Source organism: Oenococcus sp. (genome assembly GCF_047725585.1).
GTDB classification, from domain to species: domain Bacteria; phylum Bacillota; class Bacilli; order Lactobacillales; family Lactobacillaceae; genus Oenococcus; species Oenococcus kitaharae_A.
This window is the reverse complement of the sequence record NZ_JBDNNF010000006.1, coordinates 1-57671: the sequence shown is the minus strand read 5'-3', so window position 1 is coordinate 57671 and position 57671 is coordinate 1. Positions and strand designations below refer to the sequence as shown.

Below are 57671 nucleotides of genomic sequence, written 5' to 3'. Positions count from 1 at the left end.
TACTTCTCTTTATCTGTATCTTTTTTGTCTGCTTCATCAGGCTTTTTAACATCAGCCGTGATTTTGGTATCGACCGATGATGCGGCAGGCCCAATTTTAGCAATCGCACGGAGATCAAAGGGTAGGAAAACGCCTTCAACATCCAGTGTGACAATTTTTTTATCATTATCAACCGAATCCACAATACCGTGAAGACCACCGATCGTGACAACTGACGCGCCCTTAACGAGACCATTGTGCATCTCTTCTTGGCGCTGAGCCATCTGCTTGCGGCGACGAGAAGTCCACCAGAACATGCCACCTATCAAGACGGCATAGATAAGAATCATTGGCAGCCAAGATGAGAATCCTGACCTTGCCGCCAAGACGATCAAATTTTCGAACATAAATTTCCTCCAGATAATAATTTTAGCAAAATTGCCTTAGAAAAGGCGTGCATTAGGTTTGTTATAACCGTATTCTTCTAACACTTGAGCCCGAAAATCCAAAAATTGGTCATTTTCGATTGCGGTCCGCATATCTGCCATTAATTTTAACAGATAACGCAGATTGTGCATTGAAGCCAAATTATAACCCAGTAATTCATTGGTATTAAAGAGATGGTGCAGATAGGCTTTTGTGAAATGTGTGGAAGCATAATCATCTAAATCCGGATCCAATTGACTAAAATCGTCTTTATATTTATGATTTGTGATCACAATCCGGCCAAAGCGTGTCATGAGGCTGCCCTTACGAGCAATTCGCGTTGGCAGCACACAATCAAACATATCAATACCGCGTGCTACCGAGTCAAATAACGAATCCGGTGCGGCCACACCCATCAGATATCGCGGCTTATCTTCTGGCAGCCAAGGCGTTGTAAAATCTAAAACACGGTTCATTTCTTTTTTTGATTCACCAACCGAAAGACCGCCAATCGCATAACCGGGCAGATCCAAAGATGCGAGATCCTTGGCGGAATTTTGCCTCAGTTCTTTAAAACCAGCGCCTTGAACAATCCCGAACAAGGCCTGTTCATCAGGGCGCTTATGTGCTTTTAAAGCCCTTAATGCCCAACGTGCAGACCGCTCGGTTGATTCCTTGATGTAATCATAGGTTTCAAAATATGGAACCGCTTCGTCCAACTGCATCATGATATCCGGGCCCAGATTGTTTTGAATCTTCATGGCAACTTCCGGTGAAAGAAACATTGTCGAACCATCGATATTGTTTTTAAAAGTGACGCCTTTTTCTGTAATCGATCGTGTGTCTGCCAAACTGAATACTTGAAAACCACCGGAATCGGTCAAAATAGCCTGATCCCAATCCATGAATTTGTGTAGGCCGCCAGCCTTTTTAATCAGTTCATCCCCAGGCCGGATCCAAAGATGATAAGTGTTTGCCAAAATAATCTGCGACCCGATTTCCTTTAATTCACGCGGCTGCATTGATTTAACCGTTGCCTGGGTGCCCACCGGCATAAACATCGGCGTCTGCCAATCACCATGAGGCGTATGGATAATGCCTCGACGGGCACCGCTATGTTTGTCGACATGCAATAATTCATAGCTTACGGGAGATTTAGTCATAGCTTTTATTGTATGACAAAGCCGCAGAATTCGTTAGAAAATTCATTGAAACAGTTTCGTCTCTTCGATAATCGACTGGGCACTCTGCTTTAATTTGGCCGTTTCTTCAGGATTTAAAGGCAGATAAACCTCACTGACGATCCCTTTTCGGCCAATGATCGCCGGCAAAGAGATGTAAATACCGAATTTTTGATTATAACGCGACACTACCACTTCACGATGGCTATCAGTCAGCACCGACTCAATCAAACTGGCAGCAGCGCTTGCAACAGCAATATTTGTATAGCCCTTGCCTTGAACAACTTGAAAAGCATCTTTTTTTGTTGCCAGCGCTAAATCCTTAACTTCGATACCGCGTTCTTGGGCAATTTCTAGAATAGGCCTATCCAAGATCCGAATTGATGACCAGGCCGGAAACTGAGAGTCGCCATGTTCGCCAACGACAAAGCCCGTGACTGAACGCGGGTCCAGATCAAAGCGCTGGCCGATTTCTCGCTTTAATCGCGATGTATCCAGATAAGTCCCGCTGCCAAATACCTGTTCTTTGGGCAGGCCAAGTTCTCTTTGATAGACGCCTGTAATCACATCGACGGGATTTGTAATAGTTAAGAAAACACCGTGAAAATGGGTTGCACGCAGTTGGGCAGCCATGGACTTGATTTGTTTCAGATTAAAAGCCAGCTCGGCGAAACGATCACTGCTTTGGGCAGTCAGATGAACATTTCCAAAAGTGCTGACAACGATATCGGCGTCACCAAGATCTGCGTAATCGCCAGCGATAATCTTTGTATGCGACGGAAGAAAAGATTGCGCATCCAAAAAATCCAGCAGCTCTGCCTGTAAATGCAGTTTGTTAATGTCCAATAGGACAAGCTCGTCGACAAGCCCTCGGTCAGTGATGATGTGAGCCAGCGTCGATCCAACGTGCCCCATTCCAATGATTGCAATTTTGCGCATGAGTTTAACCCCTTTTTCAATTATAGTGAAAATGGTGATTAATGTTACCGCTTACTTAAAAATGATCCAACTATAATTATTGTTGGAAACAGAATGATCATATCAGGAGGTTTTGGCATGAAAGTAATCGAAATTAATCAATTTGGTAATGTGGATGTTTTTTATGAAGGCAGTAAGGAACTGCCGCCGCTAAAAGCGCATCAATTATTAATCAAAAATTACGCCACGGCTATTGATCCATATGATGTTGCCTACCGGCAGGGTTTATATGGTGGTGAAGACAAACTGCCAACGGTTCTTGGTTCTAGTACGGCCGGTATCGTGTTGGCAATCGGGTCTGAAGTCACAAATTTTGCCGTTGGTGACCGTATCGCTGCCAGCCCCCATCTGCGTAGTTATGCAGAGCGGTTGACCGTTTTAGAAAAACAAGCAGCTATAATCCCAGACAATGTGACTTTTGTCCAAGCAGCAGCCGTCGCATTAGGCTATCAGACGGGGTATCAAGCAGTTACAGAGGAACTGGATTTCCAAAAGGGCCAAAGCATCCTTGTCCACGGCGGGAGCGGTTCGGTTGGCTTTGCCGCCATTCAAAAGGCCAAGGAGATCGGTGCCAGCCAAATTTACGCCACAGCCAGCAGCAAGGGCAAGACATTTTTGCAGCAATATGACCCGGCCATTCATGTTTTTGACTATCATATTGAAGACTTCACGCAAATGACTGACAAAGTTGATGCCATTGTGGATCCGATCGGCGGTCAAACACAAGAAAAATCCCTGCAGCTATTGAAAGCGCAGGGAAAATTAGTCACGACAAAGGATTTAACAGCAAAAGCTGGATCAGCGCCGTTTGATAGCCGAGCCTTCTACTTGAATTCAGGTCAAACCTTAGCAGATCTGCTGACCGATATTAGTGCCGGCAGCATCGTTGTCAAGATTAATCAAAGCGACAAATTTAATCTGGAAAACCTAAAAAAGTTTCACACAATTTTTCAAGAAGGACATCCTCTTGGCAAATTGGTCTTAGAATTTTAAATTATCTGCCGACAATTTTGTCAGCCTGATCCCATAAAGAATCCCAGACCTGGTCCGCATTATTTTTAAAGTCCTGCGTGAAACTGCTGCCTTTGGCAAAAATCTGCCCTTCCAAGTTGCCTTTCAAACCAAGGATGTCGAAAGTCTTTGGATTAATTAGTTGTATCGTGAAATAATCCCCGTCTAACAATTCATCAACAATCGCTTGCAGACCTTCCTTGATAGACTGATCGATGACCTCATCTTCGGTAATTTTAAATCCGCGCGCATTCATCAAAGTCACGCGGTCTCTGACAGCTTCTATAGTTGCCGGTACTTTATTTTCATCCATGAATTTATCTGGCCCCTTCTATCTTTTTGCGATTTTCAAGCTGTTCTTTAAGAAACTGATTGTCACTGGCAGGGCATCTTTAGCATAGGCTTGTGCATGCCGGTCTCCAGGGAGAATAATGCTTGTAATTGGTAAACCATTTTCAACAAAGGCCTGCTGCATCGTGTAAACCTCACTGACCGGTGCCAGTTCAGCCGCGGAATTAAACATCAGCATTGGGCCTGTCGTTGGGCTGACCAAATGCTGGAGACTGGCACTTTTAGCACGTGATAAGTCACCGTCAAATAGACGTTCCAAGATCCATTTATAGTAAGAAGCCATCTTGCTGCCCTTATCCGGGTCAGGATTATCCGCTGCTTTGCGCCCTTTGATTGCAGTGTGTGTGCTCAAAAAACCTTGAAAATCAAATTGCCCCGACCAAGAAACGATCGGGTACCCGTTTTCAATTGATAGAGAAAGTGCGATATGTGCGCCCGAGGATGAGCCGAATAAGGCAATTCGCTTGTGGTTAAATACATAATTGCTCTGTTTCAGCCATTTTAAAGCCAGACGTGCATCATCTAATTGAGCTGGATAAACATGTTGAGCGTCAGCTAAGCGATAGTTAATCGAAGCAATTGAAAAACCAGTTGCAAATAGTGCCTCATAAACTTGTGTATCTTTGTTTTTGTCACCTTGCCACCAGCCGCCGCCATGAATATAGAAGATTAATGGCGCTGCATCCTTTTGCAGGTATAAGTCCATTTTTTGTTTTTCATTATTTCCGTAACTAATATCAAAAAACTTTGCCATACGGACATTCTAGCAGACTAAAATAGAGCTTGAGGTACTTATGAAAATTACATTCTATCTGATCCGTCATGGCCAGACCTACTTTAATCGATACAACAAATTACAAGGCTGGAGCAATTCTCCCCTGACTGAAAACGGTATTAGCGATGCAAAAAAAGCCGGGCGCAAACTTAGAGAAATCTCTTTTGACGTAGCTTATTCGTCAGATACAACACGTGCTATTCAGACGGCCGATTTGATTTTGGCCGAAAATAGTTTTGATAAGCAGCCAGAATTGCTTAGCCTTCCAAATTTCCGAGAAGAATTTTATGGATCATATGAAGGCACAAATATGGATGCTGCTTGGCTGGCAGCTGGTGCACCTTATGGGTTAAAAACCTATGCTGAGATCGTTGATGATTTTGGCCTGCCTTCAACCAAGGATTTTTTAAAAGCAGCTGATCCCTGGCACGATGCTGAAAATAATGATGAATATTGGGCACGTCTGGATGAAGGCTTTGAAAAAATTCTGGCAAATCCAAAGATTGGTGATCAATCCCAAGTCCTTTTGATCTCACATGGCAATACGCTGCTTTCTTTAGCAGATCGTTATGGACAAGATAAAATTGGTCTGCATACGCGGCCAAGCAATGGCTCTGTGTCCAAATTACAATATGAAAACGGCCATTACCGTTTCCTTACTTTTAATGACCAAGCGGTCGATTAATCAGCGCTTTTTAAGCCAATCATAAATAGCGAGTGCGGCTACAACAATTAAAATGATGACAATGCCGTGCCAAAGCAGATTAATTAGTGAAAAGATCAGGCCAATCGCCAGGATCAGAAGCAGGATTGGCAGCAGCACTGCTGTCACGCCTACAGAAATGACACCGAAAACGGCGGCCAAGATGAGTAAAAGAATAAAAAATACGAGCATCAGTACAGCTCCTCCGCAAAGCATAGCTATTTTTTTAATAGATAATCTCATTTTAACCGTTCAGAAGACGAGTTTGGAAAATTTTTGTAATATTACATTTTGATGACAAAAATCAAATACCTTGACTTTTAATTCAGCTCCTAGTAACCTAAGTAACAACTCAAAGAGAGTACATGCGAGATAATAGTTCACAAATGAAGATGAGTGCATCCATTATTTTGGTCAGCGTCGTGTTGTTGATTACACAGTGACGACTGATCATTTTGTCAGCCGTCAAAAGATGGCTGGCTGGCATGGTTGAAGATTTCAAAACCGTTCTAGTTAGTTGCTTACTAGAGCGGTTTTTTTATTACTTAAGGAGGAAATATGACAGCAAACAACGTTCCAAAAAGCCAGGCTGATTTTTTTGATCAGGACCCGGCCTCCATGACGCCTGAACAACGCAGCGAGGCTTATTCGCAAGCGATGTCGGCGGCAGCTAAATTTAAAAGTGATCGAGCTCAGACTGAAGAGCTTCGTCCAGGCTCAGGTCCTTTGACCCGCCCAGAGAAAAAAATGAAAATGTCTGACTGGGTCTATACAGTCAGTCAAGGAATCTCCAATGCGGTTTTGGTTATTCTTGGTATTTCCATTCTTTTGAATACAGCTGGTAATTTGCTTCACTGGGCGCCTATGCAGATGGTTGGCGTCTTAGGCCAGCATCTGCTAGCACCTGCTATTGGTGCCGGTATCGCCATCCAGCTTCGATCAACGACCTTAACAACTTTTTCAGCTATGATCGCAGCCACAGTTGGCGCCAACTCTATGTACTTTACAAGCGGCGCAATCAAAGCCGCTACAACAGCTACTGGCTGGGTTGCACCTCAATTAGCTGGCGCCACGATCATGACTGTCGGCCAACCGATTTCCGCCGTGATTGCCGGCCTTGCAGCTGCCCTATTAGGCAAGTGGATGACCGGTAAAACACCGCTTGATATGTTTATCGTACCTTTCTGTGCCACTTTTGTTGGTTCGGTCGTTGGCCTTGGTGCCGCAACTGTAACGACGCCATTCTTAAATTGGGTATCAAAAGGACTGGCAGACACGATGTCAGTCAACCCGATTCTTGGCGCGGCCGTCGTCTCATTTGCTTGGTTCTGGTTCTTAATGACACCCGCTTCTTCGGCTGCATTAGCCGTAGCAGTCGGGCTTGATCCAATGTCTGCCGGTGCCGCCTTAATCGGTTGCTGTGCCGCATTTTCCGGCTATACAGCAATGAGTTTTACACAAAATAATTCCGGTGCTAATATTGCCCAAGGGCTCGTAACACCGAAAGTCCAGTTTCCAAACATCATCAAATCACCGTTAACAGCGGTTGGACCAATGATCTCAGCTGTTGTGATGGCTATATTTGCAGTAACAGTTGGCGGTTTTAGAGTACCAGCTGCCCTTGGCGGACTTGGTTTCTCATCATTTACTGCACCATTAAATATCCTGTCAATGCCTAAAACATCCGGCTTCTCTAATGGCTGGGGCGGTTTAGCAGTTATGCTTTTCTTCGGTTTAGTTGGCCCGGCAGTAATTTCTTGGATTTGGTATCAGTTCTTAAAGCGCGTTGGCAAGACACGCGAAAATGATTTACACCTTGATGTTGTTTGATTAATAATTTGTTTCACATATCAATGATTCATGTTAGAAAAGGAGAGATTTACAAAAATGACAAAAGCAAAAGCGACAGATTTTGATTGGCCGAATATTGGTTTTAATTATCATGATTTGCCATATAGTTTTCATGCAGAATTTAAGGATGGCCATTGGGATGAAGGTCATCTGACTGAAGATTCGACAATCACAATGTCTGAAGCTGCCAATGTCCTTCATTATGGACAGGAAGCTTTTGAAGGTTTGAAGGCCTATCGCCGAAAAGATGGCGGTGTTAACTTGTTCAGGCCGGATATGAATGCTAAACGGATGCATAAATCAGCTGAGCGCCTTCTGATGGAACCGTTCCCAGAGGATCGATTTGTTCAAGCCGTTAAAGAAGTTGTCAAAGCCAATCAAGACTTTGTTCCGCCATACGGTTCTGGCGCAACATTGTATGTCCGTCCGTTTTTGATCGGTACCGGTGAAGTTATCGGTGTCCATCCGGCCAATCAGTTCCAATTCCATATTCTCGTAACGCCAGTCGGTCCTTACTATAAAGGCGGCATGCAGCCAACTGCTTACGTCACCAGCCCTTATGACCGTGCTGCTCATGGTGGAACCGGCCAATCCAAAGTTTCAGGAAACTATGCTTCTAGTCTGCTCCCTGGTTCCATCGCACATGAAGAAGGATTTTCGGACGTTGTCTACTTGGATCCTCGCTTGCATGAAAACATTGAAGAATTAGGTGGCGCCAACTTCTTTGGTATCACGAAAGATGGCAAGTTCAAAACACCGAAGTCGCCTTCTATTCTGCCTTCAATCACGAAGAAATCTTTGCTGAAATTGGCTAGTGATTTCGGAATGGAACCCGAAGAAACCACAATCAGCATTTATGATTTGGATCAGTTCTCAGAGGCCGGCGCCATGGGTACAGCTGCGGTTATCTCGCCTGTTGGTTCAATTACGCATAACGGCAACAAACATGTCTTTTACAGCGAGACCAAAGTTGGTCCATACACACAAAAACTTTATGATCGCCTTAGCGGTATCCAAGATGGCGACATCAAGGGCCCTGACGGCTGGCAAGTTGATGTGCCTTTGAATTAATCAGCCTTTCTAGATTTCTAAGATAATAGATGATTAAATCGTTTCTAAATTGAAACGATTTTATTTTATATTTTGTTTAGTTTTTATTGACAAAAACTAAACAAAATAATATCATTAATGAAAACATAAGAAAGGAAAATGATATGTCAGAAGTAACAAATGAACTCATGCGAACAATTGGTGGTTTAGCTAAGAACCCAAATTTTTATCTCATGGTCGGGCCGCGTCATGATAGCCGGCGCAGCCACCACCGCGGCCAAGCTCGGTTAATGCGTTTATTGGACAAATATGACGGCCTCTCGGTCGGCGAAATCGCCGAGATATTAGATGTGCGTCCCAGTTCCGTGACAGGACTGGTTGATAAGCTGGCAGATAATGGCTTAGTTGATCGGATCCCCGACGAGCGCGACAAACGCATCACACTGATTAAGTTAACTAAAAAGGGCCACGACTTTTTACAAAGCAAAAAAGACGAGGCCGATGATCTGAGTGAAGAAGTTTTTGCTGGTTTGACCGACGAAGAACAAGCAACACTACTTCACTTATTAAAACGTGTTTCTAAAAACTTGAGTGATATGGATTTTGGAGACTATATCAGCCAGATGGTGAACGACTCGATTGGCCGCCACTTTAGATTCGATGATGGCGATATTCATATCAACCTATAAAACAAGGATAAATGGAGAAAGATTATGGCAAAAGTAACAGATGGCGATTTCAAAGATTTAGACGACGATTTTGATGATTTCGGAAGTGAGGCTGATGATTTAGGCGATCGTATCAGTGAAAAAATTGATCGTAAATTCAAAAATTGGGCTAAAGACCATCCCCAGCAGATTGTTGTGGAAAACGGTCATCATCGTCACGGCCATCATGGCTATGTGATTAATAACGGTGCTGATTTTTATAGTTTGGGACTAATGCTCTCTGCCGGCATCACCTGGTTTGTCAGCCACCATGATGTCTGGACAACAATCTGGCATGGTTTATTGTCTTGGCTGTATTTCGGCTATTGGCTTGCACAGACCCTGCATTAAGGCAAACAAAAAACGGATGACTAATCCGTTTCTCAAAATCATTTTGAGAATGTTGCAGTCACCCGTTTTTTTATACTCAAACGACCGCTAGACCGCCAGCAGGATTACTCAAATCTGGTTTTTGTGCCTTAACAATCAGCTCTTCATTAACAAAGGCCATCATGCCTAACTGGCTTAACTCGCGGCCATATCCAGATTTTTTCACGCCGCCAAACGGCTGCTCCGGCAACGAAGTCATAAAGTTGTTCACAAACATCATGCCCGTTTCAACTTTTGAAGCGACCCGTGCGCCACGGTCAGGATCACCAGAGAAGATAATCCCACCAAGACCAAAGTCTGAGTCATTGGCCAAATCAACAGCCTCTTGTTCACTGGAAACTTTGTAAACCTGTGCGACAGGGCCAAACATTTCTTCAGAATAAGCCGGGTTGTCTTTACTGATATCAGTCAAGATAGTCGGCTGGATAAATTGACCGGGCAGGTCAACTTTTTCATTACCGTAATAAACCTTGGCACCAGCCTTGACAGCACGGTCAATCTGATCTTGGAGCTTGTCTTTGGCCCGCTTAGAATTCATGGGGGCAAAAGTTGTCTTAGGATCCATTGGATCACCAGGCGTAACAGCAGCAAAATGTGCCTTTAGCGTTGTCAGGAACTGATCGTACAAATTATCAGCCACGATAAAGCGTTTTGACGATGTGCAGACCTGGCCAGCATTATAAAGGCGAGCCCGCCATGCAATATCAGCAACTTGATCAATATCAGCGTCATCCAAAACGATAAAGGCATCCATGCCGCCAAGTTCCATCGTGTTTTTCTTCAAATTCTCGCCAGCAGCTTTAGCAACTGCCCGGCCGCCACGCTCAGAACCAGTCAAAGCCACGCCTTGCACACGGGGATCTGCAATAATGGTGCCGACCTGATCATAGTTAACAAAAAGATTCGTGAAACTGCCTTCTGGTGCACCGGCTTCAGTCACAATTTTGCCAAAAGCATCTGAGGATCCCGGTGTATTTGACGGACCCTTTAATACCATTGGATTCCCTACGATAAAGTTTGGCGCAAAGACACGCATCACTTGATAATATGGAAAATTCCAAGGTTCAACGGCCAGAATCACGCCGGTTGAATGCTTTTCTATTTGTGCTTCGCCGGTCGCCCGGGTCGTGATGGACGTCGGTTTTAACAAATCTGCACCATGATCAGCATAATAGTCGGCAATCATTGCACAAAGTTCAACTTCCCCTTTGGCTTCGCCGATTAATTTGCCCATGTCGTTAACAGCCGTCTTGGCAAGCTCATCTTCATGCTGCCGGAATAAATCAGCGATTTTATGTAAGATTTTAGCCCGTTCATCAACTGGTCCATCACGCCATTTTTTATACAATCCGTACCCTAACGTTAAGGCTTTTTCAATGTCGGCTGGCGTTGAAAAGTCGTATGTTTTGATCGTTTCGTTCGTGTAGGGATTAATCGTTTGGTATGCCATTTAATTTCTCCTCGTATCACTCTTGATTTTTGATCGCAACTGCTGTGGTCGCCTTCTATGTTAGTGCAATCATTTAAGCGATTCAATCTTAGAAAGGGCAATGATTGTGAATAATTAAACTTTAATATTAATGTTCATCTGGCAAAACACCACTTTGCTGCCAAGCTCGCCAAACAGAATCAGCATCATAGCGATGAGCTGTTTGATAGGCACCAGCAGACAAATGCTGCCATAAAGCATTATTCTGAAAAACTTTAACAACAGCCGCAGCCAAGTCAGCGTAACTGCCGTTTTTAACCAAAAAACCATTTTCACCATTTTGAATAATCACGTCCGGCCCAAAATTCGCATGATAAGCAACTGCTGGCAGGCCATGTGCCATCGCTTCGATTAAAGACATGCTAAAGCCCTCGCCAGTCGAAGTTTGAATGACCATTTGCGCTTGGTCCAAGGATTGCCAGAGCACCAGCCCAAGGGCATAATCAGCAAAGACAACCGCATCTGATAAACCATTGTCGGCCGCAATCTTCTTCAGGCTGGCCAAAAAATCAGCCGAACTGGCATAACCGCGAAATTCTAGGCTCACATCAGGAATTTTTTTTCTAATAGCTGATAAGGCATAGATGGCCTGCTCCGGATGTTTTTCTTCGGATAATCGGCCAAAATAAATCAAGCGATGTGCTCGGCGCCCTGCCAATGCCCGCGGCTGTGTCTGCAGAAGCCTCTGGGAGACAAAAGTATCCGGTGCACAATAAAAAGAAATTCTGGGAAAACGGCGTGCTAGAATTTTTCTTTGTGCCTCAGTGGCTGTGATCACACCGGTAAAAGCGGAGGCATCAGCTGTAAACAGCGGCGTTAAGACATCGCTTAAACGGCCTCGCAGCGGATTATCAGGATCTACTGTGTGGGCGTCATGCAAATACTGAAATTTAGCTGCTGCACCCTGGATATGTGCCACTGTATCGATCATGCTGGGCCGGTCATTGATAATAACAGACGATTCTGACTGCTGTGACAAAATTTCATTCATGAAGAAAATAAATAAATCATTTTCCGAATCAAAACGCCAATCGCGACCATGGTAATTAAAAAGTCGATACATCGTGGGAAACAATTGGCCGCTGATGTTCATCCGGATAACTTCCATGACTTTGCGGCCCGCCGGATCAAAGAAAATCTGCGGACCAGGCTGGCCGTCAGGATGGAAATATTGTGTCGAAGACTTGAAGCCGCGCCAGTCCCAATAATCAGTCGCGGCCGTGTTGCCAAAACGATCATAATAAATCATATTTCCCATCAATCCCACTGTCAACGGCGCGATTGTTGCACGCGCGATGATCCTGCCATGAGATTTAATCAATGAATAATTCGCATCAATGCCGTCAATATGATAATCCCGTTTGGGAATTGTTCTAGCAAAACGGACAGGTATCTGTCGGCGTGTGACTGACAGGGCGTTTTGAAAATAATCATACATATTCAGCAGCTGATCGTCAGGCAGATCAAGCTGTTTGGCCGACTGATGAAAAGAAGGATTGTAATCACGAGCAACATAAAAAGCTTGTTGGCCCTTTGCATTGAATAACTGCACGCGCTTGACCTGAGAAAATTCAGTACCCGAATTGAAAGAAAAAATATTTTCAGAAACAAAGTAAAACATTAGATTTTCTCTCCTTGTTCACCTAGTCCGTCCGTGACCGCTGGCCGATAAACAGCGAGTTTTGCCGGCCAGCTGCGTTTAGCATCGTCAAGTAATGCCGACCAAGCTTGCCAGACCTGTTTTTCTGAATACCGCTGCGACAAACGATAAGCCTGATCAGACATCTGCTGCAGCTGATCGGGATTCTGAAACAGCCAGACTAATTTCTCTGCTAGAGCCTGGTAATCGCCATAAGGCAGAATACAGCCGTTTTTGCCATCAACAACCAGCTCATTAGGGCCGTAATTCACATCATAAGTCAGGCCGACATCACCTTGAGCCAAGCCTTCCATGAGCGACAGATTAAAGCCCTCCATCGCCGAAGTAACGGCAAACACCTGCGCTTGCTGCTCAATTTGATTACCTTGAGTCGTATATTCATGTACATGCACCTGTTTTTCAAGCTGGTTCTCTTTAATGACAGCCACAATTTCACGGTAAGCTTCATAATTATTGCTGGCATCACGATAGCCGTACAGATCCAGCGTGATATCAGGGACTTGTTTTTGAGCAATGGCAACAGCTTTCACCAACTGATCGAGCTGTTTTTCAGGTGCAATACGTGCTAAAGCAATGACGGAATGCGGCTGCCTTTGAGCCATCTTGATTGTCTGAGATTGGAAATGAGCGTCTGGAATCACGCCGACCGGAATAGTGAAACACGGAACTTGCGGCTTAAAACGTGCTTGAATATCATGGCTTTGTTTGGCAGTCGCACTAATAATGGCATCATAGCTGTTAGCCTGCCAAAGCGAATATTCATAATGGTTATTCAATAATGCATGCTGCTCGTCATTAGGATTGACAGTCTGCGAATTATGCAGATGCAGAGCCGTATAAGCCGGCTGTTTTAATTCCGTTAAAGCCCAGTCTCCTAAATCGCTGCGGTCTAAGATAAAAATATTCGCTTCTTTTGGGCTGAAATAAGCCGCATTAATCAAATCCAAAAAATGTTTGTAAAGCTCGTCAAGATTGTCAAAGATACGAATGCTGCCGTCAGGATCGCAAAGACGCCACGATGACAGCGACTGTTCGCCAATGGCATTAAATTTATGAAAAGCTTCGATTACAGGCCGTCCATCCAGCGTCTGCCAAGTCTCGTTGGCAATCTTGTTGTCCGGCGAATACCATTGCGTCATGGAAACGAAGCCACGAGTATCATAAAAATCTACCGCATACAAGTTGCCAAAGGCATCAAATAACTCCGTGCTGCGAACACGCCGAGGCTTGCTATCAGCAAAATAGTTGATGCGCGCCAACAATTTCTGTTTGGCAGCGCCGCCTTGTATGTCAGGCACCCTTTGAAAGGCCAACAGTCGATTATTCACCGGATCATCTTCATAAAAATCGACAGAACAACCCAAGTCGACTGATCGCGGCGAAACGACCTGGCCGTTCACTTTCTCCGTACCTTGAAAATAATCGAATAAGTTGATTACTTCATCATCACTTAGAGAACTATCAGCAAGATCTTGGTGGAGCGTTGGCGACCAATCACGCAGCAGAACTTTAAAAGCAGTCTGATGATGTCGAAACAAATCAGCACGTTTCAACTCGGCGTGTTCGATGCCAGATTTGTTTTTTTGCATATTTGCATTAATAAAAAAAATCATTGCCGCTCCTTATCGTGGCCTTATCGGTCAACTCCGGGTGTGCCTATGAATTGCAGATGATGATGTATTTGCGAATCCTTTAAAAACAACGATAATCAATAACTTTCACGACTGGGGTCTTTGACATAATCATTAAAAGTTTCAATCGCCTGTTCACGCCCGATTTGACTCATCTTCACAATCTGATCATCGTGAGCGCCATTCTCAATAAAATGGTAAATAAAATCATCGCGAAAACCGATCTGGCCAGCATCTTCAGCTGTATTGGCATAATAAACCGTCTTGATATTAGCCCAAATAGCAGCTGATAAACACATTGGACAGGGATAACAGCTGGTATATAACACGCATTCTGATAAATCGTAGCTGTTCAGATATTGGCAAGCCTTGCGGATCGCTGTAATCTCAGCATGCGCTGTCGGATCGTTTTCGACGAGAACGCGATTATGCGCAGCAGCAACGACTTCCTGATTACGGACAATCACAGCACCAAAGGGACCACCTTCTTTTAAAACAATGTTTTCGTTGGCCTGCTCAACGGCAAGTTTCATATACTCGATTTCAGTCATATATTAAGTTTAACAATCATTCACGCGATCGTTAAGAGTGATGATGGCGTTAATTTTTCAGTAATTCGCCGTTTTTAAAATTTTGAGACTTTTCAATAATGCCAGCATCAGAGAAGCGCAGCCATTTCCCATCTTTGAGGTCATCTTTTAAATGACCGATTTGCCAAAGACGGCCTGTGTTTTTAAAAAACTGCCACTCACCCTGCATTTTGCCATCAAAAGATCCGCGAGCTTTGACTGTGCCATCCGAAAAATAATACGTCCGCTGGCCATCAGCATCTTGGAATTTGGCTTGGCCGTTTCGATAAAAATCATCGTTTTCGGCTGGTTTAACGCTTTTTGAAACAGAAGGAGCCGGCTGGTCCACTGTTTCAGATGTTTCGGGTGTTTCATCGACCAGCTTTAAAGCGGCTTTAGCCTTCGCTTCTCGGGCAGCTTTATTTGCCGCCATCGCGGCTTTCCGGCTTTTGCGCTTCAAAATCCCAGTAACAGGCATACCAAGATTTTTTTCTTTTTTTATGATATTGTCCTCGTCCATATTTAATCCAGCTCCAATCATTGAATCATGAGTTGCCGGTTTCGATGGCTATCAAGGTGATAGCCTAATTGGATCAGCGACATTGCAAACAAGTTAGTTAAAACAGGCTTCTTGCAACGATCTTAAGTTGACAACTCCTTACGCTTCATTTTAATGAATGACTCGTGTGATTGCATGGATAAACCGCTAAAATTAAAAGAAATATAGAGGAGTAAGTATGTCAGGAATCACATCACAAGATTTATTTAAATTAAAATCAGCGTCTCAGCTCACTTATGGCGATGGCAAAATTTTCTTTGTCGAGAATTTCCTTGATGCCAAGTCGAACAGTTATAACAGCACAATCAAGTCGGTCGATGAATCAGGCTTGGTACAGACCTGGGCAAACGGCAAGGGAATCAATAGCAATCCGGTTATTTTGGGGGAATCATTGTATTTTACCGCCAAGGATGATCGCAGCAAGAAAAATCAGTTGTTTACAATTAACTTAAAAGGCGGTGTTGCAACACAAGTGACTTTTGAAAAAACGGATGTCATCGATGTTTTAGCCTTATCTGATGGACACCGTCTGCTTTTTCAGACTAAGAAATCCGATATCCCCAGTAAATTTAAGACAGAAGATTTTCCAAAAACACGTCAAGTGAAGCGATTAATCAGCCGTTTTGACGGTTTGGGATGGATTGATGACCAAGCCGTTTATGCAACCTTTAGTTTCGATCCCAGCACTAAAAGCAGTGTTGAGCTATTTCAAGGGAAGTATCCGATCAGTTTATTGGATATTTCATCAGATGACCGGCAATTCTTGTACAGTGCCAAAAATCTGCCGGACGATGAACAGGATTTCGGCGAAGGTATTTATGCCTATGACTTTGCTAGTAAAAAAAGCAGTTTTATTACCAAGGATGAAGCTAAAGGCCAGTTTTTTGACGCACGTTTCTCACCGGATGCCAACAAAATTCTTTTGGCCGGTGATGACGAACATCTGAGAAATAATACGAAACAGGAACTTTATCTCTACGATGTGAGCGAACAAAAACTCACAAATTTGACGCGTGAAGCTGATTTTGATTTGAGCAGCCATTTAGCAGCTGATTTTGAGCAGCAATCCTCAGGCCGGGTACTAGCTTGGATTGATAATGCCAATTACTTTTTCACAGCCGCCTATCATGGCCATTCTCAGGCATTTACAGGGTCAGGCAGTCAGTTTCGCATCGTCTACAATGAATTAAACCAGATTTACGATTTCACCCTTTTGCCGAATGCACAAGTGGCTTTTTCAGTTTCGGCACAAAGCAAAGCCAACGAAATCGTCAAATTGGACTTAAAAGCAAATGCCCAATTTCAGCTCTACAACCCCAATCTGAAGTTTGAAAGCGAGCACGATTATGCCAAAGTAGACCGTTTCACTTTTCAAACTGCAGACGGTTGGGATCATGATGGCTGGTATATGCATGCACTTGATCCAAAAGATAAAGAAAACGTCCCTGTTCTGCTTTATGTTCATGGCGGCCCGCACGGTGCTTATGGCGAGACTTTCTTCCATGAATTCCAAGTACACGCTAGCCACGGATATGCAATTGTTTTCGTTAATCCGCGTGGTTCAACAACTTATGGCCAAAAATTCGAGTCTGCTGTGATCGGCCACTATGGCGAAGGCGATTATACCGATGTTTTGGCTGGCCTGGACTATGCTTTAGATCATTTTCCCGAATTAGACCGCGATCACCAATACATCGCCGGCGGGTCTTATGGCGGCTTTATGACTAGCTGGGCTGTCGGGCACACTCAGCGTTTTAAAGCAGCGGTGACACAGCGGTCCGTGATTAACTGGATTTCTATGTGGGGTACTTCAGATATCGGCTGGTTCTTTAATGAGTCCGAACTTGGCCTAGGACTATATGACGAAGGCGGCTTAGCTGAATATTGGAAACGGTCTCCACTTGCCTATGCACAAAATGTCACGACACCGCTCTTGATTCAGGCTGGCGAATGGGATATGCGCTGCCCAATCGAACAATCTGAGCAATTCTACACAGCTGTCAAACAGCATGGCGGCGAAACCAAGTTTATTCGCTACCCGCAAAGTTTTCATGGTTTTTCCCGCGACGGGCTGCCGAGTCTTCGGATGCAGAGATTGTCAGACATTGAAAGCTGGCTGGATTCACACAAATAATTTTTTTAGACGATTCAATTCAGAATCGTCTATTTTTTTATCCAAAAAACGTGCCAGCGGTGTAAATTGATGACGATCTTTAAAAGGCAGATCAACCGCCTTTAAAATCACTACCGTCAATTTATTTTCAGTCAAAAAAAGCTGACCGATTTCCGTAAAGCGGCCAGAAGTATGTTTCCCAGTGCGCCAGACACTCATCTCTTTGCGATTTGCAGCAAAGACAAATTGTCCCTGATCATTTTGGCTGACTGGCAACCCATAAAAAAGCTGCACTTTGTACTGATTTTTTTTCATAAAAAAAGGCTAACGATTAGCCGAATAGCCCTCTTTTCTTTTGCGGCGTCACAGATTCCCCACGTGTTTCCGCGTAGTTCTGCAAGGCCTTTCTTTCCTTTTCACTCAATCTCTTCGGTACCTGCACAACAACTTTGACATAATGGTCGCCGATTCGGTTGGGATTATTAACATAAGCTGACCCTTTACCACGCAAACGGAACTCGGTTCCGGTCTGCGTACCAGCCGGCACGGTCAGCTCAACTTCGCCGCGGACTGTCTTGACTGTAATCTTATCACCCAAAGCCGCTTGCACAAAGCTGATGCCTTTTTCAGAATAAATATCCGCACCTTCTCTTTGAAAGCCATCTGCTGATTTGCCAACAACAAAAGACACATACAAATCACCATAGGGGCCGCCGTTCACACCAGCCTCTCCCTGCCCTGATAGACGCATCTGCTGGCCAGTCTCAACACCTGCCGGAATCGTGACTTTGACGGCATGTTCTTTAGAACTACCGCCTTTTTCTTGACGGACATATTTGATTTCTGTTTCTTTACCGAAAACAGCTTCTTCAAATGTCAAATTAACACGATATTGTAAATCACGTCCCTTGCGCGGTCCGTTAGGGTTGAAGCCGCCGCCAAACATTTGACTAAAGATATCACCAAAATCACCAAAATCCTGGCCATTAAAGCTGAATCCGCCTTGTTGAAAGCCGCCGCCAAAACCATTCTGTCCGGCACCAGCGTTTGCGCCAGCCTTACCGTACTGATCATAAGCAGCCTTCTTTTGCGGATTGCCTAAGGTCTCATAAGCTTCTTGTACTTGCTTATATTTATCTTCGGCACCGGGCTCGTGATTTAAATCAGGATGATATTTCTTTGAAAGCTTCCGATAGGCATGCTTGATCTCATCTTGGCTCGCGTTTTTATCAATTCCTAGTGTGTTGTAATATTCTTCATTATCCATAATATGTAGGCCGGGATTCCCCCGGCAGTTTGATTACTTTTTGTCGTCAGGATTAACTTCTTTAAAGTCACCATCGACAGTCTTACCATCATCGCCTGACTTGCCGCCATTATCAGGTCCGGCCTGACCAGCTTGGCCAGCTGCACCAGACTGTGGTGCAGACTGCTGATAGAGCTTAATTGCCAAAGCTTGCGCTGCCTTTTCCAAAGCATCCTTCTTTTCTTTTAAGGTCTCAAGATTGTTAGAATCCTTGGCCTTCTTCAATTCGTCCAAAGCGTCTTGAACCGGCTTTTTATCAGCATCGCCCAGCTTGTCGCCAACATCAGTCAAAGTTTTTTCACTAGAGAAGATCAACTGATCAACTTCGTTATGCAAATCAACTTCTTCCTTCTTTTTCTTATCGGCTTCTTCGTTGGACTGAGCGTCCTTCACCATCTTGTCGATCTCTTCTTTAGAAATGCTTCCTGGGTTTTGGATTGTGATCTTTTGACTCTTGCCAGTACCTTTATCTTTAGCGGAAACAGATACAATACCGTTTCGGTCAATATCAAATGTCACTTCAATCTGTGGAATGCCACGCGGTGCGGCAGGAATATCAGACAATTGGAAATTGCCCAAAGTCTTGTTATCGGCAGCCATAGGACGCTCGCCTTGCAGAACGTGAATATCAACTGCCGGCTGATTATCAGCAGCCGTTGAGAAGACTTGCGACTTAGAAGTCGGAATCGTTGTGTTGCGGTCAATCAGCTTGGTCATAACGCCGCCCATTGTTTCAATACCTAATGACAGAGGTGTGACATCAAGCAGAACAACATCTTTCACATCACCAGTAATCACAGCACCTTGAACAGCAGCGCCTAAAGCAACGGCCTCATCAGGGTTGATTGAGTGGTTAGGTTCTTTACCAGTCAATTCCTTGACTGATTCTTGAACAGCTGGAATACGTGTCGAACCACCATTTAAGATCACTTCATCAATATCAGAGAAGCTCAATCCGGCATCCTTCATGGCATTTTGGACTGGTGCCTTAGCACGGTCCACCAAGTCAGCAGTCAGTTGGTTGAATTGTGCGCGCGTCAAGGTCTTATCAATGTTCAGGTTTTGGTGAATAAATGGCAACAGAATCTGAGCTTCATTGGCTGAAGACAAGGTCTTCTTAGCTTTTTCAGCTTCATCTTTCAAACGCTGCAAAGCTAACGAATCAGTTGATAGGTCAACGCCATTTTCTTTTTTGAAGTCACTAACTAGCCAGTCAATCACTTTCTGATCGAAATCATCACCACCAAGGTGTGTATCGCCATTAGTTGACAAAACTTCAAAGACACCATCACCTAATTCAAGGATGGAAACATCAAAAGTACCACCACCCAAATCATAAACAAGAATCTTTTGATCCTTATCAAGCTTATCCAGGCCGAAGGCTAAAGCAGCCGCCGTTGGTTCGTTAATGATACGCTGAACATTCAAACCAGCAATTTTTCCAGCATCTTTTGTTGCCTGACGCTGAGCATCGTTAAAGTAGGCAGGCACCGTGATAACAGCATCGCTAACGGGTGTTCCTAAATAATCTTCCGCATATTTTTTGATGTATTGCAGAATCATGGCTGAAATTTCTTCAGGGCGGTATTCTTTGCCATTGGCCTTCACACGATAGTTGCTTTCGCCCATGTGACGCTTGATTGATGAAATCGTATCAGGATTGACGATTGCTTGACGTTTTGCAACATCGCCGACCTGAATTTCACCGTTTTTAAATGCGACAACTGATGGTGTCGTCCGCCCGCCATCTGGATTTGTAATAATTTTCGGCTCATTGCCTTCCATGACGGCAACAGCTGAGTTTGTTGTTCCTAAATCGATACCAATAATTTTTGACATTTTAAGTCCTCCTTATTTTGTATAAACACTAACCATTGCCGGACGCAAAACCCGGTCATGCAATTGATATCCCCTTTGCAAAACAACTGCAATCGTATCGGCTTTCTGTTTTTCCGGATCATCAATCGGTGTCTTTTGAATCGCGTTGTGAAGTTTTGGATCGAACTGGTCACCACTCTTGCCAATCTCTGTGATGCCGTTATCGCGCAGCGCATTGCTCAAAGATTTATAGGTAAGCTCAACGCCGCGGCGGATCTCTTTAGATCCCTGGTCATCACCATCATTAGCTAAAGCGCGTTCTAGATTATCAAGTGCGGGCAGAATACTTTTTGCCAAATCTTGTCCTTCATACTTCAGCATCGTCGCACGTTCCTTGCTAAATCGCTGCTGAACATTCTGCAGCTCTGCTTCTGCACGATAAAATTTGTCCTCATAGTCAGCAGCTGGTGCCTCTTTTTTAGCCGGCTGAGCTGCCTCTTTAGCGGCTGCCTCTGTCTTAGGCTCTTCCTTAGACCCTTTGACGGCCCGCTCGATTTCTTCTTCGCTCGCGGATTTCTCTTGATTCTTAGCTTGTGATTTCTTCTTTTCTACCAAAAGTTCACCTCAATTCGTACCTGAAAATAATAAACAATATTGGTCAAATAGTCAAGATTGGTCAAACATTTTTTTTGCTATAATCGAGAATCATGCCTAAGTTATCTATCAGATTAACAAAACTGGCCGATCTGCCAGAAGTTATGCAAATTATTAATCAAGCCAAAGCACGTTTGAAAGCTGCTGGATCTCCCCAATGGCAAGGCGGATACCCCAATGAAGATTCTTTCAAACATGATATTGCCAAAAATTGGTCCTATGTCCTGCTTGTCGATAGCCAGATAGCTGGTATCGCTGCCCTGATGCAGGAAGCTGAACCCAGTTATGCCGAAATCGAAGATGGCAGTTGGCGGGAGGCAAACAATTTGCATTATACAACAATACATCGGATTGCCATTTCCGATCAATTCTCCGGCCAGCATCTGGCAAATTCCTTTTTTGACTTATTAATTAAAGAGTCTGAACGGCTTGGATTTGATCAGGTCCGTTTCGATACTCATCGTTTGAATTATGCCATGCAGCATTTAGCTGCCAAATTTGCCTTTGAAAAACGCGGCATTATTCGCGTTCAAGATTATCAGGATAACGCGCGTTTTGCCTATCAGCTGATCTTGCGCCCCTGATCAGACTGGCGAATTAGCGGCCAGAATTTTTTTGATCACAGATTGATCCTCGTGCAGTTTGTCGACTAGCCCTCTGACCGAATCGAACTTTTGCTGGTCGCGGACATAATCAATCCAATCAACTGCAATCGTTTCATCGTAGATATTGCCATAAAAATCAAATAAATTGATTTCGACTGTCATCGGATTATTGTCTCCGAAAGTCACGTTATGCCCGATCGAAGCCATGCCGTTCAGCATTTTCCCTGCAAACTGCCCAGTCAAAATCTTCACTCTGACGGCATAAACAGCGGCTTTTGGAAGCAGCTGCGGCTCAATTAACTGCTGGTTCGCGGTCGGAAAACCCAAGGTCCGGCCGATTTGATTGCCTAAAACAACTCGCCCGATCGTCCGATAATCATATCCCAAGAGCCGGTTTGCATCACTGACTTTACCGGATTGGATCAAAGAGCGAATACGCGTGGATGAAATCTTACCGTCAGCGTCATCTTGTTCGGAGACCGAGACTATCTCAAAGCGCTTCTTCGCATAAATGGGTAAATGAGCCATATCAGCCTTTTCTTTGACTGACCCGTATGTATGATCGAAACCAGCAACAAGCACCGCCAGGCCCATTTTTGCAAGGTAATGATCGACATAAGTCTGCGCGGGTTGTTGACCGAAAGCCAAACTATAATCAATCAGAAAAACTGTATCAACTTGCATCTCGGCAAACTTTTTCAATTTTTCCGGTAATGGCAGAATTGGTGCTTTTAAACTAGCATCGTCCTGATAAAAACTAGCAGGCGATTGTCGATAGGTCAGCACAGCCAGTTTCAAAGATCTCTGCTCGGCAATTTGCTGAGCACGCCGAATAACGGCCTGGTGGCCCAAATGAAGCCCATCAAAATAACCCACCGCTAAAACAAATTGATGATCTTGGTCCGATTGATAAATATTGGGAAATTGTAAATTAATGACTTTCATGAAGCAGCATTTTTTCAGGCCGGTACAGGCCTTGATCCTTTTTATAAATTGCCTGCATGGATTGATCATAAAAAATTCTAACAAGCGGCGCATCCGTTTCCAAGTCCCTTAGCCAAGCACCATGCTGGACTAATTGCCAATCAGCCTGCTTAATTGCCACCATTGGCAGCTGTTTTAACAACTTTTCCAGGGGGATAACGAATTGATCCGGAGACGGATTTTTCAATAATTCTTCTAGCGGCACAGCTTGATCAACACGATAACCATCGGCAGCTAGCCGACGCAATTTTTTCATCACGGCCGGTACAGCCATGCTGGCACCAATATCTTCGACCAGCGTTCGAATATAAGTCCCTTTTGAAACAGTTGCCGTAAAACTCAGGTACTGCCGGCCAGCGCCTTGATCAAAATGCGACGCGCCAATCTGGTCGAGCTGGCTGATCGTAATACTTCGAGCCTTCCGTTCAACAGTCTGCCCTTTTCTAGCAAGATCGTAAAGTCTTTTGCCATTGACTTTAATCGCTGAATACATGGGCGGCACCTGGAGATTTTGCCCAAGAAAAGTAGTCAGAGTCTGTTGCAGTTTCAGCTCGCTGATTGGCTTTTTAATTGGCAGCGTCTCAATAATCTGGCCATCAAGATCCTGTGTGTCGGTCTTGATACCCAAAATCATATCAGCATGATATTGTTTTTCAGATTGCTGAAGAAAATCGATCAATTTAGTCGCTTTTCCCAAAACAATGACTAACAGCCCAGTGACCGAGGGATCTAAAGTCCCAGTATGCCCAACTTGTTTCTGATGAAAAACCTGCCGCATTTTTGAAACGACATCAAAGCTCGTCATGCCGGCAGGTTTATCGATTAAAACAATTCCGTTGTACACGCGGTCTTTCTCCTTGATGATCTAAAAATGATCTACGATACAATATTACTTCAAAAGCGAATTCAGCCAAAGAAAAAAGCGGGAATCAATCCCGCTTTTAATTTGGAAAAAGTTATTCTTTTCCGGCATTCTTAATGATATCTTCTTGCACATTACGAGGTACAGCTTCGTAATGGTCGAAGAACATCTGGAAAACACCACGTCCTTGAGTTGCTGAACGCAAAGTCGTTGTATAACCGAACATTTCGGCCAAAGGCACTTTAGCGGTCACGGTCACTGAATTGCCGTGTGTTTCCTGGTCTTCAATCATGCCGCGACGAGCTGAAACATGACCCATCACATCACCCAGATTGTCAGTTGGTGTCACAATCGAAACCTTCATAATCGGTTCAAGAATTACAGCACCGGCAGTCTTGGCTGCTTCACGCAAAGACATGGAGGCAGCAATCTTAAAGGCAGCTTCAGAAGAATCGACTTCATGGTAACTTCCATCATAGAGCTTGGCTTTCAAATCAACCAATGGATAGCCGGCCAAAGGACCAGACTGCATGGCTTCTTTCAAACCTTGTTCGACAGCTGGAATGTATTCACGCGGCACAACACCACCGACAATGGCATTATCAAATTCAAAGCCCTTGCCTTCGTCATTAGGACCAAATTCGATCCAAACATCACCATACTGACCTTTACCACCAGACTGGCGGATGTACTTGCCTTGCGCCTGAACAGTCTTTGTAAAGGCCTCACGGTAAGCAACCTGCGGCGTACCAACATTGACATCAACATTGAACTCACGACGCATACGGTCAACCATAATGTCCAAGTGCAGTTCACCCATACCAGAAATCAATGTTTGACCAGTCTCTGGATTAGTCTCGGCATGGAAGGAAGGATCTTCTTCAGAAAGCTTCTGCAGGGCCTCAGCCATCTTTTCCTGATCAGCCTTTGTCTTTGGCTCAACAGCCATTTGGATAACGGGGTCAGGGAAGTCCATTGATTCAAGAACCAGCGGATGGTCAACAGCCGTAAGTGAATCTCCGGTAGATGTTGACTTCAAACCAATTGCAGCAGCAATATCACCGGAAAAGACCTCATCAATCTCAGTACGGGTAATGGCATGCATCTGCAACAGACGGCCGACACGTTCACGCGTATCTTTGGTCGTATTTTGCACATAAGAACCAGACTTCAAAGTTCCTGTGTAGACACGCAAGAAAGTCAAACGGCCGACATAAGGGTCAGTCATAATCTTAAAGGCTAAAGCAGCGAAAGGCTTCTTATCATCGGCGATTAAGTCGACTTCTTTGCCCGTTTCAGGATCAGTCGCCGTATAAGGACGGACTTCCAATGGTGATGGCAAATAGTCAACCACCGCATCCAGCATCAGCTGAACACCCTTATCTTTATAAGCAGAACCAGCAAGTACTGGATAGAACTTCAAAGCCAAAGTGGCGCGACGGATAGCAGCTTTCAGATCGGCAACAGAAATTGTTTCCTCGCCAAGGTACTTCTCCATCAATTCATCATCAACATCAGCAACCGCTTCAATTAACTCTTCACGCTTTTCTTCAACTAGATCCTTCAAATCATCAGGAATTGGGCGGGTCTCCCACTCCGTTCCCAATTTATCATCCGGATACCAGGCTTGACGCTCGATTAGATCAATCACACCAGCGAAATCATCTTCGGCACCGATTGGCCACTGAATAGCTTTGGCATTAACATCCAGGCGTTCCTTTAAGGAATCAACAGACATCTGAAAATCGGCACCCAATTTGTCCATTTTGTTAACAAACACAAGACGCGGTACCGAATAAGTCGTTGCCTGCCGCCAAACTGTTTCAGTCTGTGGTTCAACACCGGCCGCACCATCCAAAACAGCGATCGCACCATCCAAAACACGCAGAGAACGTTCAACTTCAATCGTGAAGTCCACGTGTCCTGGTGTATCGATAATGTTGACACGGTAAGGCGTATCCTTCCATTGTTCGTGGAAACCATGCCAAATGGCAGTCGTGGCAGCGGATTGAATCGTGATACCACGTTCCTTTTCCTGATCCATGAAGTCCATCTGTGAAGCACCATCATGGGTTTCACCAATTTTATGAATTTTACCCGTGTAATAAAGGATACGCTCGGTCGTTGTCGTCTTACCGGCATCGATATGAGCCATGATCCCAATATTGCGGGTCCTCTCTAGAGGGAATTCGCGAGTAGCAGCCATATTATCTCCTTTTATTACCAACGATAATGGGCAAAGGCACGGTTCGCCTCGGCCATTTTATGCGTGTCATCGCGCTTCTTGACTGAAGCACCGGTGCCGTTGGCGGCATCTAAAATTTCTTTGGATAAACGCTCTTCCATGGTCCGCTCAGAACGCAAACGCGCATACTGCACAATCCAGCGAAGTCCTAAGGTCGTACGCCTTTCTGGACGAACTTCGATAGGTACTTGATAGTTAGAACCGCCGACACGGCGTGCTTTAACTTCCAAGACAGGCATCACATTTTCCATAGCTTGCTGGAAAACTTCGACTGGGTCGTTACCAGTCTCAGCTTGGATACGCTCAAAAGATTTGTAAAGAATCGATGAGGCCGTACCGCGCTTTCCATCAAGCATTAACTTGTTGATCAAACGACTAACAAGTTTTGAATTATAAATTGGATCTGGCAACACTTCTTGTTGCTTTGTATAAGCTTTTCTAGGCATTGGTCTACTCCTTTACTTCTTTGGACGCTTTGCGCCGTATTTAGAGCGTCCATTCATACGGCCGTCAACTCCGGCAGTATCAAGGGCACCACGAATAATATGATAACGGACACCAGGAAGATCCTTAACACGTCCGCCACGGATCAGAACAACAGAGTGTTCCTGAAGGTTGTGGCCGATTCCTGGAATGTAAGCTGTCACTTCATACTGGTTGGAAAGACGAACACGAGCGTACTTACGCAAAGCAGAGTTCGGCTTTTTTGGCGACATGGTTCCGACACGTGTCGCAACACCGCGCTTTTGCGGCGCAGTATTTCTAGTTTGCTTTTTGGACATTGAGTTATATCCAAAGTTCAAAGCTGGGACCTTAGACTTGAATGTCTTGGGCTTACGAGGCTTGCGAACTAATTGGTTAATAGTTGGCATATATTTCTCCTAAAATAATTGAATAATACTGGGTATTTCTTGCTTTTTTAAGTGCCTGTCCACAGTACCAGGCGTGTCCTAATTTGGACTTTAAAAAATGCTTTAAACCGCACAAAAGCGCAAGAAAGCACGGAACTAGTATATAACACCCGGCCTTCAGCCGTCAACCGTTTGTTTCCATTAAACATAGCAGACCGCAAATTTTTCATAATGGCCCATTTCCACTAAAATAGAGCTATGAATACACAACCATTGGCCTATCGCATGCGGCCGGAAAAAATCGAAGATGTTGTCGGCCAGCAGCATTTGATCGGACCAGGTAAAATTATCTGGCGCATGGTACAAGCACACCGTCTGTCTTCTATGATATTATATGGCGCTCCTGGGACTGGAAAGACTTCTATTGCTTCGGCGATTGCCGGTTCTACAGACCTCTCCTTTCGAATTTTAAATGCTGCCACAGATGGCAAAAAAGAATTGCAGGAAGTGGCCGAAGAGGGCAAAATGTCTGGATCGGTCGTCCTTTTATTGGACGAAATTCATCGTTTGGACAAGACGAAACAAGATTTTCTGCTGCCCCATCTGGAATCTGGACGAATTATTTTAATCGGTGCGACTACAGAAAATCCTTATTTATCTGTCACGCCGGCCATCCGCTCCCGCTGCCAGATTTTCCAAGTCCAGCCTTTGTCTGAAGACGACATCAAAAAGGCCGTCGATCGTGCTTTGACCGATAAACAAAGGGGCCTGGGCAATTATAATGTTAAATTGGATCCTGACGCTGAAAACCAATTGGCTACCGCCACAGACGGTGATCTGCGAAGCTCGCTCAATGGTTTGGAACTAGCTGTGCTTTCAACTAAGCCCGTTGGCGATAAGAAAGAAATTCACATCACTCTGCCAATCATCGAAGAAACGATCCAACGCAAATCAATGTCAGGTGATAAAAACGGTGATGCCCATTACGATGTCATTTCGGCCTTTCAAAAATCAATACGAGGTTCGGACGCGGATGCCGGCATTTATTATTTAGGTCGAATTTTAGAAGCCGGCGACTTGGCCATCGCAGCCAGACGCCTACTAGTTATCGCCTATGAAGATATCGGCTTGGCTAACCCCAATGCAGCTGCACACGCCGTCCAAGCCGTAACTGCGGCCTTGCAATTGGGTCTTCCCGAAGCGCGCATCCCTTTGGCAAACGCGGTTATCGAGCTGGCCTTGTCGCCTAAATCAAATTCCGCTTACATGGCGATTAACCAGGCGATGGAAAAAATTGAAAGCAGCAGCACTGGCGATGTGCCGATTCATCTGAAAAACACACGTAATTGGGGCAAATCCAAAGACGAACAAATCGATTACCTCTATCCGCATGATTTTCCCAATGACTGGGTGGCCCAACAATACTTGCCTGATAAGATCAAAAACCAGCAGTTTTTCCAAGCTAAAGGCAATTCCAAATTCGAACAAGGACTGTTTGATACCTATAAGCGCTTAAAGGAAAGCCAAAGCAAGGGTCTGAAACAGTGACGGAACTGCTGACGGTCACAAGCCACAATAGTTTTGAACTCATCGAAAAGAAATCACGTTTTATAGCCGAAATCTTTCCGATTGAAAGTGAAGAAACAGCTAAAAATGCAATTGCAAATGTACAGCAGAACAATCGAGAAGCCAACCATTTCGTCTTCGCCTATACATTAGGCTTAAAATCAGAAACCCAAAAGGAAAGCGACAACGGTGAACCCAGCGGCACAGCCGGCAAACCCGTTTTGGATGTTATTGCGAAAAATAATTTAGTGAATGTGTTAATCACCGTGACGCGTTATTTTGGCGGGATTAAATTAGGTGCCGGCGGCTTGATTCGCGCTTATTCAGGAGCTGCTGCCAAAGTCGTTGAACAGACAAAGATTTTTCAGTTAGTGCTGCAAGACAAGCTAGCTGTTACAGCTGATTATGCATCTTTGGATCGTTTGCAATATTTTATCCAGCAGCATCACGCTGAAATAACTAAAAGCGATTATGGTCAACAGGTTAACGTCATTTTATTGATCCCGACGGCAGACAGCAGCCGTTTTCAAGAGGAACTGATCAATTTGTTTTCGGCTAGAATAGGTATTAAAAAAATAGCTGAAATTTTGTCCCCCACGCCGATCAAGCACTAGTTCTGAGAAAACATTTGTCCAACAAGCTGATATAATAGAACACGTGCTTAGCTGTACGCGTCTGACTTAACTATCAGTTTTTGCCTTACAACTACTGACCCGGGAACAGCGGTGATTGTCCAAGGCAGGCCTTTTCACTTGGAAACCTGCAGCATGAACTTAGTTCCCACTTTTCAATTAGGGGTCAAAATCTGCAAGCCGGCTAACGGCAGCATCGGTGCGGCATTCGTCTATGGACGGGTGCTTTTTTTTATCTGAAAATGTAGAATCAAAGTTATGATTATTGTTGGTATTATTCTCGTATGCATCGATTTGGCTTTGGGCGGTTATCTGGTTAGTCAGCAGAAAAAATTATTCATTTGGGATGTTGAACAGTTTCCACAGATCAAAAAAATCACCTTGCATAATGGTATCCCCTTGCTTCTCTTAGCACTCGTGGCTATCGCTGGCGTTTTAACTAACAATCGTATCCTGCTGCTATTGACGGCAATTGCCAGTATGATATTTGCCTGGGTTTTTCTCTATCAACTAAATAAATTAATCAATACGCCAAAATAAAAAGAAGCCCTAAGGCTTCTTTTTTTATGACCGCAAATTCTGGCGAATCTGGGCTTTCATGAAGAGACGGGTGGCATCATATTCGATATCATCGATCATCTTGTTATAAGTACTGAAAGCAGCTGTCTGATACTCGATTAATGGGTTGTACTGGCCATAAGAACGCACCATGACAGATTGGCGCAGACGATCCATATCATCAATATGCTGCATCCAATGCTGATCAATGGCACGCAGCATGATCGTCTTTTCAAAATTGACCATCTGCGTCTTATCGGTCAGTGTATCCTGCTTAGCAAAGAATTCACGGTTAGCCAGTTCATATAGCAAATGCTTAATCTGGTCAGCTGTTTTGCCATTCAAATCAGGTACCGTAACTTGGCCTTCGTTATCCAAAGCATTATCAACAAAATCAACAATCGCCAGCAAATCCCAATCTTTTTCGGCACCAGTCGTATGAGCATTTACCACGCGGTCAATCGTCCGATAGACCATTGGCAGGAAAATCCCCTTCAAAGATTCAGTGGACTTCATAATCTGAGTTCTTTCATCATAGATGATTTCACGCTGCTGGCGCATGACGTCATCATATTGGAGCACTTGTTTACGTGTATCGTAGTTATTGCCTTCAACACGCCGCTGGGCGGATTCGACAGAACGTGAAATCATCGGATTTTTAACAACTGAGTCATCATCATCCATGTTCATGCGCTGCATCAATTTCTTGATACGGTCGGCACCGAAACGAACCATCAAATCATCTTCCAAACTCAAATAGAAACGGGAAAATCCTGGATCCCCCTGACGGCCGGAACGGCCACGCAGCTGATTATCAATTCGACGGGATTCGTGACGTTCAGTACCGATGACAGCCAAACCACCTAATTGCGCAATGCCGGGACCTAATTTAATATCAGTACCACGACCGGCCATGTTGGTCGCAATCGTCACAGCACCGCGCTGGCCGGCTTGAGCAACAATTTCGGCTTCCCGAGCGTTATTTTTCGCATTCAGCACATTATGCTGAATACCTTTTTTAACAAGCATCTGAGAAAGCAGCTCTGAAGTATCGACTGACACAGTCCCAACAAGAACAGGCTGTCCTTTAGCATGCAAACGCTCAATCTCATCAACAACAGCCTTAAACTTGCCTTTCAAACTAAAATACAGAACATCTGGTTCATCAACACGACGGACTGGTTCGTTGGTCGGAATCTGAACGACATCCATGTTATAGATCTCTTTCAGCTCTTCTTCTTCAGTCTTAGCTGTACCGGTCATGCCGGAAATTTTCTTATACATTCTAAAGAAATTCTGCAGTGTGATTGAAGCCAGCGTCGTACCTTCGCCTTGAATCTGAACGCCTTCTTTAGCTTCAAAAGCTTGGTGCAGGCCGTCTGACATACGTGTCCCTTCAGAGATACGGCCAGTAAACTGATCAATTAACTTAACTTCGCCATCACGAACAACATAATCCTTATCACGGAAGAAGGAATAGTTGGCCCGCAAGGCCGTCTCAATAAAGTGAGCTAAGGCAACGTTATCGTCCCCATACAGATTGTCCGTGTTGAAAAATACTTCGGCCTTGTGAATACCTTGATTCGTCAGCATGGCAGTCTTTTGTTCTTCGTCGACTGTGTAATCCTGATTTTCGCCTTCGTCCAGAGTCTTGACAAAACGATCGGCACGCTGGTAAAGCAGATTTACATTATCAGATGAGCCACCGATAATCAGAGGTGTTCTAGCCGAATCAATCAAAATCGAATCAGCCTCATCGATCAGAACATAATTCAAAGAACGAATGACACGCTCGTCCAAAGACTGTGCCATATTATCACGCAGATAATCAAAACCAATCGCAGAATTGGTCGTATAAGTGATGTCGCAGGCAAAAGCGGCACGTTTTTCTTCTGGCGACATATCGTTTAAATTGACACCGATCGTCAAGCCGAGCCACTTATAAACTTGTCCCATTTCTTCAGCTTGATATTGTGTTAAGTATTCGTTGACCGTGACAACGTGCACGCCTTGAGCCGGCAAAGCATTCAAATAAACCGGCATCGTGGCTGTCAGCGTCTTTCCTTCACCAGTCTTCATTTCAGCAATGTTGCCGCCGTGAAGGACGGCACCGCCGATGATCTGAACTCTAAAGGGATAAAGACCCAAAACACGTTTGTCAGCTTCGCGCACAACTGCAAAAGCCTCTGGCAAGAGCTGATCCAACGTCTCCCCGGAAGCCAGCCGCTGCTTGAATTCCGTTGTCTTAGCCTGCAGCTGCTGATCGGACAAAGCTGCCATCCGATCAGCATAGGCCTCTGTCAAATCAGCCAAATGCTCGTATTTGCGTAACTGGCGTTTTGGATTTTCAATTATTTTTCTAACTGGATTTACCAAACTTGCCCCCCTGCCAAAAATTGGCACAATTTCACTGATAAATATTATAGCAAGACTTGGCTGATTATCCTAACGCGCTAGGCTGATCGTTGATATTTTCTTAGCGCCAGCTTCATATAAACAAGCTGCAGCCTGATGCAGCATCGTCCCTGTTGTGTAAACGTCATCCAGTAGGGTAATCTCACGGCCAACACAGTCTTTGCTTTTCAAGAAAAATAGATTGTCTTTGTTCAAACGATCACGACGGCCTAGTTTTGAAGTCTGTGCTTTATCGGCCACGCACAAGATATCGCTTCGCATCTTTTTTTCAGCGAATGTAAATAGCCCCGTTACCTGATTGAATCCGCGTTCGCGCATCGTTTGACGGCTGACCGGGACCGGTATGACTAATTCTGATTGTGAGATTTGTTTGCCGAATTTCTCTTTGAGTTCTGAAGAGAACGCGCTTCGAAGGCGATAATCACCAACAAACTTATATTGATGCATAAAATCTTTGAGAAAACTGTCGTAACTTAAAAGCGCGCGATTGGTTAAAACAAAATTGTATTTTGTCCGCCAGATCCGGCAATCAGTGCACAATTCAGCCTGATTGGGACGGCCGCAGTCTTGACAAATTGATCCCTTAACATATTGACAGCGGTTTTTACATGGCGAACATAGCGGGTCAATCACGCTGTTTCCAAATAGCCAGTCTGAAAAGCTGCTATTAGCCTGATACGTGTTGCCGCAAAGCAGACAACGATTACTGGCCATCGCGCTGTGCCTGGCCTTTCCGATTCATGAAAACAATCTGAGCAGCCGCTGCCTTCAAAACACGCGTCTGTTCTTCTATAAAAGCTAGCACGAGGCCTGTTGGGCGATCATTGTTGCGCCCAACACGGCCGGCAATCTGTACAATTGCATTGGTCGAAAAAATCTCATCATCAGCACCAAGAATTAACACATCAATACCAGGAAAAGTCACACCGCGTTCTAAAATCGTCGTTGTGACAAGAAACTGCACGCTTTTATCCCGCATCTGCTGCACTTTTTCCTTGCGTTGCGGGTCGGCTGCATGTACGGCCAAGCCTTTAATATCAGTAATCTTGCTAATCGCTTTTAAAACCGGTGCTAAATCTTTCACCCGCGGCAAAAACAATAGAAAACGCTGGCCGCTGCCTGCGTAAAGCAGAATTTGATCAACTAATTTCTTGGGCAGACGACCCTTGGTTAATTGTTTGCGCCAATCGCCGATCCGAGTAAAAGTTAAAACTGGCAATAAGTGGCCATGAAAACGCAGAGGCAGAAAAGAAGCGGGCAGCTGTTTTTGACGATAATCTTTGATCAGTTGTGCAGTCGGTGTCGCTGTTAGGTAAACCGTCGAGGACTGATGTTTTTTAGCTTTTTCAGCGGCAAAAGCCAGCATCGGGTCGCCGCGAAAAGGAAAAGAATCAACCTCGTCTATAATCAGCAGATCAAAGGCTTCTTTGAACTTTAGCAGTTGATGAGTTGTCGCCAGAACAAGCTTTGTATAATGATATTTTTCGGGTGTATCACCATATAAAAGCAGGAGATCCAAGTCCGAAAAGGCAGACCGCAGGCGCGGAGCTAGTTCTAAAATGACATCAATCCGCGGTGAAACCATGGCAACTCGTTTGCCTTGCTTTAAAGCGTGGTTAATAGCCGGAAAGATCATTTCCGTCTTGCCTGCGCCTGTCACCGCCCAGACCAGCCTGTCCTGCCCTGAATCAATTGACTCAATAATTTCAGAAGCGACCTGCTGCTGTTTACTAGTTAAAGTTCCCTGCCAAGTCAGCCAGCTTTGACCATTTCGGACATCAGCTGCAGGTTCTTTGGCCCAGTGAAAACAGGCCAAACTGCTATTGCGACCCATCTGCAGACAAACTGTACAGAAAAATTCGCCATTGGGTAAATCAGCGTGTTTTTTTTGGCCGCAGCGATAACAATGTCCCTGTTTATCAAAAGGCGGTAGAACTTGGATTTTAGCGTCCTCTGCTGAATCAAAACGCGATTTCAAACATAAACGGCCATAATAATCTGAAATATCTGTCACAATCTTTAGTACGCAAAAAAACGCCGTAGACAAAAAAATCTCCCAGTTTCGGAAGATTTATCTTAAATTAAGTCATGTCAACAGGCGTCTTTTTGTCGGCGTCAGCAACAGCTGCCTGTCCTAAAAGATTCAAATAATGGAAAGGACGGTCGAATTGCGGCTGGAACAGCATATCGAGAAAAGCCAGATCATCAATCGTATTCTGATTTTGAATCATCGCAGAGATCGTATTAGCCGACTGTGAGACGTCATAATCACTCATCAACTGTGCGCCTAGAATGCGCCGGTTCTCTGGATTGTAGACTAATTCCATTAAGACAGGTGTCGTTGACGGCATAAATTCTGGCCGATAATTATCCTCTAAGATAACAAAAGCAGCAGGAATGTTCAGCGCTGAGGCCAATTCCCAAGTCATGCCGGAAGATACAATTGTTTTATCAAACAGCATCAGGCCCGACGTAGATTGAGTACCCATGTCTTTTTTACTGTTGCCAAACAAATTAATTCCTGCCAGAATGCCTTGGCGAACAGCATTAGTTGCTAGTGGAATATAGGCTTGGCGGCCGCTTGGATTATAGTGGACAGCCGCAGCATCCCCAGCTGCATAAATGTCGGGATCCGATGTCTGCATGTAAGCATTTGTGACAATCGAGCCGTCTTGATTCATGTCGACCAACCCTTTGACCAAAGCGGTATTTGGTCGAAAGCCAACACACAGAATCACCATGTCAGCTGCATAACGGCCTTGATTTGTTTCGACAACAACTTCTTCGCCATTGTCAGAAAAAGACTTCACCATTTGGCCAAGCGCTAGTCGAATGCCACGTGCTTTGAAATCTTCTTCAACAAGATCCGTGATTGCGGAATCAAAATATTTATTTAAAATCCTTGGCAGGCCGTCAATCAGTGTGACTTCATGGCCGGTCTTATTGAAGGCTTCGACCAATTCAGTCCCGATGTAGCCGCCGCCGATCACGACAATTCTCTTGGCATCCTTAGCCTTTTCCCAGAGCACTTGGGCATGTTCCCAGTTTTTGCACAAATAAATATCTGGATGATCAATACCGTCAATTGGCGGCACAATTGGCCAAGAGCCTGTAGCAACGACCAATTTATCATAATGGTCCTGAAAGACTTCGCCGGTCTGCAGGTTTTTAACTGTGACGGTATGCTGACTGTTATCGACAGCCAAGACATCGTGCCGCAGTTTCATATCTGCACCAAGTTCAGTCAAAGCTTCCGGGCTTGAATAAAAAAGTCCTTGCGGATCTTTAATCTCACCGCCCAAATATAAGGCAATGCCGCAAGACAAAAACGACACATTATCATGGCGCTCATAAACAGTTACTTTTGTTTCGGGGTGGTCTGCAAGTATCTGTTCAACAACTGTCGTTCCGGCATGCGTACTGCCAATTACGATTACTTTCATAGCGATGCTCCTCAACAAAATCGCTTAACGATTTGTTATATCTTCGTTTGTGTGCGTTTTCCCAACGCAGGTCAATTTTCTCATAGTCATAATGAAAGCGCAAACATTTTAACTCCGGCCTGCTAAAAGCACAAGTTTGAAAAAACTCCCAAAAAGCCTTTAACCAAGCGATTAAAAGTGTTAGTTTAATACTACTTACAAAAAAATAAGTGAAAAAATTAACTAGGAGGTCATATGTCACGTAAACTTGCAATCATCGGCGTTGGTCATGTCGGTTCAACGGTCGCTCATCAGATCGTTGCCGGCGGATTGGCTGATGATTTGGTCTTGATTGATACGAATGAAGCCAAAGTCCAAGCAGATGCGCTGGATTTTGAAGATGCTATGGCAAATCTGCCATATCATACAAATATTTTTGTGAACGATTACAGCCAGTTGGAGGATACAGATATTATTATTTCGTCATTGGGCAAAATCAGTTTGCAAGACAACAAAAATGACGACCGTTTTGCAGAGCTGCCTTTCACCAGTCAAGAAGTGATCGGTGTTGCTAACGAAATCAAAAATTCCGGTTTCAAGGGCTTAATTATCACGATTACCAACCCTGTTGACGTAATTACGTCTATTTATCAGCAAGTAACCGGGCTGCCGAAAAATCATGTTCTTGGCACTGGTACCCTGCTGGATTCATCTCGCATGAAACGGTCTGTTGCCAAAAGCCTGAAAATCGATCCACGTTCCGTTGTTGGCTATAACTTAGGCGAACACGGTAACTCGCAATTCACAGCTTGGTCAACTGTCCGCGTATTGGGCAAGCCGATCCTCGGTATCGCTGAAAAAAGCCATTTGGATTTGGATGCTATTAACGATGAAGCCAAACATGGCGGTTTTACAGTCTTTCGCGGAAAGAAATACACGAATTATGGCATTGCCAGTGCTGCCACAAGGCTTTATTCTGTCATCATGAGTAACGCTTTGACAGAATTGCCGGTCTCTAACTACCGTGCTGAATACGGATCTTATCTTTCCTACCCGGCAATCGTTGGACGCGATGGCATCGTGGCTCAACTTCAATTGGATCTGACTCAAGACGAGCTGGACAAGCTGCAAGTTTCTGCTAACTTTATCAAGTCGAAGTATAACGAAACAATGAACACAAAATAAGCAAGTAAAAACCGGTCAGCGTTTGATTCGTGAGAACGTTAACCGGTTTTTGTTTGGTCCAATGAAGATGCCGCTATTTTATAAAGTATCGCCTTGTGCACGAAGAAGTGCGCCCAGTGAAGGCTGCTTTTTCGGATCAATATGGAAGGCGGTTGCATATTGATCAATCATTTTTTGATCATAAAGTTCAGGATCTAGAGGCATAAAGTCGGTCGGAATCGGATCATCTGATTGAATGACCGCGTTAACAACGATCGGCTTTTTATTGCCGGCAGCCTGCAGTTTTTGAATTTCAGCAAATGTTTTTGCAACATCAGCAATTGTTTTAACAGTGAAACCGATCGCGCCAAAACCTTCAGCAACCTTGGCCCAGTCGGCATCAGTCAAATCAACACCATAAAAATGCTGCTTGGTCTGGACCTGCTCATGGTAAATAAAACCAAAACGCTGATTTGAAAAGACCACATTGATGACAGGCAGCTGATAACGAACCTCTGTGATCAAGTCAGGGGCAACCATTGCAAAACCGCCATCCCCTGAAAATGACCAGGCCTGGCTGTCCGGCACACTCAAAGCCCCTGCAAGACCAGCAGGCAGGCCAAATCCCATCGTGGCAAACAATCCAGAGATGGCAAAACGCTGCTCGTGGTTCATCGGAACGCCGCGGACACCCCATTCAGACACATTTCCCGTATCAACGCCAAATGTGTCTTTCGGCCCGGAGATTTCAGCAACTTTTTTCATTACCGTCTCCGGGTTTAAGCCATGACTGTCATCTTCAGCGAGATCATCAAGCCAAGTCAACCAATTTTTCCGGTTTTCGCGATTAGCTTTCAGCCAAACGCCTTCAGGCAGTGTCTCACCTGTCGCAATCAAATCCTGCAGATAGCTTTTGGCATCGGAAATAACGGCATAATCGACATCAACCGTTTTACCAATATCAAAGGGATTGTTGTTAACTTGAATAATCTTAATATTTTTCGGCCAGAAACGCGCGAATGGAAATTCCGATCCCAAAAAGAGGATTAAATCCGCGTGCTGCAAGGCTTCAAACCCAGACTTGCTTCCCAAGCGGCCAAAAGTACCGATGGAATTAGGGTGATCTGTGCTAATGACGCCTGTAGCCGGAACTGTGTTGATAACCGGGATCGAGAATTGCTCAGAAAACTTTTCCAAAACATCTCGTGCGCCCAGCAAACCACGGCCAGCATAAATCAGAGGGTGTTTGGCTGCTTTAATCATGGCAAGCGTATCCGTGATCGCTTTAGGATCGACTGTCTGAGAAAAATTATTGGCAACCACTTTCGGCGTCTTGGCCGGCTCGTAATCAATCTCGGCTTCAGCTAGATTTTCAGGAATCACAACGACTGCAACACCCTTTTGCCGATAAGCCTCGCGAATCGCCTGATTAATCACATAGGGAATCTGTTCGGCGGTCGTGATTGTCCGATTGTAAACGGCCACATCGCTAAACATGGGTACTTCATCGAATTCTTGGAAATAGTTCGTATTCATTGTTGCTTGGGGTACTTGACCAACCAAAGCCAACAAAGGCACGTGATCCATTTTTGCATCGTAAAGGCCGTTGAATAGATGCGTTGCACCAGGGCCGGCAGAACCAAACGCAACACCAATTTTACCTGTATATTTAGCATCAGCCGAAGCCGCGATGGCACCTACTTCTTCATGGCGTACCTGAATATACTTGACACTGGCTTTTTCGAGAAAGAGCCCTTCGACCGTATGGTTAATCGAACCGCCCGGAATACCGTAAACGTGGTCCACGCCCCAATCTTCCAAAGTCTTGATCAGTGCTTGGCCAGCAATCATTTTTGTCATACTTATCTCCTTATTAAAAAAAATAAAATATCATATTCTGCCAATTTCAAAGCAGATAGCCGTCAGTTAGAACGGCAAAGCGGTCAATGCGAGGTATTTAAAAATTGGTAACTTGGAAAACAGCTTGTGCTATTTTCAAACACATCTCCAATGACATGGAAAAGTATAGCTCATATGTAAGCGCTGTCAATAATGTGCACTTTGTAACAGAAAAATTTTTGAAAAGGCTAAAATTCAGCGTTTCAAACGATAAATAGATTCAGTCGATAAGTTGTTGAAAACTTGTTGGTTAATTACCTTTGCGCGCTGCCAATTGCCTTGATTAATAAAGAAAATAGCGAGTTTTTGTGCGTCTGGCGAAATATCAACCAGCAAATAAAAACCATTGTCAGCACCATGCGCATAAAAATGGCCAGAAGCACCATAATACAGTCCGGCACGATACTTCACAAAACGATTCGGCAGCAGCGAGGCTGTTGTTTCAGGCGATAACAGTTTGGATTGCAGAATCGCGTCCAATATTTTGTAGTAATCAAAAACATTGGCATACATATCGCCCGCCCCAAGATCACTGGACAACAACAAGTCGCGCGACCGCTGCCAGCCGGCCTGTCCTTGGCTGCTGATACCGGCCGGTTTTACCAAAGCTGTATTGGCAGGCAACCGATTCCAGAAAAAAGTATGTTGCAGATGCAAAGGACGAATCAAATCTTCAATCACATTCTGAGAATATGTTTGCTGTGTCCGCTGTGCAATAATGCCAGCCAGCAGAATATAATTGGCATCCGTATAATGCCAGTAGAATCGTCCTGTCGAGACAAGGCGGCTCAGGCAAAACGCAATCTGCTGGCTTTCGTCAGTCAAAAGGGCGTTTGGACGCGTTTCCCCCATCCAAATACCAGATTTGTGTTCCAAAAGCATCTCAATCGTGATCTGACTAGAAAAAGGAATCGAGGGATAAAAATCGCTTAGCCTGTCTTTGAGATTGAGCCTGCCTTGGTCTATCAGACGGCCAACAATCAAAGCTGTTACAGCTTTTTGCAAAGAAGCAATTGGGAACAGGCCGTCTAAACTATTCGGTGTCTTAGCAAGATTATCAGCCTGGCCAAAAGCCATTGACTGCAGGCCGGACCGCCCATGATTGCTCACCAATAATTCTCCTTGCATATGCTGCGATTGAACCAATTGTTGAATCGCAGCCAGCTGTTCTTCGTAAAGCCCGCTGCTCCCCTTGACGGTCGTTTGGCTAAACGAATTTCGCGGCTGGCTGGCAAAAACGGTTCTGGCAGCCTTTCCGGTCATGACATAGCAAGATGCAAAAGAAAGCAGCAGGCTAAAAAATACAGACGTTAATTCAGATAAGGAAACATGCATCATTGAACGCTGAGACCTAGTTGTTTTCGGATTAACAAACACATTGAGTATCTTAACAAAACTTTTTGACGGCAGTGAACCCTATTGACAAGCCCTCATCATTCCGATAAGATGTCAAGTGAAATTAACCAGCATGTTATTATCTAACAAAACAACTTTATCCATGGTCAGCTGCTGCGGATCGCGTCTTGAGCGATTCGTTGTTTCTTGTTGTCCTGAAAATTGTTGTTTATAACTTTTAGCCAATAAAATAATCAAAGAATCAGTTATCAAGACGCAAATTCCGAAAAAGAATCTGCGTCTTTTATTTTGAAGAAATTTAGTAGGAGCTAAAAATGCTAGTAGATAATGTGTACCAATTAATCGGCCGGACACCACTTTTAAAGATCAATATCCAGGTGCCGAAACACAGCCGAATTTACGCCAAATTAGAAATGTTCAATCCCGGCGGCAGCGTCAAAGACCGTTTAGGCATGGCCCTCATCCAGCGCGGCAGAGCAATTGGTGCTATCAAAGAAAACACAACGATTATTGAACCCACGGCCGGAAATACAGGCATCGGCGTCGCTTTAGCCGCTCAGCAGTACCAGCTGCCGGTTAAATTAGTCGTGCCGGAAAAATTCAGTTTTGAAAAACAGGTACTGATGCGGGCCTTAGGCGCCCAAGTCATTAATACACCCGCAGAACAAGGGATTACGGGCGCCATAAAAAAAGCTCAGGCTTTGCATGAGCAAATTGCGAATTCTTATGTGCCGCTGCAATTTCAAAATCCAGCCAATCCAGACGTTTATTACCGGACTTTGGGGCCGGAAATTATTCAAGACCTGGGTAATCAGCAAATTGATGCCTTTGTCGCCGGATCTGGCAGTGGCGGCACTTTTGTCGGTACAACACGGGCACTGCAGGAAAAATATCCGGCCATGAAAGCTGTCACAGTCGAACCCGAAGGCTCGATTTTAAACGGCGGACCCGAGCATCCCCACCGGATCGAAGGCATTGGCGTTGAATTTGTTCCGCCTTTTTTCAAACAGATCCATGTTGACCAAGTCAAGACAATTTCTGACGATACAGCCTTTCAATATGTCGATTGGCTGGCAAAAAACATGGGCCTGTTTGCCGGCAGTTCTAGCGGAGCAGCCTTGGCAGCCAGTCTGCAGTTAGCCGAAGGCTTACCGGAAAAATCAACGATCGTGACTGTTTTTCCGGATTCAAGCGAGCGTTACCTCAGCAAACACATTTACGATTAAATGCTTATTTTTAGGAGAATGACTTATGAACTTTAATACAGAACTTATCCATGGCGGCAGCGAAGATCCCCAGACAGGTGCCGTTTCAATCCCAATTTACCGTGCTTCAACTTTTCATCAGCACAAGCTAAGTGCTGGCCCTAAATGGGAATATGGCCGCAGCGGCAATCCAACACGCGCTGCACTTGAATCATTGGCCGCACAAATCGAAGGCGGCACAGCTGCTTTTGCCTTTGCCTCCGGGTCAGCCGCTATCCATACGGTTTTCTCGCTCTTTTCGGCCGGTGACCATATCATTGTCGGAAATGATGTTTATGGCGGCACTTTTCGTTTGATTAATCAAGTTTTAAAACGCTTCGGACTGCTTTTCACAGTTGTTGACACGCGTGACTTGACTGCTGTTACTGATGCAATCCAGCCCAATACCAAAGCGATTTATTTAGAAACACCGACTAATCCCCTGTTAAATATCAGTGATATCAAGGCTCTTGCCCAAATCGCCAAAGCTCATGGCCTGAAAACGATTGTCGACAACACCTTTGCCACGCCTTATAATCAACAGCCTCTGGCATTAGGTGCAGATATTGTCGTCCATAGTGCCACGAAATATCTGGGCGGCCACAGCGATTTGATCGCCGGATTAGCAATTACAAATGACGAACAAATTGCCAAACAACTGGCCTTTTTGCAGAATTCCATCGGTGCTGTTCTGAGTCCTGACGACAGCTGGCTATTGCAGCGCGGTATCAAGACTTTAGGCGTCCGCATGCGGGCACATGAAGAAAATGCTCGGACGATATTCACTTACCTAAAAAGCAATGCAAAAGTAGCTAAAGTCTATTATCCCGGCGATCCAGATTCAGCCGGCTATGATATTGCTAAAAAACAAATGACTGGTTTTGGCGCCATGATTTCTTTTGAACTTAACAAAAGCCTCGACACTCAAAAATTTGTCGAGAGCTTAAAAATTATCGATCTGGCTGAAAGCCTTGGTGGTATCGAAAGCCTGATCGAAGTACCAGCTGTCATGACTCACGCAGCCATCCCCCGTGAAATCCGCATTCAAAACGGCATTCAGGACGAACTGATTCGTTTATCAGTCGGCTTAGAAGATATTGATGATCTGCTGGATGATTTAAAAGGAGCTTTTGACCAAATTTGAGCCACCTGAAAAATATAATTGAAGCGGCTGACATGATTCAAAAGCGCGATCCAGCTGCACATAGTATTTGGGAAGTACTTTTGACCTATCCTGGTTTTCATGCGCTAGCCTATCACCAGCTGGCCAATTTTCTCTATCACCGCCGGCATTTTTTGCTGGCTGTGATTATCGCGCATTGGGGCAAACGTACCACAGGCGTGGACATTCATCCAGGCGCCTCGATTGGCAAATTTTTGTTTATCGATCATGGAAATGGGGTCGTGATAGGTGAAACGGCGATCATCGGCAACCAAGTGACCATTTTGCATAACGTCACACTAGGATCACGCAAGGCCACAGACGGACGACGCCATCCAAAAATCGAGGATGGCGTTTTCATCGGTGCCGGTGCGCAAATTCTCGGTCCAGTCGTAATTGGCCAAAGAGCTAAAGTAGGCGCTGGTACAGTTGTCTTAAATGATGTCCCGGATGGTGCGACAGTTGTCGGCAATCCGGGACGGATTATCAATAAAAAAGCAAATATTAAAACCGTTTCTCTAAAATAGAAAAACGGTTTGTTAAACTTCTGGACAACAAAAAACGATATTATCAACAGTCGTGATTAATTCAGCATCACCCGAACGCTTCTCGCTGTATACCTGCCAATAGCTGTTGGTCCCAGGAATCAAACCTGGTGGCTCATACTGTTGGTAAGCTGATAATATCGCTGATCGGGTCACTGGAGATCCAATTCGCACGTGCATCAAACTTGCTGGTAAATCTAATTACCGTTTTATGATCTCGCTGTACCCTGATTAGATCATAACACCTTTTCTCGATAAAAGGAAGCGTTTTCATTTGAGACCTTATCTCTCGGCAAAAAAATGTTGTTATTCTCGCAGATACATGATAATCTATTGCTGAAATAAAGTATTTTTTATTTTTAATCCCTACCCAAAGTGCAAGTGCTTTATTTTAACTGCGAAAAGAGGTCGCGACTATGTCCACAGAATCCAAAGGAATCTTCAATTGGCTCTACATTCAGCTCTTTGCAAACTGGAAAAAATTTGAAGTTATTTATATCAGCTGTCTTATTTTATTGCAATTTGTCGTCTACGCCATTGCACCTGATTCAATCATCGGCATGATTTCAGGTGTTGCCGGCGTACTCTGCTTGATTTACGGCATGAAAGGCCGCAAAATCAATTTTATTTTCGGTCTGATCCAGTGTCTAGCGATGACTTATGTGGCTTGGATCAGCCACGCATACGGGTCATTTGCCATGGATATTGTATACGTTGTCTCACAGCCGATCGGCTGGTTTATGTGGGGCCACGATGAAGCGACGCATGCATTTTCCAAGAATGTGAGAAACGGTGTTTTCCTTGGTGCTTTTGTCGCTTGGGCCATCGGCTGGTGGGTCTTGTCATTGCTACACGGCCAACTTCCCTATCTGGACAGTATTAATTTTGTTGTCAGCATTATTGCCCAGACCCTGTATATCTTAAAATATAAGGAGAACTGGTCTCTTTGGATCGTTGTTAATTTTGCCAATATCATTTACTGGTCAATTCTCTCTATCCAAGTTGCCACAGGAGCCAGCAATATCGGCAATCTCGGTGCCGGCCTTTCACAGGTTGCACTGCAGGCGGCACTGCTGTTTAACAGTGTTTACGCGATTAAAGTCTGGGGCAGCGGCGAAGCTGATAACGAAGGTGGTACTGAAAAAGCGTAAAAATAAAAACCAAGTTCGCCGCTATTCGTTACGTTGTCGACTTGGCTTTTATTTTGTGTAAAATGTGATGTTCTGTGCCTTTAATCGTCTAAACAGGGTTAAAGGACTCAAATGCGGGCGATGAGAGTCGAACTCATACGGTATTTCTACCACAGGATCCTTAATCCTGCGCGTCTGCCAATTCCGCCACGTCCGCGAACAAAAACATTATACCTGAAAAAGACACGAACTGCTTGGAAAAGACGAATTTAAAGAAAATTCTCTTGAAATCCCGCCAAAGTTAAGCTAAAAACCGTTTCAGAAAACGTTTCCAATTAATTTTCGTCCAAAAAGACAAATTGAGTGTTAGACTAGTTTAAAATTTAGGTAGGAGGAAAATTATGATTGATTATCAAATTCGTGGTGAGAATATTAGCACAACAGAAGCAATTGAGAACTATATCAAGATGCGTTTGGAAAAACTGAATAACTACATTGATGCCAACAATAATCCGATTGCGCACGTCAATCTGCGTAAATACAACGAAAAGACTTTTAAAGTCGAAGTTACCATGCCGCTGCCTTTCTTGACCCTGCGTGCCGAGGAGACACAAAGTGATTTTTATAGTGCTGTCGACTTAGTTTCTGCCAAACTGCTGCGTCAAATTCGTAAGTTCAAAACGAGAGTCAATCGTAAATCTCGAGAAAAAGGTTTCAAGGGCATCGACTTCAATGAGCAGGTAGATCCTTTGGTTCCTGAAGAAGCTGAGGATAAGAAGCTGGAAGTTATCCGCCGCAAGACTTTGTCGCTGAAGCCGATGGATCTTGAAGAAGCAGCCCTCCAGATGGAAATGCTGGATCACGACTTCTTCCTCTTCTTAAATGCCGATACAAATCAGCTTGATATCATCTATAAAAGAGATGACGGCAAGTATGGTTTGATTGAGACAGAAAACGTTGAAAGCTCCAAGTAATATAGATACAAAAAACCAGCCTTTTGGAGCTGGTTTTTATTTAGCATGATATTCGGAAACTAGCATGAGGCGGCTGCCGTCAATTCCGCAACGCATACGTCTGATATCGACTTTACGGCTGCGCTTGAATTCATGATGCTGTGTGCCCTGGCAGCGATACAAATAGGCTGATTTATGTACAGACACCAAGGGCGAGTATTTTGGCGCCGCGACTTTGACTAATAAACGCTGAAAATCACGGTCATTTTCATGATGCAGGCCCTTCTGGAGATAAATCATGTAATGTGCCAGTTCATGTTTAATGATGCCGGGAAGCTGTTCATTAGATAATTTTGGATTAACTTCCATGTAAATCTCTGTTTCTAAAATACGCGATCCGCGCCTTGGAAACACGACTCGGCCGCCCGTCGAGCGCAATCGGGAATTGAAACGTACTTGATGCTGAAATGGCATTTTAAAATATGTAAGCGAAAGGCGCTCTACGAGCGCCTGCAAGTCTATCTGATTAATTTCTGTCAAAATTAACGCCTAAGTCCCGGAGCCGTCAAAATGCGAGTCATCGTGTGATTGATCTTGGCCATAAAATGTTCTTGGTCTTCTTCTGATTTTGAAAACTCGGCCATAGCCACTTGCTGCTTGTCCGGATCCAAAGACTCAGCCATTTCTTGTGTCGAAAGAACATAATCATGAAAATAACCGACGAGATTTGTTTTCATACCCAATAACTGAACCGGAACCTGCAGGTTCTCTAAAACGAGAGCCTCTTTTTCATAGGCTTCACTCGCATCATAAAAATCAGCCGCAATTTCTTTAAAATCAGCATCAGGCATCTCAGCCAATTTATGATCGTCCAAAGCGGCTTTCAATTTAATATAAGATGGATTAACTTTTTCGTTAATCTGATCGACCCGGTTTAAAAACTCTTGTAACTGATAGGCAAATTGTTGTGTTTTAACTGGTTTCATCTTTTATATCTTCTTAAAAAACTTTCGCTGGCACAATTTGACAATTTCCACGACCACGATGATCGAGAAGGAAGCGGCCAGAACAATCGACCATTGGTGCAAATTCAGGTCGGATACATGGAAAATACCATTCAGGCCTGGCACCAGCACCACAATCGCCATTGATAACAAACTGATTAAGATAGCACCATTGAAATATTTATTCTTAAATGGGCCGACCCTTAAAATCGACTGATAAACTGATTTAACGTTAAAGGCATTGACTAATTGCATTAGGCCCAGCGTCATAAATGACATGGTCAAAGCATCGCGGTGAATCAACATCTGGCTTCCCGGATGATCAGGAAAAGCAATGGCCAAAGCGTAGACGCTTAGCACGGTCAGGGACTGGATGATTCCTTGCCAGACAATCGCCGGCCCGACACCATCTGATAAGAAACTAGATGATTTACCGCGTGGCGGGCGCTGCATAATGCCAGGTTCAGTCGGTTCCAAACCCAAAGCAATCGCTGGGAAAGTATCTGTCACCAAATTAATCCACAGAATCATGACGGGCACGAACAAATTCCAGCCCATAATCGTCATAACAAACAGGGTCATAACCTCTGCCAAATTAGATGATAACAAATACTGGAGTGCTTTTTGAATATTCGCAAATACAGTACGGCCCTCTTTAACAGCATTAACGATAGTGGCGAAATTATCATCCGCCAAGACCATATCGGAAGCACCTTTGGAAACTTCGGTTCCCGTAATACCCATGGCAACACCGATATCAGCCGTTTTCAAAGCCGGTGCATCATTGACACCATCCCCGGTCATCGCAACGATCTTGTCGCGTTTTTGCCATGCATGGACGATTCTAACCTTGTGTTCCGGTGCAACACGCGCATAGACACTGTACTGTGTCACGCGGTCATTGAAATCCTCATCAGATATTTTATCCAGTTCGGCACCCGTAATAACAGCCTGTGGTCCCTGCTCTTTAGTTAAAATGCCCAAACGAGTCGCAATCGCAGCCGCCGTATCACGATGGTCACCCGTAATCATGATTGGCCGGATTCCTGCCTGTCGTGCTTCTTTAACAGCTTGTGCGACTTCCGGACGTTCCGGATCAATCATGGCTACAAACCCTGCAAAGACGAGGTTCTGCTCAACAAGTTTGCTGGTCATTTTACCCGGCACTTCATCGCTATTTTGAAAGGCGAATGCCAGAACACGTAGTGCCTGCTGAGCCAATTCATGGTTAATTTCCAATAGCTGCTGGCGATTCTCTTCAGTCAGAGGCTGAATTTTACCCTTAATCTCAATTTGAGATGTCCGTCGCAGCAATTCATCCGGCGCACCTTTCACGGTAATCAGATACTTGCCATGATGTTTGTTGACAGTCGTCATGAGCTTGCGTTCCGAATCAAACGGAATCTCTGCCACACGGCCCATTCTGTCAAAAAGACTATCCAGATCCTGGTTTTGTTTCTCATTAAAGGTAATCAAAGCCGTCTCGGTTGGATCGCCAATCAGGCCCTCTTCTGTACGCTTCGTATCGTTATTCAAAGCCATCACAACAGCTAGACGTTCGGCTGTTGCATCCCCTTCGATGCTTCGCTCAGCATCATAGACTTGATTGTCTACGACATACTTTTCGACGGTCATCTTGTTTTGAGTCAGGGTACCAGTCTTATCAGATCCGATTATCTGCGTGGAACCCAGTGTCTCAACAGCTGCTAAACGGCGCATCAAGGCATTTTTCTTGGCCAAACGTCCCGTGCCTAATGCCAGCGTAATCGTCACAATCGCCGGCAGGCCTTCTGGAATAGCTGCGACAGCAATACTGATCGCTGTCAACAGCATGTTGATGAAGTTCTCGGCACCTTTTAACATGCCGATGACAAACACAATCAGCGAAATCACAAGAATCAGGTAAGTCAGCGTTTTTCCCAACTGCTTTAAATTCATTTGTAAAGGCGTTGCCGTCTCTTCGGTCTGCTCCAGCATATTAGCAATGTGGCCGACCTCAGTCTGCATCCCTGTTGCGACCACAATACCAGTCGCACGGCCATAAGTCGCATTTGTATTCATAAAGGCCATGTTATGCCGGTCGCCAAGACCCGGATTTTTAGCCCGCAAGACACCGGCACTTTTCTCAACTGCGACTGATTCACCGGTTAGAGCGGCTTCTTCAATCTTGAGCGAGCTGACATCTATCAGTCGCAGATCGGCCGGGATAATATCACCAGCTTCCAAAAGCACAATATCTCCGACCACCAGATCGGTTGCCGGCACAGAAAGCACTTTGCCATCACGCAGGACATTGGCATTGGGAGTCGACATTTGTTTTAAAGCTTCAATCGCATCTTCTGCTTTGGATTCCTGAAAAACGCCGAAAATCGCATTCAGGACAACAACCAGCAAAATAAAGATCGCATCAACGACCTCGCCGGTAAGTGCTGCAACAACGGCCGCAACAGCCAGAATAGCAATCATAAAATCCTTGAACTGGTTAATGAATTTCTGCAGCAGCGTTGTCCGCTTTGCCTCATTTAACGCATTATGGCCGTATTTAGCCAAGAGATCAGCCGCAGCCGCAGCCGTCAAACCTTGATTTTTATCAGACGATAAAAGCTTGATAACGTCTTTGGCGGGCTGATCGTAAAATTTATTTTCAGACAAAATAAAAGACTCCTCTAATTATTATTAAAATGAGTCTCACTGATTAAGGGTCGCCAGAGTTATTCGCTCGTGCAACTTGGTTTTCCCGCAGATCAAATGAAACATACGACCGCCGTTACTCCCTCATTTAATAACTTAATTATACAGAAGAAAAAAATAAAGCGTTTTAAACCACTATTAATAGTTCTGGCAGCATGAATCAGACCTGTTTTTCATAAAAATTGCCAAAAGTATGATCTACTTTCCACATGGATGCAAAAGCCTTCGGATCGGCCTGTTTGATGGCCAAATGAAGTTCGTAACGCTCCTCTAATGTGATAACTGTGAAAATGACGTGCTTGGAATCGTGCAGATAGCCGCCTTGAGCATCGTCAACCACTGTAATGCCGCGCCGCAAACGAGATTGAATCGCTTCAATCATTTTGTCTTTACTGTTAGTCACGATCATGACCTGCATCTGCTGCTGCTGTGTATAAACAATTGTGGTAATCCAGGCAGAAATGACGATACCGATAATGGAATAAAAAGCATGACTCCAGCCATGCTGAAAACCAGATCCCAGCATGACAAAGGAATTAAAGGCGACATTAATCGGAAACACTTTAATATTCCAAAAACGTTTGCTGATAATTTCCAGCGCATCCAAGCCGCCGGTGGCGACACCGTTTTTTAAAGCAAATCCCGTGGCGAAACCATTGATGGCTCCGCCAAAAACAGCGCACATCAGAGGATCTGAAATCAAAGGTTTTGCCGGCGGTATGATAATCGCAATAAAGATTGAAGAACAGGCAATTGCCGAAATTTCAAAAAACGCTAAACGACGACTAATCAAAATAATCGCCAGAAACACCATCGGCAGATTAATCAGTAAAATAATCAGCGGCAGATAACTGCTGGCGAAAAAAAAGCCAACCAGCTGGCCAAGGCCATTAAAGCCGCCGGAATAAATGTTCCCTGGTTTCCAGAAAAAATTCATCGCAACAGCAACGAGGACACCATACAGAATCGCAGCACCGCCACGGGCTGCGATCGCATGTTTTGATAAGTAGTTTCTCAGCTGATCCATCGAATTAAATTATAAACCAGTTACTTAATCGCCCAGTGATTTATCGGCCCAAATTGATGGCCAACAGCGATTTGATTGCTGATCGCCTCATAGGTAGCCGTTTTGGCAATCGCGATTGCATCTCTCACAGATTTATTTTTCGCAATTTCTGCTGTGATAATCGCCGAAAAGGTGTCGCCAGTCCCATTGATATGTGTGGTGTCGACATATTTTTCAGATAGTAGATAATGGCTGCCATCAGCTAAAAGGACATAATCAGAAACAGTCTCCTGATCGCCTTGATAGACATGCGATCCCTTTATAACAACGTTTTTAACACCAAGTTTTTGAATTTGAGCAGCCGCTTTAGCAACGTCTGCCTGGTCTTGAAACTCAAAATCAACAATGACTTGGGCTTCTGAATAATTCGGCGTCGCTACCAACGCTAAGGGAAGCAATTTTTCCCTTAATGTATTAATCGCAGCGTCTTCGAGAAGCTTTGCACCGTGCTTAGTCGTGATTACCGGATCGACAATCAAAGGACCGAAATGATAACACTGATAATTTTCCACGATATTTTTAATCAAGCTGCTATCTGAGAGCATGCCTGTTTTAGCAGCTTTAATCTGAAAATCTTCAGCTAATGCCTTGAATTCAGCATCAATAAAATCAAGAGGAAAACTATGGCTGGCATGGATACCATAAGAATTTCCTGCTACAGCCGCAATTAAAACCGAACTGCCATAGACATGCCGAGAAAAAAGGCATGCAGATCTGCCTGCGCACCTGCTGATCCATCGGAATCCGAGCCGGCAATCGTCAAAGCTTGTGGGAATGAATTAGTAATCATTAATATCTCCTCGTGGGTGTGGTAAACAAAGCAAATACTTATTTAGAAATGATTTCCGCCGGTTAGCTCCAAATAGCTCATGGCACAAGCTGCAACAAGTGCAGCCAGAATATCGTCAATATAGACATTGACGGAATCAGTTTTATCATTCAAAACACCGATCAGGCCGGGTTTTTCATTATCCAGCCAGCCATAATGAACCGTTGCAGCGGCACCAAACTGGCTAGCCAGTCCGATCGCTAAAATTTCATCAACATTATGCCCATTGGCATCCCTGGCCAGACGTGCTTTAAGCGGATTGTCGTCGGGCATCGTTTCGGCAGACTCGTCCATAAATAAGGCTGTTAAAATAATGTCATTAACTTCGTCGCGCTTTAAAACCATCGACAGAGCCTCTTCCAGCCGTTTGCCATCGGCAGCAAAATGATAATGGGTTTGCAAAAATTCAGTCGTCAGCGTCGTGACGTCAGATAATGCGACGCCTCTTTTTGATAACTCTTTGATACTCGCTTGAGCTAATTTTGAATAAGAAATCATACTTAAATCATAATCCTTTTGGAGGTATCGTTTTGGCTATCAAACGGCCGATGTTTTCAGCCGTCCGAGATAAGTTGCTGGCCGCTTTCTCAATTGCCTCCGGCAAAGTTTGAACACCTGGTAAAATGCTGAAAACGGCATCAATACCGAGTTTATATAATGGATCAATTCCTTGACCGACGTGGCCAGCTAAAGCAATGATCGTTGTCTGCGGTGAAACGGCCTTGGCTGCTTGAGCAACGCCAATCGGCGTCTTGCCGTATTGTGTCTGAAAATCAATTGAGCCTTCACCTGTAATGACCAGGTCTGCGTTTTCAACACGTTTTTTAAAATCAGTTGTCTCAACAACAATTTCAATACCCTTGGCCATGCTAGCATTTGTAAAAGCCAGCAATCCAGCCCCTAAGCCGCCAGCCGCTCCGGCTCCGGGATAAGCAGCCAGGTCTTTGCCTAAATCACGCTGGACAACAGCTGCGTAATGACGTAAATTTTTATCCAAAAGATGTACCATCTGTGGATTTGCGCCCTTTTGCGGACCAAAAACAAATGCCGATCCATTCGGGCCGACTAAAGGGTTGGTCACATCTGAGGCGATACGAATATGCGTGGCCGATACCAAAGGGTCAATCTGGCGAACATCAATATGGTCCAGCTCGCCCAAGCCGCCTCCCCCAAGATGAATTTCTTGATTCTGTTTATTTAAGAAACGAACGCCTAAAGCTGCGGCCATTCCTTGACCACCATCTGTCGTCGCACTGCCTCCAATCCCAATAATCAGTTGGCGAGCACCACGATGCATGGCGTCCAGCATGAGCTGGCCAGTGCCGTAGCTGCTGGCCGCCAAAGGGTCGGTTTGATTTTCTCGAATAAATTGGATACCGCTGGCTGCAGACATTTCAATGACGGCCGTTTTGCCATGGTCAATCAAACCATACCGAGCTGACACAGTTTCTCCAAAGGGATTCAAAACATCGACATTTTGAAAAATCCCTCCTTTTGCATCAACTAATGACTGGACCGTCCCTTCACCACCGTCAGCCATCGGAATCAACTCATAGTCGGCTTGGGGCAATGCCTGAAGTAGGCCAGTATGAATGGATTCTGCTGCTTGTTTGGCTGTTAAACTGCCTTTAAAAGAATCCGGTGCAATCACAATTTTCATAAACGCTCCTTAGCAAAAAAGCGATCTTAGTTCAAAGGTTCTGGATCGCCGCACCATTTACTCATCTAATTTACCGCAGTTCCCCCGGAGCCGGATAGGATGTGGGCACAAAAAAGGCATTAAATAAAATTAATGCCTTTTGCACTTATCAAACAAGTGCTACTTTTGCCGTGCGATTACGAATGTGTGCTTGAGCAGCAGCCATACGAGCTACCGGCACACGATAAGGCGAGCATGAAACATAGCTGACACCAATCTTTTCAAAGAAATCAATTGATGCCGCATCCCCGCCAACTTCGCCACAGACGCCGATATCTAAATTCGGTTTAGTCCGACGGCCTTTATCGATGGCGATTTTCATTAATTGGCCAACACCTTGTGTGTCGACTGTTTGGAAAGGATCTGCCGGAAGTATGCCTTTTTTCAGATAATCAGGCATAAAAGAGGCAACGTCATCACGCGAGAAAGCCAATGTTAATTGAGTCAAATCATTGGTGCCAAAACTGAAGAAATCCGATACCTCTGCGATCTCGTCAGCAACCACACAAGCACGCGGTGTCTCGATCATCGTCCCGACAGTATAAGTCATCGATAGTTTGTGTTTGGCCATCGTTTCCTCGATTTTATCAACCACTAACCGGCGGACCCAACCCATCTCAGCTTTAGAATTCGTCAATGGAATCATAATATGCGGATTCACATTGACCCCCTGGTCATGCAAACGCAGGACAGCGTTCATAATCGCCTGAACCTGCATTTCGTAAATATCTGGGAAAGTCACGGCTAAGCGATCGCCTCGATGCCCCAGCATCGGATTGGACTCCTTTAATGATTCAATGCGGGCGCGCAGTTTCTCGACGGAAAGACCAGTTTGCTGAGAAACAGCCGCAATTTCTTTTTCATCATGCGGCAAAAATTCATGCAAAGGCGGATCCAATAATCTGATTGTGACTTCTTTTCCGGCCGCCAATCGGTAAATTTCGTAAAAATCGCCTTGCTGCATAGCTAGAAGTTTTGATAAAGGATCTTGGCGGTCAATTTTGTTCTCCGCTAAAATCAAGCGGCGCATCTGCAGCAGGCGTTCGGACTTGAAAAACATATGCTCCGTACGAGTCAATCCAATGCCATCAGCACCAAAATCAAGTGCTTTTTGGAAATCTTTTGGTGTATCTGCATTCGTATAAACACCCATTCGAGCTGTCTGTTTGGCCCAATCGAGAAGCTGAGATAATTCACCTCGGATCACGGCATCGCGGCTTTTAATCTGGCCTAGATATAGATTGCCGCTGCTGCCATCAACCGAAATCCAATCACCTTCATGAATCACTTGGCCTTTGACGCTAGCTGTTTTGCTATCATAATCAACCTCTAAGTCGTGTGCCCCGACAACGCCTGTCGAAGCCATACCGCGCGCAACAACTGCTGCATGTGAGGTCATGCCACCGCGAGATGTCACAATTGCCTGGCTGGCGATCATCCCTTCGATATCCTCTGGTGATGTATCCGAGCGTACCAAAACGACTTTAATACCTTGATCACTGGCTTTTTTAGCATCTGCAGAGGTGAAATAGACCTGCCCTGTCGCTGCGCCCGGTGAAGCCGGCAAACCGTTTGTAAGCACTTGGTGTTTTTTTAGATCCTCCGGGTCAAACTCCGGATGCAGCATTTTGGCAATTGATTCGGCCTCAACACTTAAAATGGCGTCCTCTTTTGTCAATAAGCCTTCCTGAACCATATCAACAGCAATTCTAACCGCGGCTGTCGGCGTACGTTTCCCGCTTCGCGTCTGGAGCAGATACATTTTGCCTTGTTCAATCGTAAATTCCATATCCTGCATATCTCGGTAATGCGCCTCGATTTTTTGAGCCGTATCCAAGAGCTGTGCATATAAAACCGGCATCGATACCTGTAGTACACTCACAGGCTGTGGCGTCCGAATGCCTGCAACAACATCCTCGCCCTGCGCATTGATTAAATATTCACCAAATAAACCAGCTTCCCCAGTCGATGGGTTACGCGTAAAGGCGACACCCGTTCCGGAATCCTGCCCAAAATTGCCAAAAACCATTTCCTGGATATTGACTGCTGTCCCTAACGCCTCTGAAATATGGTTCTCTTGACGATAAATTTGGGCACGATGGTTGTTCCAGGAATCAAAAACTGCATTAACCGCTGCCAAAAGCTGTTCTTTGGGATCTTGAGGGAATTCCCCCTGGTCGGAATCAGCATAGATTTCCTTAAAACGACTCACGATTTCTTTAAGATCATCAATGGTCAGATCCAAATCGGAATCATAGTTCTTAGCTTTCTTGATATCTGTCAGAATTTGATCGAAAGCTGTTTCCGGCAGACCAAAAACTACGTTGCCAAACATGGCAAGCAAACGACGATAGCTATCGTAGGCAAATCTTTCATTGCCAGTTAATCGAGCCAGTATACTAACGCTCTCGTCATTGAGGCCAATATTCAAAATCGTGTCCATCATGCCGGGCATGGAAATGGCAGCACCAGATCGAACTGACACGAGCAGCGGGTCTTTGGCTGCACCAAATTTTTTGCCCGTAACTGTGCTCAGGCTGTCTAAAGCTTGGTCTAATTCCTGCAGCAGTTCAGCACTGAGATTATGCCGCAACTGATACTCATGGCAAGCTTCAGTCGTAATCGTAAAGCCGTGTGGTACAGGAAGTCCCATCCGTGTCATTTCAGCGAGATTTGCACCTTTTCCACCCAACAGATTAGACATTTGGCTGCTGCCTTCTGAAAAGTTATATATTTGTTTGGTCATATATGCACCCTTTCGGAACAAATAATACGTCTTATTTGTTCGATATATAATTTATAATATATTCAATCAAATTGCAAGCGCTTACAAAGATGTTTAAAATAAAAACCGTACTTCATGCACGGAATTTTTACATGTCTATGAATTTTGCAGGGCCGATTCAATAAAATGCTGAAAAATACGATTTTTCGTAATTTTGCCAATCACGTGGCGCGGTGCTTGTTTGTCTACCACGGGAAGCGAATCAACTTGGTGCAGCAGCAGCAAACGCCCGGCTTCAAGAATCGGCATATCAGCTGTCGCGGTAATTAAATTAGGCATTCTGGTCATCACCATACTAGCTGTCATAGATTGAACACGGCTATTATCTAGACTGGCACGCAGCAAATCTTTACGTGAAATCAGGCCAACTAAGTTTTCCTGATCATCAAGAACGTAGAGTGATCCGACATCATTTAAAAATAACTGGCCCACGGCATCTTGTAAGGTATCGTTAACCTTTATCTCGGTTGTCGGCAATAAAATCGCTGCAATTGTCTGATGATACAGATGTTCATAATCAAGATTTATCAATTGACCGCCCTGATACTCGTAACCCACTTTAGGACGCGCTTTAAGCAGACTAATGCCAGTCAGAAAACGTAAATCCGGACGAATTGTCGGTAGGCTAAGTTTTAGATCCTCAGCGATTCTCTCCCCAGTTAAGGGACTGCGTTTTTTGAGTATCCTCACAATTTCCCGTTGCCGCAATGTTAAATCCATGCTTAAACCCCACCGATCCAATTATTTTAATGCTACTATACCAAAAACCAGATTCATCCATACACATTAGTTATAGCATGAGCCCACTTTTAATCGCGCAAACCTCTTCATAGACATGGCTGTTTTTAATTTATAGAACATCATGAACCGTCGCGACACCGACCACATTTTCATCATCATCGACAACAACTAAGTTGGAAATACCATAATTCGCCATTAACTGCCAGGCAGCTTTATTACGCTTATCCTGATTAATGCTGATAAAACCTTTCGTCATATAGTCAGAAGCCACGGACTTTTTAACCGAATTAACGGAAAGAAATTTTTTTCGAATGTCGCCATCAGTCACAATACCAATCGCCTTCCCAGTGATTTTGTCCTTAACCAAAGTCATCCCGATACCAAAATCACTAATTTGATAAATAACTTCATTGATCGGCGTATCTTCATCAACATATGGTACTTTGCTATGCATTGCCTGCTTTACCCGCTGCAATAATAAGCGGCCAATCGTGCCACCCGGATGGTATAACGCAAATTTATTGCGGGTAAAATCCTGGCGATTTTCCAAAGCCACCAGTAAAGCGTCACCAAAGACCAATGTAGCTGTAGTCGAAGACGTTGGTGCAAGTCCCGTCGTATCAGCCTCTTTAGCAACGCCAACATCAAAAGAAAGGTCTGTATTGGTTGCTAAAGTCGACTTCAAATTGCCAGTCAGAGAAACAGTCTTTAAGCCTTCCGGAAAGATTAATTGCAAAGAAAACAAAGTCTGAAGCACTTCTTGTGTTTCTCCGCTATTGGAAACGAAAATCAATAAATCATCAGACGAAATTCGCCCCAAATCACCATGATAAGCTGTGCCTGCGTCCACCGTAAAACTATGAATAGAGACAGATGATAGAGATGCTGAAATTTTCTCAGCAATGATTTGGGACTTGCCAATTCCAACGAAAACGATGCGGCCACTGGTTCGACCAACTAAATTAACTAATTGATCAAATTTTTCGTCCAAACGATCAGCTACTTTTGCCAATTCCTCAGATTCCTGGGAAAACACCTCTCGCGCAATCTCATAATAAGCCATTAGCAGCCATCTCCTCGGCATCCTTGCGATGTTCTTGAAAAATATGATTGGCGTTTTCTAAAATCGGTGTGATCTTACTCAAGTAAATTTGATTATCAGCATCAGAAATAGCCTCGGGCGGGTTTGGATGCACTTCTGCAAAAATACCAGCCACACCAATTTCTAAGGCTGCCCGCATCAAGGGAAACGCATAATCTCTGTTGCCACCTGAATGGCCGCCATACCCACCAGGAACCTGAACGGAATGCGTCGCATCAAAAATAATAGGAAATCCAGCTTTTCTCATTTCGATTAATCCAGTCATATCAACAATGAGACGATGATAACCAAAACTACTGCCACGTTCTGTCAATAGAATCTTGGACGTGTAATCCGTAATTTTCCGTGTAGCTGGGATCAAATCCTCAGGCGCCATGAACTGGCCCTTCTTGATATTGACAACTTTACCAGTTTTCGCAGCTGCAACTAGCAAGTCGGTCTGTCTACTAAGGAAAGCAGGAATCTGAAGAACATCAGCAACTTGGCTAACAGGCTCGCATTGATACGACTCGTGAACATCAGTCACAATTGGAACACGATAATCATGTTTGATCCGATTTAAAATAGCTAAGCCTCTTTCCAATCCTTGACCTCGGTCCGATTCTACAGAACTACGATTCGCTTTATCAAAAGATGATTTAAAAACATAGTTAATATGTAATCGTTCGCACACTTCTTTAAGTGTATCCGCCACTTCGGCACAAGTTTCATAGGACTCAATCGCACAAGGTCCAGCCAATAGTGTTAATTGAGAATCCTTAAAAGCGAATTCTTTAAAAATATTAGAAATTTTCTCCATTGCAGCGCCTCCTCGGGCAAACAAAATTGCAAAAAAAATTTAGTTCATTTTAAAGCAATAAAACCCATGCACAGCAATAACTATACAAAAGATAGATTAAATGAAAATTTCCCCTCTTTTGTCAGCCTTGCTGACAAGGAGCCGCGGAAAAATAAAAGCAG

54 protein-coding genes, 1 tRNA gene and 1 pseudogene (1 of these 56 running past the window's edge) are annotated in these 57671 nt (G+C 44.5%); 17 read left to right on the top strand and 39 right to left on the bottom strand.

Annotated elements, in window-relative coordinates; all coding sequences use genetic code 11:
• The 3 genes in view from yajC to ABF487_RS07710 are tightly spaced (at most 42 nt apart) and all read right to left on the bottom strand, a layout consistent with a single transcriptional unit that may run on beyond the window.
• Nucleotides 1-386, bottom strand: the 5' portion of a protein-coding gene (yajC, locus tag ABF487_RS07720; RefSeq protein WP_415625376.1) for a preprotein translocase subunit YajC. Its footprint begins 1 nt before the window's first position; only the first 386 of its 387 coding nucleotides appear in the window; its start codon is at nt 384-386; the stop codon is cut by the window's left edge — 2 of its three bases fall inside, at nt 1-2.
• A 36-nt stretch (nt 387-422) separates the two neighbouring features.
• Nucleotides 423-1568, bottom strand: a complete 1146-nt coding sequence (gene tgt / locus ABF487_RS07715; RefSeq protein WP_263779201.1) for a tRNA guanosine(34) transglycosylase Tgt — start codon at nt 1566-1568, stop codon at nt 423-425.
• Nucleotides 1569-1610: 42 nt separating this feature from the next.
• Nucleotides 1611-2525 (bottom strand): lactate/malate family dehydrogenase, encoded by a 915-nt coding sequence (locus ABF487_RS07710; protein WP_415634952.1) that lies wholly within the window; start codon nt 2523-2525, stop codon nt 1611-1613.
• 117 nt (nt 2526-2642) lie between these two features.
• Between ABF487_RS07710 and ABF487_RS07705 the strand changes: the two genes are divergently transcribed.
• A complete protein-coding gene (locus tag ABF487_RS07705; protein WP_415634951.1) occupies nt 2643-3557 on the top strand; it encodes an NADP-dependent oxidoreductase in 915 nt (304 codons plus the stop codon).
• 1 nt (nt 3558) lies between these two features.
• Here the strand turns inward: ABF487_RS07705 and ABF487_RS07700 are convergent, their stop codons facing one another.
• Together ABF487_RS07700 and ABF487_RS07695 are read right to left on the bottom strand one after the other, a co-directional pair.
• On the bottom strand, nt 3559-3888 hold the full coding sequence (locus tag ABF487_RS07700; protein ID WP_263779205.1) for a hypothetical protein: 330 nt from the start codon (nt 3886-3888) through the stop codon (nt 3559-3561).
• 18 nt (nt 3889-3906) lie between these two features.
• Nucleotides 3907-4680 (bottom strand): alpha/beta hydrolase, encoded by a 774-nt coding sequence (locus ABF487_RS07695; RefSeq protein ID WP_415634950.1) that lies wholly within the window; start codon nt 4678-4680, stop codon nt 3907-3909.
• A gap of 40 nt (nt 4681-4720) precedes the next feature.
• Here ABF487_RS07695 and ABF487_RS07690 point away from each other — a divergent pair, with 40 nt between their 5' ends.
• Nucleotides 4721-5386: a histidine phosphatase family protein gene (locus tag ABF487_RS07690; RefSeq protein ID WP_415634949.1), complete on the top strand. Its 666-nt coding sequence runs from the start codon at nt 4721-4723 to the stop codon at nt 5384-5386.
• On the opposite strand, the gene ABF487_RS07685 is transcribed toward ABF487_RS07690, so the two are convergent.
• Nucleotides 5387-5596 carry a hypothetical protein gene (locus ABF487_RS07685; RefSeq protein WP_007746044.1) on the bottom strand — a complete coding sequence of 70 codons (210 nt, stop codon included), beginning with the start codon at nt 5594-5596 and terminating at the stop codon, nt 5387-5389.
• Nucleotides 5597-5962: 366 nt separating this feature from the next.
• Here ABF487_RS07685 and ABF487_RS07680 point away from each other — a divergent pair, with 366 nt between their 5' ends.
• From ABF487_RS07680 to ABF487_RS07665, 4 genes are all read left to right on the top strand, one after another.
• Nucleotides 5963-7234 (top strand): PTS transporter subunit IIC, encoded by a 1272-nt coding sequence (locus ABF487_RS07680; protein ID WP_415634948.1) that lies wholly within the window; start codon nt 5963-5965, stop codon nt 7232-7234.
• 30 nt (nt 7235-7264) lie between these two features.
• Nucleotides 7265-8326 (top strand): branched-chain amino acid aminotransferase, encoded by a 1062-nt coding sequence (locus tag ABF487_RS07675; RefSeq protein WP_415634947.1) that lies wholly within the window; start codon nt 7265-7267, stop codon nt 8324-8326.
• Nucleotides 8327-8469: 143 nt separating this feature from the next.
• On the top strand, nt 8470-8994 hold the full coding sequence (locus ABF487_RS07670) for a MarR family winged helix-turn-helix transcriptional regulator (protein WP_007746041.1): 525 nt from the start codon (nt 8470-8472) through the stop codon (nt 8992-8994).
• A gap of 24 nt (nt 8995-9018) precedes the next feature.
• Nucleotides 9019-9363 (top strand): hypothetical protein, encoded by a 345-nt coding sequence (locus ABF487_RS07665; protein WP_415633553.1) that lies wholly within the window; start codon nt 9019-9021, stop codon nt 9361-9363.
• Between the two features lie 76 nt (nt 9364-9439).
• Here ABF487_RS07665 and ABF487_RS07660 read toward each other — a convergent pair whose 3' ends face one another.
• From ABF487_RS07660 to ABF487_RS07640, 5 genes are all read right to left on the bottom strand, one after another.
• Nucleotides 9440-10852 carry an NAD-dependent succinate-semialdehyde dehydrogenase gene (locus ABF487_RS07660; protein WP_415634946.1) on the bottom strand — a complete coding sequence of 471 codons (1413 nt, stop codon included), beginning with the start codon at nt 10850-10852 and terminating at the stop codon, nt 9440-9442.
• A gap of 127 nt (nt 10853-10979) precedes the next feature.
• Nucleotides 10980-12512: a glycosyltransferase gene (locus ABF487_RS07655; RefSeq protein WP_415634945.1), complete on the bottom strand. Its 1533-nt coding sequence runs from the start codon at nt 12510-12512 to the stop codon at nt 10980-10982.
• Nucleotides 12512-14164, bottom strand: a complete 1653-nt coding sequence (locus ABF487_RS07650) for a glycosyltransferase family 4 protein (protein ID WP_415634944.1) — start codon at nt 14162-14164, stop codon at nt 12512-12514. The genes ABF487_RS07655 and ABF487_RS07650 overlap by 1 nt, the downstream gene beginning before the upstream one ends.
• Before the next feature lie 95 nt (nt 14165-14259).
• Complete coding sequence (locus ABF487_RS07645) at nt 14260-14715, bottom strand: nucleoside deaminase (RefSeq protein WP_415633564.1); 456 nt, start codon at nt 14713-14715, stop codon at nt 14260-14262.
• A gap of 67 nt (nt 14716-14782) precedes the next feature.
• Nucleotides 14783-15271 carry a toxin-antitoxin system YwqK family antitoxin gene (locus ABF487_RS07640; RefSeq protein WP_263779217.1) on the bottom strand — a complete coding sequence of 163 codons (489 nt, stop codon included), beginning with the start codon at nt 15269-15271 and terminating at the stop codon, nt 14783-14785.
• Between the two features lie 217 nt (nt 15272-15488).
• Here ABF487_RS07640 and ABF487_RS07635 point away from each other — a divergent pair, with 217 nt between their 5' ends.
• Complete coding sequence (locus ABF487_RS07635) at nt 15489-17444, top strand: alpha/beta fold hydrolase (protein WP_415626097.1); 1956 nt, start codon at nt 15489-15491, stop codon at nt 17442-17444.
• Here ABF487_RS07635 and ABF487_RS07630 read toward each other — a convergent pair.
• Genes ABF487_RS07630 through grpE form a run of 4 tightly spaced genes read right to left on the bottom strand, consistent with a single transcriptional unit; the run spans nt 17433 to nt 21162 of the window.
• On the bottom strand, nt 17433-17738 hold the full coding sequence (locus tag ABF487_RS07630) for a hypothetical protein (protein ID WP_415625366.1): 306 nt from the start codon (nt 17736-17738) through the stop codon (nt 17433-17435). The two genes, ABF487_RS07635 and ABF487_RS07630, sit on opposite strands and share 12 nt — an antisense overlap.
• Nucleotides 17739-17754: 16 nt before the next feature.
• Entirely contained in the window at nt 17755-18690 is a 936-nt protein-coding gene (locus ABF487_RS07625) for a DnaJ C-terminal domain-containing protein (RefSeq protein ID WP_263779220.1), read from the bottom strand.
• Nucleotides 18691-18723: 33 nt separating this feature from the next.
• Complete coding sequence (gene dnaK, locus ABF487_RS07620; RefSeq protein ID WP_007746026.1) at nt 18724-20568, bottom strand: molecular chaperone DnaK; 1845 nt, start codon at nt 20566-20568, stop codon at nt 18724-18726.
• 12 nt (nt 20569-20580) lie between these two features.
• The gene (gene grpE / locus ABF487_RS07615) at nt 20581-21162 is read right to left on the bottom strand and encodes a nucleotide exchange factor GrpE (RefSeq protein WP_415634943.1); all 582 of its coding nucleotides are present in this window, start codon (nt 21160-21162) and stop codon (nt 20581-20583) included.
• A 92-nt stretch (nt 21163-21254) separates the two neighbouring features.
• Between grpE and ABF487_RS07610 the strand changes: the two genes are divergently transcribed.
• The gene (locus ABF487_RS07610) at nt 21255-21785 is read left to right on the top strand and encodes a GNAT family N-acetyltransferase (RefSeq protein WP_415626095.1); all 531 of its coding nucleotides are present in this window, start codon (nt 21255-21257) and stop codon (nt 21783-21785) included.
• Here ABF487_RS07610 and ribF read toward each other — a convergent pair whose 3' ends face one another.
• The 5 genes from ribF to rpsL all read right to left on the bottom strand — a co-directional run bounded on the left by ribF (nt 21786) and on the right by rpsL (nt 26769).
• On the bottom strand, nt 21786-22751 hold the full coding sequence (gene ribF / locus ABF487_RS07605) for a riboflavin biosynthesis protein RibF (protein WP_415626094.1): 966 nt from the start codon (nt 22749-22751) through the stop codon (nt 21786-21788).
• A complete protein-coding gene (gene truB / locus ABF487_RS07600) occupies nt 22738-23634 on the bottom strand; it encodes a tRNA pseudouridine(55) synthase TruB (protein ID WP_415626093.1) in 897 nt (298 codons plus the stop codon). Before truB ends, ribF begins: the two co-directional genes overlap by 14 nt.
• Nucleotides 23635-23746: 112 nt before the next feature.
• Nucleotides 23747-25858 carry an elongation factor G gene (gene fusA, locus ABF487_RS07595; protein WP_263779226.1) on the bottom strand — a complete coding sequence of 704 codons (2112 nt, stop codon included), beginning with the start codon at nt 25856-25858 and terminating at the stop codon, nt 23747-23749.
• Between the two features lie 14 nt (nt 25859-25872).
• On the bottom strand, nt 25873-26343 hold the full coding sequence (rpsG, locus tag ABF487_RS07590) for a 30S ribosomal protein S7 (RefSeq protein ID WP_007746011.1): 471 nt from the start codon (nt 26341-26343) through the stop codon (nt 25873-25875).
• 12 nt (nt 26344-26355) lie between these two features.
• Nucleotides 26356-26769 (bottom strand): 30S ribosomal protein S12, encoded by a 414-nt coding sequence (gene rpsL, locus ABF487_RS07585; RefSeq protein ID WP_007746010.1) that lies wholly within the window; start codon nt 26767-26769, stop codon nt 26356-26358.
• A 237-nt stretch (nt 26770-27006) separates the two neighbouring features.
• Between rpsL and ABF487_RS07580 the strand changes: the two genes are divergently transcribed.
• The 3 genes from ABF487_RS07580 to ABF487_RS07570 all read left to right on the top strand — a co-directional run bounded on the left by ABF487_RS07580 (nt 27007) and on the right by ABF487_RS07570 (nt 29486).
• Entirely contained in the window at nt 27007-28296 is a 1290-nt protein-coding gene (locus tag ABF487_RS07580; protein ID WP_415634942.1) for a replication-associated recombination protein A, read from the top strand.
• Nucleotides 28293-28928, top strand: a complete 636-nt coding sequence (locus ABF487_RS07575) for a YigZ family protein (RefSeq protein ID WP_415633562.1) — start codon at nt 28293-28295, stop codon at nt 28926-28928. The genes ABF487_RS07580 and ABF487_RS07575 overlap by 4 nt, the downstream gene beginning before the upstream one ends.
• Before the next feature lie 276 nt (nt 28929-29204).
• Complete coding sequence (locus ABF487_RS07570) at nt 29205-29486, top strand: hypothetical protein (protein WP_007746006.1); 282 nt, start codon at nt 29205-29207, stop codon at nt 29484-29486.
• Between the two features lie 24 nt (nt 29487-29510).
• On the opposite strand, the gene secA is transcribed toward ABF487_RS07570, so the two are convergent.
• From secA to ABF487_RS07550, 4 genes are all read right to left on the bottom strand, one after another.
• Nucleotides 29511-31880: a preprotein translocase subunit SecA gene (gene secA, locus ABF487_RS07565; protein ID WP_415626089.1), complete on the bottom strand. Its 2370-nt coding sequence runs from the start codon at nt 31878-31880 to the stop codon at nt 29511-29513.
• Between the two features lie 69 nt (nt 31881-31949).
• A complete protein-coding gene (locus ABF487_RS07560; RefSeq protein ID WP_415634941.1) occupies nt 31950-32633 on the bottom strand; it encodes a ComF family protein in 684 nt (227 codons plus the stop codon).
• Nucleotides 32623-33924 carry a DEAD/DEAH box helicase gene (locus ABF487_RS07555; RefSeq protein ID WP_415626124.1) on the bottom strand — a complete coding sequence of 434 codons (1302 nt, stop codon included), beginning with the start codon at nt 33922-33924 and terminating at the stop codon, nt 32623-32625. The genes ABF487_RS07560 and ABF487_RS07555 overlap by 11 nt, the downstream gene beginning before the upstream one ends.
• A gap of 76 nt (nt 33925-34000) precedes the next feature.
• Nucleotides 34001-35362: an FAD-dependent oxidoreductase gene (locus ABF487_RS07550; RefSeq protein ID WP_415634940.1), complete on the bottom strand. Its 1362-nt coding sequence runs from the start codon at nt 35360-35362 to the stop codon at nt 34001-34003.
• Nucleotides 35363-35596: 234 nt separating this feature from the next.
• Between ABF487_RS07550 and ABF487_RS07545 the strand changes: the two genes are divergently transcribed.
• On the top strand, nt 35597-36526 hold the full coding sequence (locus ABF487_RS07545) for an L-lactate dehydrogenase (RefSeq protein WP_415633212.1): 930 nt from the start codon (nt 35597-35599) through the stop codon (nt 36524-36526).
• Nucleotides 36527-36604: 78 nt separating this feature from the next.
• On the opposite strand, the gene ABF487_RS07540 is transcribed toward ABF487_RS07545, so the two are convergent.
• The 3 genes from ABF487_RS07540 to ABF487_RS07530 all read right to left on the bottom strand — a co-directional run bounded on the left by ABF487_RS07540 (nt 36605) and on the right by ABF487_RS07530 (nt 40012).
• A complete protein-coding gene (locus ABF487_RS07540; RefSeq protein ID WP_415626085.1) occupies nt 36605-38365 on the bottom strand; it encodes a thiamine pyrophosphate-binding protein in 1761 nt (586 codons plus the stop codon).
• Between the two features lie 234 nt (nt 38366-38599).
• Complete coding sequence (locus ABF487_RS07535) at nt 38600-39781, bottom strand: serine hydrolase domain-containing protein (RefSeq protein ID WP_415633214.1); 1182 nt, start codon at nt 39779-39781, stop codon at nt 38600-38602.
• 72 nt (nt 39782-39853) lie between these two features.
• Complete coding sequence (locus ABF487_RS07530; RefSeq protein ID WP_415634939.1) at nt 39854-40012, bottom strand: hypothetical protein; 159 nt, start codon at nt 40010-40012, stop codon at nt 39854-39856.
• Between the two features lie 62 nt (nt 40013-40074).
• On the opposite strand from ABF487_RS07530, the gene ABF487_RS07525 reads away from it, so the two are divergent.
• The 4 genes from ABF487_RS07525 to pnuC all read left to right on the top strand — a co-directional run bounded on the left by ABF487_RS07525 (nt 40075) and on the right by pnuC (nt 43862).
• Nucleotides 40075-40986, top strand: coding sequence for a PLP-dependent cysteine synthase family protein (locus ABF487_RS07525; RefSeq protein ID WP_415633215.1), 912 nt, complete (start codon nt 40075-40077; stop codon nt 40984-40986).
• 25 nt (nt 40987-41011) lie between these two features.
• The gene (locus ABF487_RS07520) at nt 41012-42148 is read left to right on the top strand and encodes a trans-sulfuration enzyme family protein (protein WP_415633216.1); all 1137 of its coding nucleotides are present in this window, start codon (nt 41012-41014) and stop codon (nt 42146-42148) included.
• Nucleotides 42149-42180: 32 nt separating this feature from the next.
• Nucleotides 42181-42693 carry a serine O-acetyltransferase gene (gene cysE, locus ABF487_RS07515; protein ID WP_415633217.1) on the top strand — a complete coding sequence of 171 codons (513 nt, stop codon included), beginning with the start codon at nt 42181-42183 and terminating at the stop codon, nt 42691-42693.
• A gap of 434 nt (nt 42694-43127) precedes the next feature.
• On the top strand, nt 43128-43862 hold the full coding sequence (gene pnuC / locus ABF487_RS07510; protein WP_415626080.1) for a nicotinamide riboside transporter PnuC: 735 nt from the start codon (nt 43128-43130) through the stop codon (nt 43860-43862).
• 112 nt (nt 43863-43974) lie between these two features.
• Here pnuC and ABF487_RS07505 read toward each other — a convergent pair.
• Nucleotides 43975-44058: transfer RNA gene (locus ABF487_RS07505), tRNA-Leu, on the bottom strand.
• Between the two features lie 184 nt (nt 44059-44242).
• Here ABF487_RS07505 and hpf point away from each other — a divergent pair.
• On the top strand, nt 44243-44815 hold the full coding sequence (gene hpf, locus ABF487_RS07500; protein WP_007745980.1) for a ribosome hibernation-promoting factor, HPF/YfiA family: 573 nt from the start codon (nt 44243-44245) through the stop codon (nt 44813-44815).
• A gap of 36 nt (nt 44816-44851) precedes the next feature.
• Here the strand turns inward: hpf and ABF487_RS07495 are convergent, their stop codons facing one another.
• From ABF487_RS07495 to kdsA, 11 genes and pseudogenes are all read right to left on the bottom strand, one after another.
• The gene (locus ABF487_RS07495; RefSeq protein WP_415634938.1) at nt 44852-45334 is read right to left on the bottom strand and encodes a SprT family protein; all 483 of its coding nucleotides are present in this window, start codon (nt 45332-45334) and stop codon (nt 44852-44854) included.
• Nucleotides 45335-45336: 2 nt separating this feature from the next.
• Entirely contained in the window at nt 45337-45780 is a 444-nt protein-coding gene (locus tag ABF487_RS07490; RefSeq protein WP_263779246.1) for a hypothetical protein, read from the bottom strand.
• 3 nt (nt 45781-45783) lie between these two features.
• Nucleotides 45784-48450, bottom strand: coding sequence for a cation-translocating P-type ATPase (locus ABF487_RS07485; RefSeq protein WP_415634937.1), 2667 nt, complete (start codon nt 48448-48450; stop codon nt 45784-45786).
• A 199-nt stretch (nt 48451-48649) separates the two neighbouring features.
• Nucleotides 48650-49516: a YitT family protein gene (locus ABF487_RS07480; protein WP_415634936.1), complete on the bottom strand. Its 867-nt coding sequence runs from the start codon at nt 49514-49516 to the stop codon at nt 48650-48652.
• Nucleotides 49517-49536: 20 nt separating this feature from the next.
• A pseudogene (gene thiD / locus ABF487_RS07475) lies at nt 49537-50345 on the bottom strand (bifunctional hydroxymethylpyrimidine kinase/phosphomethylpyrimidine kinase).
• Nucleotides 50346-50387: 42 nt separating this feature from the next.
• Nucleotides 50388-50882 (bottom strand): phosphatidylglycerophosphatase A, encoded by a 495-nt coding sequence (locus ABF487_RS07470; protein WP_415634935.1) that lies wholly within the window; start codon nt 50880-50882, stop codon nt 50388-50390.
• Nucleotides 50883-50889: 7 nt separating this feature from the next.
• Nucleotides 50890-52044 (bottom strand): glycerate kinase, encoded by a 1155-nt coding sequence (locus ABF487_RS07465; protein WP_415634934.1) that lies wholly within the window; start codon nt 52042-52044, stop codon nt 50890-50892.
• Nucleotides 52045-52192: 148 nt separating this feature from the next.
• Nucleotides 52193-54829, bottom strand: coding sequence for a pyruvate, phosphate dikinase (ppdK, locus tag ABF487_RS07460; RefSeq protein WP_415634933.1), 2637 nt, complete (start codon nt 54827-54829; stop codon nt 52193-52195).
• Between the two features lie 135 nt (nt 54830-54964).
• A complete protein-coding gene (locus ABF487_RS07455) occupies nt 54965-55588 on the bottom strand; it encodes a helix-turn-helix transcriptional regulator (RefSeq protein ID WP_415626071.1) in 624 nt (207 codons plus the stop codon).
• 130 nt (nt 55589-55718) lie between these two features.
• Nucleotides 55719-56672, bottom strand: a complete 954-nt coding sequence (locus ABF487_RS07450) for a KpsF/GutQ family sugar-phosphate isomerase (RefSeq protein WP_263779254.1) — start codon at nt 56670-56672, stop codon at nt 55719-55721.
• The gene (kdsA, locus tag ABF487_RS07445) at nt 56659-57510 is read right to left on the bottom strand and encodes a 3-deoxy-8-phosphooctulonate synthase (RefSeq protein ID WP_415633223.1); all 852 of its coding nucleotides are present in this window, start codon (nt 57508-57510) and stop codon (nt 56659-56661) included. Before kdsA ends, ABF487_RS07450 begins: the two co-directional genes overlap by 14 nt.
• Between the last annotated feature and the right edge of the window lie 161 nt (nt 57511-57671).

What these genes read in the sequence shown, in the direction of transcription:
- ABF487_RS07635 (WP_415626097.1), top strand. Translation starts at nt 15,489, where the DNA reads ATGTCAGGAATCACATCACAAGATTTATTTAAATTAAAATCAGCGTCT.
- ABF487_RS07610 (WP_415626095.1), top strand. Translation starts at nt 21,255, where the DNA reads ATGCCTAAGTTATCTATCAGATTAACAAAACTGGCCGATCTGCCAGAA.
- ABF487_RS07550 (WP_415634940.1), bottom strand. Translation starts at nt 35,362, where the DNA reads ATGAAAGTAATCGTAATTGGCAGTACGCATGCCGGAACGACAGTTGTT.
- ABF487_RS07560 (WP_415634941.1), bottom strand. Translation starts at nt 32,633, where the DNA reads ATGGCCAGTAATCGTTGTCTGCTTTGCGGCAACACGTATCAGGCTAAT.
- ABF487_RS07480 (WP_415634936.1), bottom strand. Translation starts at nt 49,516, where the DNA reads ATGGATCAGCTGAGAAACTACTTATCAAAACATGCGATCGCAGCCCGT.
- ABF487_RS07695 (WP_415634950.1), bottom strand. Translation starts at nt 4,680, where the DNA reads ATGGCAAAGTTTTTTGATATTAGTTACGGAAATAATGAAAAACAAAAA.
- ABF487_RS07540 (WP_415626085.1), bottom strand. Translation starts at nt 38,365, where the DNA reads ATGACAAAAATGATTGCTGGCCAAGCACTGATCAAGACTTTGGAAGAT.
- kdsA (WP_415633223.1), bottom strand. Translation starts at nt 57,510, where the DNA reads ATGGAGAAAATTTCTAATATTTTTAAAGAATTCGCTTTTAAGGATTCT.
- ABF487_RS07490 (WP_263779246.1), bottom strand. Translation starts at nt 45,780, where the DNA reads ATGAAACCAGTTAAAACACAACAATTTGCCTATCAGTTACAAGAGTTT.
- ABF487_RS07455 (WP_415626071.1), bottom strand. Translation starts at nt 55,588, where the DNA reads ATGGATTTAACATTGCGGCAACGGGAAATTGTGAGGATACTCAAAAAA.
- ppdK (WP_415634933.1), bottom strand. Translation starts at nt 54,829, where the DNA reads ATGACCAAACAAATATATAACTTTTCAGAAGGCAGCAGCCAAATGTCT.
- cysE (WP_415633217.1), top strand. Translation starts at nt 42,181, where the DNA reads ATGATTCAAAAGCGCGATCCAGCTGCACATAGTATTTGGGAAGTACTT.
- ABF487_RS07655 (WP_415634945.1), bottom strand. Translation starts at nt 12,512, where the DNA reads ATGTTTTACTTTGTTTCTGAAAATATTTTTTCTTTCAATTCGGGTACT.
- ABF487_RS07580 (WP_415634942.1), top strand. Translation starts at nt 27,007, where the DNA reads ATGAATACACAACCATTGGCCTATCGCATGCGGCCGGAAAAAATCGAA.
- ABF487_RS07470 (WP_415634935.1), bottom strand. Translation starts at nt 50,882, where the DNA reads ATGATTTCTTATTCAAAATTAGCTCAAGCGAGTATCAAAGAGTTATCA.
- ABF487_RS07690 (WP_415634949.1), top strand. Translation starts at nt 4,721, where the DNA reads ATGAAAATTACATTCTATCTGATCCGTCATGGCCAGACCTACTTTAAT.
- ABF487_RS07650 (WP_415634944.1), bottom strand. Translation starts at nt 14,164, where the DNA reads ATGATTTTTTTTATTAATGCAAATATGCAAAAAAACAAATCTGGCATC.
- ABF487_RS07660 (WP_415634946.1), bottom strand. Translation starts at nt 10,852, where the DNA reads ATGGCATACCAAACGATTAATCCCTACACGAACGAAACGATCAAAACA.
- ABF487_RS07545 (WP_415633212.1), top strand. Translation starts at nt 35,597, where the DNA reads ATGTCACGTAAACTTGCAATCATCGGCGTTGGTCATGTCGGTTCAACG.
- ABF487_RS07675 (WP_415634947.1), top strand. Translation starts at nt 7,265, where the DNA reads ATGTTAGAAAAGGAGAGATTTACAAAAATGACAAAAGCAAAAGCGACA.
- ABF487_RS07640 (WP_263779217.1), bottom strand. Translation starts at nt 15,271, where the DNA reads ATGGACGAGGACAATATCATAAAAAAAGAAAAAAATCTTGGTATGCCT.
- ABF487_RS07670 (WP_007746041.1), top strand. Translation starts at nt 8,470, where the DNA reads ATGTCAGAAGTAACAAATGAACTCATGCGAACAATTGGTGGTTTAGCT.
- ribF (WP_415626094.1), bottom strand. Translation starts at nt 22,751, where the DNA reads ATGAAAGTCATTAATTTACAATTTCCCAATATTTATCAATCGGACCAA.
- ABF487_RS07705 (WP_415634951.1), top strand. Translation starts at nt 2,643, where the DNA reads ATGAAAGTAATCGAAATTAATCAATTTGGTAATGTGGATGTTTTTTAT.
- ABF487_RS07520 (WP_415633216.1), top strand. Translation starts at nt 41,012, where the DNA reads ATGAACTTTAATACAGAACTTATCCATGGCGGCAGCGAAGATCCCCAG.
- ABF487_RS07645 (WP_415633564.1), bottom strand. Translation starts at nt 14,715, where the DNA reads ATGAAACTTGCCGTTGAGCAGGCCAACGAAAACATTGTTTTAAAAGAA.
- dnaK (WP_007746026.1), bottom strand. Translation starts at nt 20,568, where the DNA reads ATGTCAAAAATTATTGGTATCGATTTAGGAACAACAAACTCAGCTGTT.
- ABF487_RS07450 (WP_263779254.1), bottom strand. Translation starts at nt 56,672, where the DNA reads ATGGCTTATTATGAGATTGCGCGAGAGGTGTTTTCCCAGGAATCTGAG.
- ABF487_RS07570 (WP_007746006.1), top strand. Translation starts at nt 29,205, where the DNA reads ATGATTATTGTTGGTATTATTCTCGTATGCATCGATTTGGCTTTGGGC.
- ABF487_RS07710 (WP_415634952.1), bottom strand. Translation starts at nt 2,525, where the DNA reads ATGCGCAAAATTGCAATCATTGGAATGGGGCACGTTGGATCGACGCTG.
- hpf (WP_007745980.1), top strand. Translation starts at nt 44,243, where the DNA reads ATGATTGATTATCAAATTCGTGGTGAGAATATTAGCACAACAGAAGCA.
- ABF487_RS07700 (WP_263779205.1), bottom strand. Translation starts at nt 3,888, where the DNA reads ATGGATGAAAATAAAGTACCGGCAACTATAGAAGCTGTCAGAGACCGC.
- ABF487_RS07685 (WP_007746044.1), bottom strand. Translation starts at nt 5,596, where the DNA reads ATGCTCGTATTTTTTATTCTTTTACTCATCTTGGCCGCCGTTTTCGGT.
- fusA (WP_263779226.1), bottom strand. Translation starts at nt 25,858, where the DNA reads ATGGCTGCTACTCGCGAATTCCCTCTAGAGAGGACCCGCAATATTGGG.
- ABF487_RS07630 (WP_415625366.1), bottom strand. Translation starts at nt 17,738, where the DNA reads ATGAAAAAAAATCAGTACAAAGTGCAGCTTTTTTATGGGTTGCCAGTC.
- pnuC (WP_415626080.1), top strand. Translation starts at nt 43,128, where the DNA reads ATGTCCACAGAATCCAAAGGAATCTTCAATTGGCTCTACATTCAGCTC.
- ABF487_RS07465 (WP_415634934.1), bottom strand. Translation starts at nt 52,044, where the DNA reads ATGAAAATTGTGATTGCACCGGATTCTTTTAAAGGCAGTTTAACAGCC.
- tgt (WP_263779201.1), bottom strand. Translation starts at nt 1,568, where the DNA reads ATGACTAAATCTCCCGTAAGCTATGAATTATTGCATGTCGACAAACAT.
- ABF487_RS07665 (WP_415633553.1), top strand. Translation starts at nt 9,019, where the DNA reads ATGGCAAAAGTAACAGATGGCGATTTCAAAGATTTAGACGACGATTTT.
- ABF487_RS07525 (WP_415633215.1), top strand. Translation starts at nt 40,075, where the DNA reads ATGCTAGTAGATAATGTGTACCAATTAATCGGCCGGACACCACTTTTA.
- rpsG (WP_007746011.1), bottom strand. Translation starts at nt 26,343, where the DNA reads ATGCCTAGAAAAGCTTATACAAAGCAACAAGAAGTGTTGCCAGATCCA.
- ABF487_RS07625 (WP_263779220.1), bottom strand. Translation starts at nt 18,690, where the DNA reads ATGGATAATGAAGAATATTACAACACACTAGGAATTGATAAAAACGCG.
- ABF487_RS07680 (WP_415634948.1), top strand. Translation starts at nt 5,963, where the DNA reads ATGACAGCAAACAACGTTCCAAAAAGCCAGGCTGATTTTTTTGATCAG.
- rpsL (WP_007746010.1), bottom strand. Translation starts at nt 26,769, where the DNA reads ATGCCAACTATTAACCAATTAGTTCGCAAGCCTCGTAAGCCCAAGACA.